Origin of the sequence: Asticcacaulis sp. AC460, from assembly GCF_000495795.1 — a bacterium.
Classification (GTDB): domain Bacteria; phylum Pseudomonadota; class Alphaproteobacteria; order Caulobacterales; family Caulobacteraceae; genus Asticcacaulis.
On the sequence record NZ_AWGD01000031.1, the window covers coordinates 111,261 to 166,330 of the forward strand.

At 62.9% G+C, this 55,070-nt stretch carries 56 protein-coding genes (2 of these 56 cut by a window edge); 27 read left to right on the plus strand and 29 right to left on the minus strand.

What is annotated here, in order from left to right; all coding sequences use genetic code 11:
* Positions 1-316, minus strand: the 5' end (the start) of a protein-coding gene (locus ABAC460_RS40885; protein WP_023454581.1) for an S-(hydroxymethyl)glutathione dehydrogenase/class III alcohol dehydrogenase. 794 nt of this gene lie to the left of the window's left edge; only the first 316 of its 1,110 coding nucleotides appear in the window; its start codon is at positions 314-316; its stop codon lies beyond the left edge, outside the window.
* A gap of 173 nt (positions 317-489) precedes the next feature.
* Here ABAC460_RS40885 and ABAC460_RS40890 point away from each other — a divergent pair, with 173 nt between their 5' ends.
* From ABAC460_RS40890 to ABAC460_RS40900, 3 genes are all read left to right on the plus strand, one after another.
* Positions 490-2,163 (plus strand): methyl-accepting chemotaxis protein, encoded by a 1,674-nt coding sequence (locus tag ABAC460_RS40890; protein WP_023454582.1) that lies wholly within the window; start codon positions 490-492, stop codon positions 2,161-2,163.
* A gap of 127 nt (positions 2,164-2,290) precedes the next feature.
* Positions 2,291-3,595: a Gfo/Idh/MocA family protein gene (locus ABAC460_RS40895; RefSeq protein WP_023454583.1), complete on the plus strand. Its 1,305-nt coding sequence runs from the start codon at positions 2,291-2,293 to the stop codon at positions 3,593-3,595.
* A 26-nt stretch (positions 3,596-3,621) separates the two neighbouring features.
* The gene (locus ABAC460_RS40900) at positions 3,622-4,923 is read left to right on the plus strand and encodes a Gfo/Idh/MocA family protein (RefSeq protein ID WP_023454584.1); all 1,302 of its coding nucleotides are present in this window, start codon (positions 3,622-3,624) and stop codon (positions 4,921-4,923) included.
* A 200-nt stretch (positions 4,924-5,123) separates the two neighbouring features.
* Here the strand turns inward: ABAC460_RS40900 and ABAC460_RS40905 are convergent, their stop codons facing one another.
* Together ABAC460_RS40905 and ABAC460_RS40910 are read right to left on the minus strand one after the other, a co-directional pair.
* Positions 5,124-6,527, minus strand: coding sequence for a DUF1501 domain-containing protein (locus ABAC460_RS40905; RefSeq protein WP_023454585.1), 1,404 nt, complete (start codon positions 6,525-6,527; stop codon positions 5,124-5,126).
* Positions 6,528-6,531: 4 nt separating this feature from the next.
* The gene (locus ABAC460_RS40910) at positions 6,532-8,373 is read right to left on the minus strand and encodes a DUF1800 domain-containing protein (RefSeq protein WP_023454586.1); all 1,842 of its coding nucleotides are present in this window, start codon (positions 8,371-8,373) and stop codon (positions 6,532-6,534) included.
* Positions 8,374-8,608: 235 nt separating this feature from the next.
* On the opposite strand from ABAC460_RS40910, the gene ABAC460_RS40915 reads away from it, so the two are divergent.
* The 3 genes from ABAC460_RS40915 (at position 8,609) to ABAC460_RS40925 (ending at position 10,074) form a co-directional block, all read left to right on the plus strand.
* The gene (locus tag ABAC460_RS40915; protein WP_023454587.1) at positions 8,609-9,034 is read left to right on the plus strand and encodes a YciI family protein; all 426 of its coding nucleotides are present in this window, start codon (positions 8,609-8,611) and stop codon (positions 9,032-9,034) included.
* On the plus strand, positions 9,034-9,687 hold the full coding sequence (locus ABAC460_RS40920) for a glutathione S-transferase family protein (protein ID WP_023454588.1): 654 nt from the start codon (positions 9,034-9,036) through the stop codon (positions 9,685-9,687). The genes ABAC460_RS40915 and ABAC460_RS40920 overlap by 1 nt, the downstream gene beginning before the upstream one ends.
* Positions 9,688-9,750: 63 nt before the next feature.
* On the plus strand, positions 9,751-10,074 hold the full coding sequence (locus tag ABAC460_RS40925; RefSeq protein WP_155914696.1) for a hypothetical protein: 324 nt from the start codon (positions 9,751-9,753) through the stop codon (positions 10,072-10,074).
* Here ABAC460_RS40925 and ABAC460_RS40930 read toward each other — a convergent pair.
* Positions 10,071-10,724 carry a hypothetical protein gene (locus tag ABAC460_RS40930; RefSeq protein ID WP_031237131.1) on the minus strand — a complete coding sequence of 218 codons (654 nt, stop codon included), beginning with the start codon at positions 10,722-10,724 and terminating at the stop codon, positions 10,071-10,073. The two genes, ABAC460_RS40925 and ABAC460_RS40930, sit on opposite strands and share 4 nt — an antisense overlap.
* A gap of 116 nt (positions 10,725-10,840) precedes the next feature.
* Between ABAC460_RS40930 and ABAC460_RS40935 the strand changes: the two genes are divergently transcribed.
* Positions 10,841-11,281, plus strand: coding sequence for a YdeI/OmpD-associated family protein (locus ABAC460_RS40935; RefSeq protein WP_023454591.1), 441 nt, complete (start codon positions 10,841-10,843; stop codon positions 11,279-11,281).
* A 20-nt stretch (positions 11,282-11,301) separates the two neighbouring features.
* Positions 11,302-12,444 (plus strand): acyltransferase family protein, encoded by a 1,143-nt coding sequence (locus ABAC460_RS40940; RefSeq protein ID WP_023454592.1) that lies wholly within the window; start codon positions 11,302-11,304, stop codon positions 12,442-12,444.
* Here ABAC460_RS40940 and ABAC460_RS40945 read toward each other — a convergent pair.
* Both ABAC460_RS40945 and ABAC460_RS40950 read right to left on the minus strand, forming a co-directional pair.
* Positions 12,439-13,203, minus strand: a complete 765-nt coding sequence (locus ABAC460_RS40945) for a hypothetical protein (protein ID WP_023454593.1) — start codon at positions 13,201-13,203, stop codon at positions 12,439-12,441. The two genes, ABAC460_RS40940 and ABAC460_RS40945, sit on opposite strands and share 6 nt — an antisense overlap.
* Before the next feature lies 1 nt (position 13,204).
* Entirely contained in the window at positions 13,205-13,633 is a 429-nt protein-coding gene (locus ABAC460_RS40950; protein WP_023454594.1) for an ABA4-like family protein, read from the minus strand.
* A 96-nt stretch (positions 13,634-13,729) separates the two neighbouring features.
* On the opposite strand from ABAC460_RS40950, the gene ABAC460_RS40955 reads away from it, so the two are divergent.
* On the plus strand, positions 13,730-14,311 hold the full coding sequence (locus ABAC460_RS40955; RefSeq protein ID WP_023454595.1) for a TetR/AcrR family transcriptional regulator: 582 nt from the start codon (positions 13,730-13,732) through the stop codon (positions 14,309-14,311).
* A gap of 37 nt (positions 14,312-14,348) precedes the next feature.
* Positions 14,349-15,869 carry an ArnT family glycosyltransferase gene (locus ABAC460_RS40960; RefSeq protein ID WP_023454596.1) on the plus strand — a complete coding sequence of 507 codons (1,521 nt, stop codon included), beginning with the start codon at positions 14,349-14,351 and terminating at the stop codon, positions 15,867-15,869.
* On the opposite strand, the gene ABAC460_RS40965 is transcribed toward ABAC460_RS40960, so the two are convergent.
* From ABAC460_RS40965 to ABAC460_RS40980, 4 genes are all read right to left on the minus strand, one after another.
* A complete protein-coding gene (locus ABAC460_RS40965) occupies positions 15,866-17,071 on the minus strand; it encodes an RNA polymerase sigma factor (protein ID WP_023454597.1) in 1,206 nt (401 codons plus the stop codon). The two genes, ABAC460_RS40960 and ABAC460_RS40965, sit on opposite strands and share 4 nt — an antisense overlap.
* A 1-nt stretch (position 17,072) precedes the next feature.
* On the minus strand, positions 17,073-17,414 hold the full coding sequence (locus ABAC460_RS40970) for a YciI family protein (protein ID WP_023454598.1): 342 nt from the start codon (positions 17,412-17,414) through the stop codon (positions 17,073-17,075).
* A 143-nt stretch (positions 17,415-17,557) separates the two neighbouring features.
* Positions 17,558-17,992, minus strand: a complete 435-nt coding sequence (locus tag ABAC460_RS40975) for an OsmC family protein (RefSeq protein ID WP_023454599.1) — start codon at positions 17,990-17,992, stop codon at positions 17,558-17,560.
* A gap of 56 nt (positions 17,993-18,048) precedes the next feature.
* A complete protein-coding gene (locus ABAC460_RS40980; protein WP_023454600.1) occupies positions 18,049-19,311 on the minus strand; it encodes an AMP-binding protein in 1,263 nt (420 codons plus the stop codon).
* Positions 19,312-19,422: 111 nt separating this feature from the next.
* Here ABAC460_RS40980 and ABAC460_RS40985 point away from each other — a divergent pair, with 111 nt between their 5' ends.
* Entirely contained in the window at positions 19,423-20,115 is a 693-nt protein-coding gene (locus ABAC460_RS40985) for an outer membrane protein (RefSeq protein ID WP_023454601.1), read from the plus strand.
* A 172-nt stretch (positions 20,116-20,287) separates the two neighbouring features.
* On the opposite strand, the gene ABAC460_RS49880 is transcribed toward ABAC460_RS40985, so the two are convergent.
* The gene (locus tag ABAC460_RS49880) at positions 20,288-20,488 is read right to left on the minus strand and encodes a hypothetical protein (protein WP_155914698.1); all 201 of its coding nucleotides are present in this window, start codon (positions 20,486-20,488) and stop codon (positions 20,288-20,290) included.
* Between ABAC460_RS49880 and ABAC460_RS40990 the strand changes: the two genes are divergently transcribed.
* The 6 genes from ABAC460_RS40990 (at position 20,487) to ychF (ending at position 29,969) form a co-directional block, all read left to right on the plus strand.
* A complete protein-coding gene (locus ABAC460_RS40990; protein WP_023454602.1) occupies positions 20,487-22,787 on the plus strand; it encodes a TonB-dependent receptor in 2,301 nt (766 codons plus the stop codon). The two genes, ABAC460_RS49880 and ABAC460_RS40990, sit on opposite strands and share 2 nt — an antisense overlap.
* 75 nt (positions 22,788-22,862) lie before the next feature.
* Positions 22,863-24,122: a spinster family MFS transporter gene (locus ABAC460_RS40995; RefSeq protein ID WP_023454603.1), complete on the plus strand. Its 1,260-nt coding sequence runs from the start codon at positions 22,863-22,865 to the stop codon at positions 24,120-24,122.
* A 388-nt stretch (positions 24,123-24,510) separates the two neighbouring features.
* A complete protein-coding gene (locus tag ABAC460_RS41000) occupies positions 24,511-26,604 on the plus strand; it encodes a right-handed parallel beta-helix repeat-containing protein (RefSeq protein WP_023454605.1) in 2,094 nt (697 codons plus the stop codon).
* Positions 26,601-28,133, plus strand: coding sequence for a rhamnogalacturonidase (locus ABAC460_RS41005; RefSeq protein WP_023454606.1), 1,533 nt, complete (start codon positions 26,601-26,603; stop codon positions 28,131-28,133). The genes ABAC460_RS41000 and ABAC460_RS41005 overlap by 4 nt, the downstream gene beginning before the upstream one ends.
* A gap of 33 nt (positions 28,134-28,166) precedes the next feature.
* On the plus strand, positions 28,167-28,787 hold the full coding sequence (gene pth, locus ABAC460_RS41010) for an aminoacyl-tRNA hydrolase (protein WP_023454607.1): 621 nt from the start codon (positions 28,167-28,169) through the stop codon (positions 28,785-28,787).
* Between the two features lie 69 nt (positions 28,788-28,856).
* On the plus strand, positions 28,857-29,969 hold the full coding sequence (ychF, locus tag ABAC460_RS41015) for a redox-regulated ATPase YchF (protein ID WP_023454608.1): 1,113 nt from the start codon (positions 28,857-28,859) through the stop codon (positions 29,967-29,969).
* Between the two features lie 6 nt (positions 29,970-29,975).
* Here ychF and ABAC460_RS41020 read toward each other — a convergent pair whose 3' ends face one another.
* A complete protein-coding gene (locus ABAC460_RS41020) occupies positions 29,976-30,476 on the minus strand; it encodes a hypothetical protein (RefSeq protein ID WP_023454609.1) in 501 nt (166 codons plus the stop codon).
* Between the two features lie 182 nt (positions 30,477-30,658).
* Here ABAC460_RS41020 and ABAC460_RS41025 point away from each other — a divergent pair, with 182 nt between their 5' ends.
* Complete coding sequence (locus tag ABAC460_RS41025; protein ID WP_023454610.1) at positions 30,659-31,441, plus strand: hypothetical protein; 783 nt, start codon at positions 30,659-30,661, stop codon at positions 31,439-31,441.
* Positions 31,442-31,512: 71 nt separating this feature from the next.
* Here ABAC460_RS41025 and ABAC460_RS41030 read toward each other — a convergent pair whose 3' ends face one another.
* The 4 genes from ABAC460_RS41030 to petA form a co-directional block, all read right to left on the minus strand.
* Positions 31,513-32,031, minus strand: a complete 519-nt coding sequence (locus ABAC460_RS41030; RefSeq protein WP_155914699.1) for a hypothetical protein — start codon at positions 32,029-32,031, stop codon at positions 31,513-31,515.
* A gap of 266 nt (positions 32,032-32,297) precedes the next feature.
* Complete coding sequence (locus ABAC460_RS41035) at positions 32,298-33,167, minus strand: cytochrome c1 (protein WP_031237136.1); 870 nt, start codon at positions 33,165-33,167, stop codon at positions 32,298-32,300.
* 12 nt (positions 33,168-33,179) lie between these two features.
* A complete protein-coding gene (locus tag ABAC460_RS41040; protein WP_023454613.1) occupies positions 33,180-34,463 on the minus strand; it encodes a cytochrome b in 1,284 nt (427 codons plus the stop codon).
* A 2-nt stretch (positions 34,464-34,465) separates the two neighbouring features.
* The gene (gene petA / locus ABAC460_RS41045) at positions 34,466-35,011 is read right to left on the minus strand and encodes a ubiquinol-cytochrome c reductase iron-sulfur subunit (RefSeq protein WP_023454614.1); all 546 of its coding nucleotides are present in this window, start codon (positions 35,009-35,011) and stop codon (positions 34,466-34,468) included.
* A gap of 260 nt (positions 35,012-35,271) precedes the next feature.
* On the opposite strand from petA, the gene ABAC460_RS41050 reads away from it, so the two are divergent.
* Complete coding sequence (locus ABAC460_RS41050) at positions 35,272-35,742, plus strand: tRNA (cytidine(34)-2'-O)-methyltransferase (protein ID WP_023454615.1); 471 nt, start codon at positions 35,272-35,274, stop codon at positions 35,740-35,742.
* A 38-nt stretch (positions 35,743-35,780) separates the two neighbouring features.
* Here ABAC460_RS41050 and ABAC460_RS0124950 read toward each other — a convergent pair whose 3' ends face one another.
* From ABAC460_RS0124950 to ABAC460_RS41070, 5 genes are all read right to left on the minus strand, one after another.
* Positions 35,781-36,470 carry an ABC-type transport auxiliary lipoprotein family protein gene (locus ABAC460_RS0124950; protein ID WP_023454616.1) on the minus strand — a complete coding sequence of 230 codons (690 nt, stop codon included), beginning with the start codon at positions 36,468-36,470 and terminating at the stop codon, positions 35,781-35,783.
* Positions 36,467-37,402 (minus strand): MlaD family protein, encoded by a 936-nt coding sequence (locus tag ABAC460_RS41055; RefSeq protein ID WP_023454617.1) that lies wholly within the window; start codon positions 37,400-37,402, stop codon positions 36,467-36,469. The genes ABAC460_RS0124950 and ABAC460_RS41055 overlap by 4 nt, the downstream gene beginning before the upstream one ends.
* Positions 37,403-37,414: 12 nt before the next feature.
* Positions 37,415-38,293 carry an ABC transporter ATP-binding protein gene (locus ABAC460_RS41060; protein WP_023454618.1) on the minus strand — a complete coding sequence of 293 codons (879 nt, stop codon included), beginning with the start codon at positions 38,291-38,293 and terminating at the stop codon, positions 37,415-37,417.
* Positions 38,293-39,453, minus strand: coding sequence for an MlaE family ABC transporter permease (locus ABAC460_RS41065; protein WP_023454619.1), 1,161 nt, complete (start codon positions 39,451-39,453; stop codon positions 38,293-38,295). Before ABAC460_RS41065 ends, ABAC460_RS41060 begins: the two co-directional genes overlap by 1 nt.
* 126 nt (positions 39,454-39,579) lie before the next feature.
* Positions 39,580-39,828 carry a DUF3253 domain-containing protein gene (locus ABAC460_RS41070; RefSeq protein ID WP_023454620.1) on the minus strand — a complete coding sequence of 83 codons (249 nt, stop codon included), beginning with the start codon at positions 39,826-39,828 and terminating at the stop codon, positions 39,580-39,582.
* 25 nt (positions 39,829-39,853) lie between these two features.
* Here ABAC460_RS41070 and ABAC460_RS41075 point away from each other — a divergent pair, with 25 nt between their 5' ends.
* A complete protein-coding gene (locus tag ABAC460_RS41075) occupies positions 39,854-40,300 on the plus strand; it encodes a PaaI family thioesterase (RefSeq protein WP_023454621.1) in 447 nt (148 codons plus the stop codon).
* Positions 40,301-40,306: 6 nt separating this feature from the next.
* Here the strand turns inward: ABAC460_RS41075 and ABAC460_RS51210 are convergent, their stop codons facing one another.
* The 4 genes from ABAC460_RS51210 to ABAC460_RS41095 form a co-directional block, all read right to left on the minus strand.
* Positions 40,307-40,600, minus strand: a complete 294-nt coding sequence (locus tag ABAC460_RS51210; RefSeq protein WP_023454622.1) for a toxin-antitoxin system YwqK family antitoxin — start codon at positions 40,598-40,600, stop codon at positions 40,307-40,309.
* 8 nt (positions 40,601-40,608) lie between these two features.
* The gene (locus tag ABAC460_RS41085; RefSeq protein WP_023454623.1) at positions 40,609-41,223 is read right to left on the minus strand and encodes a glutathione S-transferase family protein; all 615 of its coding nucleotides are present in this window, start codon (positions 41,221-41,223) and stop codon (positions 40,609-40,611) included.
* 24 nt (positions 41,224-41,247) lie between these two features.
* Entirely contained in the window at positions 41,248-42,531 is a 1,284-nt protein-coding gene (locus tag ABAC460_RS41090) for a NupC/NupG family nucleoside CNT transporter (RefSeq protein WP_023454624.1), read from the minus strand.
* A 74-nt stretch (positions 42,532-42,605) separates the two neighbouring features.
* Complete coding sequence (locus ABAC460_RS41095) at positions 42,606-44,171, minus strand: tetratricopeptide repeat protein (protein ID WP_081716626.1); 1,566 nt, start codon at positions 44,169-44,171, stop codon at positions 42,606-42,608.
* A 143-nt stretch (positions 44,172-44,314) separates the two neighbouring features.
* Here ABAC460_RS41095 and ABAC460_RS41100 point away from each other — a divergent pair, with 143 nt between their 5' ends.
* Entirely contained in the window at positions 44,315-45,907 is a 1,593-nt protein-coding gene (locus ABAC460_RS41100; protein ID WP_023454626.1) for a CHAT domain-containing protein, read from the plus strand.
* Between the two features lie 7 nt (positions 45,908-45,914).
* On the opposite strand, the gene ABAC460_RS41105 is transcribed toward ABAC460_RS41100, so the two are convergent.
* Positions 45,915-47,477: a tetratricopeptide repeat protein gene (locus ABAC460_RS41105; RefSeq protein WP_023454627.1), complete on the minus strand. Its 1,563-nt coding sequence runs from the start codon at positions 47,475-47,477 to the stop codon at positions 45,915-45,917.
* A gap of 119 nt (positions 47,478-47,596) precedes the next feature.
* On the opposite strand from ABAC460_RS41105, the gene ABAC460_RS41110 reads away from it, so the two are divergent.
* From ABAC460_RS41110 to ABAC460_RS41125, 4 genes are all read left to right on the plus strand, one after another.
* Entirely contained in the window at positions 47,597-48,409 is an 813-nt protein-coding gene (locus ABAC460_RS41110) for a hypothetical protein (RefSeq protein ID WP_023454628.1), read from the plus strand.
* A gap of 105 nt (positions 48,410-48,514) precedes the next feature.
* Positions 48,515-49,216: a response regulator gene (locus ABAC460_RS41115; protein WP_023454629.1), complete on the plus strand. Its 702-nt coding sequence runs from the start codon at positions 48,515-48,517 to the stop codon at positions 49,214-49,216.
* 1 nt (position 49,217) lies between these two features.
* Positions 49,218-50,573, plus strand: coding sequence for an ATP-binding protein (locus ABAC460_RS41120; protein WP_023454630.1), 1,356 nt, complete (start codon positions 49,218-49,220; stop codon positions 50,571-50,573).
* Between the two features lie 69 nt (positions 50,574-50,642).
* Positions 50,643-51,755 carry a phytase gene (locus ABAC460_RS41125; protein ID WP_023454631.1) on the plus strand — a complete coding sequence of 371 codons (1,113 nt, stop codon included), beginning with the start codon at positions 50,643-50,645 and terminating at the stop codon, positions 51,753-51,755.
* 41 nt (positions 51,756-51,796) lie between these two features.
* Here ABAC460_RS41125 and proC read toward each other — a convergent pair whose 3' ends face one another.
* Genes proC through ABAC460_RS41140 form a run of 3 tightly spaced genes read right to left on the minus strand, consistent with a single transcriptional unit; the run spans position 51,797 to position 53,475 of the window.
* Positions 51,797-52,606: a pyrroline-5-carboxylate reductase gene (proC, locus tag ABAC460_RS41130; protein WP_023454632.1), complete on the minus strand. Its 810-nt coding sequence runs from the start codon at positions 52,604-52,606 to the stop codon at positions 51,797-51,799.
* The gene (locus tag ABAC460_RS41135) at positions 52,606-53,154 is read right to left on the minus strand and encodes a YbjN domain-containing protein (protein ID WP_023454633.1); all 549 of its coding nucleotides are present in this window, start codon (positions 53,152-53,154) and stop codon (positions 52,606-52,608) included. The genes proC and ABAC460_RS41135 overlap by 1 nt, the downstream gene beginning before the upstream one ends.
* A 24-nt stretch (positions 53,155-53,178) precedes the next feature.
* The gene (locus ABAC460_RS41140; RefSeq protein ID WP_023454634.1) at positions 53,179-53,475 is read right to left on the minus strand and encodes an accessory factor UbiK family protein; all 297 of its coding nucleotides are present in this window, start codon (positions 53,473-53,475) and stop codon (positions 53,179-53,181) included.
* A 160-nt stretch (positions 53,476-53,635) separates the two neighbouring features.
* Between ABAC460_RS41140 and lgt the strand changes: the two genes are divergently transcribed.
* Together lgt and ABAC460_RS41150 are read left to right on the plus strand one after the other, a co-directional pair.
* Positions 53,636-54,490, plus strand: a complete 855-nt coding sequence (lgt, locus tag ABAC460_RS41145; protein ID WP_023454635.1) for a prolipoprotein diacylglyceryl transferase — start codon at positions 53,636-53,638, stop codon at positions 54,488-54,490.
* Positions 54,480-55,070 carry the 5' portion of a class I SAM-dependent methyltransferase gene (locus ABAC460_RS41150; RefSeq protein ID WP_023454636.1) on the plus strand. Its footprint extends 456 nt past the window's final position, so the window shows 591 of its 1,047 coding nt (coding positions 1-591); it begins with the start codon at positions 54,480-54,482; its stop codon lies beyond the right edge, outside the window. Before lgt ends, ABAC460_RS41150 begins: the two co-directional genes overlap by 11 nt.

A 55,070-nucleotide genomic window follows, 5' to 3' on the forward strand; every position in this document is an offset into this window, starting at 1 on the left:
ACAGGTTGGTCTTACGTGACAGGCACGACTTACACTGGCGGCATTCCGGCGTGTAAAGCGGGATGACATGGTCGCCGGGCTTCAGGCTGGTGACGCCCGCGCCGACCTCGACCACGACGCCGGCGCCTTCATGGCCCAGGATCGAGGGGAACAGCCCCTCCGAATCGAAACCGTCCAGGGTGTAGGCGTCGGTATGGCAGATTCCGGTCGCCTTCATTTCGACCAGGACCTCGCCGGCGCGCGGCCCTTCAAGATCGACCTCGACGATTTCGAGCGGCTTTTTGGCCTCAAACGCAACAGCGGCGCGGGTTTTCATGGGCAGATCTCCGGGTTGTTCGCCTTTCTGGCGCTTTTCGCCGGGCGCCGCAACCGGAAAACTTGCGGAATTTGGCCAGGGTTGTCTGAGAAAACCTTGCGTTAACCGTGTGTTGGTAAACCTTGGCGATTACGTTTCCTCTGCCGCAACCCCATCAAGTAAAGGCGTACCTTATGACCATCAAGGCCCGCATCCTGGCGCTCGTCGCCTGTTTCGCCATCATGGCGTCCCTGATCACCGGGCTGGGCCTGGTGACCATCACCGATTATAACCAGATGCTGATGAAGACCGACCGGGCGCACGAAGACGCCTATCGCGGTGAGCATCTGAATCGTCTGGTGACGGCCGCCGTGATGGAATCACGCGGTGTGTACATGTCCAAGGACCTGACCGAATCGGCCAAGTATGCCGACAATGTCGACACGCAGCTCGACAAGATCGATGCGCTGCTGAAATCGTGGAAGGCCGACATCAAGCCGGGCGATCTTCCCGAATTCACCGAAGTGGAAACCCAGGCCGGCGAATTCCTCACCCTGCGCCGCGAACTGGCCCGCCTGGGCCGCGAACAGTCGCCCGAAGCCGCCAGCGCGCTGGGCAATAACGACGCCAACCGCGCCAACCGCAAGGCCTTCCAAGCCGGCATCGACGCCATGGTCAAGCATATCCAGTCCAACCTGGAAGCCTCCAGGGCCGACATGGCCAAGTACAAGCACGACCGCATCTGGCAGTTCCTGGTGGTCGCGGCCGCCGGTGTCATCGTCCTGATCGCGGGATCGTTGTGGCTGGCCGTGCGCTCGATCTCCAGGCCGTTGCAGCACGTCAGCACCAGCGTCATGCGCATCTCGGAAGGGGCCTACGACACCGACATTCCCGATGCCCGTGGCAAGGACGAGGTTTCGTCGCTGTGGCGCTCCATCCGCACCCTGCGCGACCGCGCGGCCGAAGCCGAATCCCTCAAGGCCCAGCAGGCCGAGGAGGAAAGCCGCATCGCCGCCAACATGGCCGCCGAACGCAACCGCATCGCCACCGAGTTCGAACAGAATATGGGCGACCTGGCCAAGCGGTTCGCTTCGGGATCGCGCACTGTGGCCGATGCCGCCCGCGGCCTGACCCACAATGCCGACGACGCCTCCCACCGCGCCCAGTCGGTCAGCCATGCCGCCATCGACGCCGCCAACAACGTCCAGAGCGTCGCCGCCGCCACGGAGGAACTGTCGGCCAGCGTCAACGAGATCAACCAGCAGGTCACGCGCACCTCGCAGGTGACGCAACACGCGGTCACCGAAGCCCAACGCTCCGAAGCCGCCATCGCCACCCTGTCGGCCGCCGCCGGCCAGATCGGCGAGGTCATCAACCTTATCCAGGCGATCGCCGCCCAGACCAACCTGCTGGCGCTCAACGCCACGATCGAATCGGCCCGCGCCGGCGAGGCCGGCAAGGGCTTTGCCGTCGTCGCCTCCGAGGTCAAGCAACTGGCCCAGCAGACCGCCCGCGCCACCGACGATATCCGCGCCAAGATCGGTGAGATCCAGACGGCCACGGCGACGACGGTCGGCTCGATCGGCGCCATCGTGAAGACGATCGAGCAGATCGGCGAACTGACTACGGCCATTGCGGCTTCGGTCGAGCAGCAGGGCGCGGCGACCAACGAGATCGCCAACAACACCAATCTGGCGGCCACCGGCACGCGCGACGTCACCGGCCATATCACCGGCGTCGGCAAGGCCGCCGAAGCCACCGGTCAGGCGGCGCAGTCGCTGCTGTCGCTGTCGAACGACCTGGAACGCCGGTCGGAAGACATGCAGGCAGAAGTGTTCGACTTCGTCAGCCGCCTGCGTTCGGCCTAAGTCACGGCTTTAAAAGCCAAATTTTTGAAGCCGGCGGTTCCGATGGGGCGCCGGCTTTTTCACGCGCCTTGACAAGTTCCCGTTCCTTCGTAAACGATTACAAAAATCATATAAACGAGGAACCGCTATGAAGGACTTCAACCGCCGGACCCTGCTGGGCGGGGCGCTCGCCTCATCGGCCGCTTTGGGCGCGGCAGCCTCTGCCAAGGCAGCCCCTTCCGACACGGTTCGCGTCGGCGTCATCGGCGTCAAGGGCATGGGGTGGTCCAATCTGAAGGCCCACCTGGAAGTTCCCGGCGTCGAGGTCGTCACCCTGTGCGATGTCGATGACAACGTCCTGGCCGCCCGGGCCACCGAATTCCAGACCCTGACCGGCAAGGCGCCGCGCATCGAGCGCGACTACCGCCGGCTGCTGGACGACAAGGATATCGACTCGGTCATCATCGGCACGCCCGATCACTGGCACTGCCTGATGGCGGTCGACGCCTGCTCGGCCGGCAAGGCCGTCTATGTCGAAAAGCCGCTGGGCAATTCGATCGCCGAATGCCAGGCCATGGTCGCCGCCAAGCAGCGCCACAACAGCGTCGTCCAGGTCGGCCAGTGGCAGCGCAGCAACCAGCACTGGGCCGACGCCATCGCCTACGTCCATTCCGGCAAGCTGGGCCGCGTGCGCATGGCCAAGGCCTGGGCCTACCTGCCGTGGGTGAAGACCCTGGCGGTCCAGCCCGACAGCCCGCCACCGGCGGGGGTCAATTACGACATGTGGCTGGGGCCGGCGCGCAAGCGGCCGTTCAATCCCAACCGCTTTCACTTCAATTTCCGTTGGTTCTGGGACTATGCCGGTGGCTTTATGTCCGACTGGGGTGTCCACCTGATGGATATGGCCCTGCTGGGCATGAAGGCGCAGACGCCGGCCTCCGTGATGTCAATCGGGGGCGCCTATGCCTATCCGGGTGCCGCGATGGAAACGCCGGACACCCAGTCTGCCTTGTTCGATTTCGGCGACTTTTCCATCCAGTGGGAGCACAGTACCGGCATCGGTGTCGGCCCCTATTCCGGCCGCGACCATGGCGTCGCCTTTATCGGCGAGTACGGCACGCTGGTGGTTGATCGCGGCCAGTGGATGGTCATACCGGAAATGAAGGATAGCGTGGCACGCACCGAGGCCGTTGCGCCGATCAAAGCCGCCGACAACGGGCTGAACAAGCACGCCGCCAACCTGATCGACTGTATCAAGGATCGTTCGAAAGCCCTGAACTGCGGCATTGAAACGGCGGCCAACACGGCGGTTGTCTGCCAGATGGGCAATATCGCCTATCGCACCGGCGGCAAGGTCCAGTGGGACGCGCAAGCCAACCGCTTCGACGTGGCGGCGGCCAACGCCTTGATGACGCCAACCTATCGTGCGCCGTGGAAACTGCCCAAGGCCTAACTTACAAAAACAGACGAGGAACCGCCATGAAGGACTTCAACCGCCGGACCCTGCTGGGTGGCGCACTCGCCTCCTCTGCCGCTTTGGGCGTAGCCTCGGTCAAAGCGGCCCCGTCCGACACGGTCCGCGTCGGCGTCATCGGCGTCAAGGGCATGGGCTGGGCCAATATGAAGGCCCATCTGGAGGTGCCCGGCGTCGAGGTCGTCACCCTGTGCGACATCGACGATAATGTCCTCGGGCCCCGCGCCAACGAGTTCAAGACGATGACCGGCAAGGCGCCGCGCATCGAGCGCGACTATCGCCGGCTGCTGGACGACAAGGATATCGACTCAGTCATCATCGCCACGCCCGACCACTGGCACTGTCTGATGACGGTAGATGCCTGTTCGGCGGGCAAGGCGATGTATGTCGAAAAGCCGCTGGGCAATTCGATCGCCGAATGCCAAGCCATGGTCGCCGCCAAGCAGCGCCACAACAGCGTCGTCCAGGTCGGCCAATGGCAGCGCAGCAACCAGCACTGGGCCGATGCCATCGCCTTCGTCCATTCCGGCAAGCTGGGACGAGTGCGCATGGCCAAGGCCTGGGCCTACCTGCCCAATGCGCCACTGTTGGCCGCCAAGCCGGACGCCCCTGTGCCGGCCGGGGTCAATTACGACATGTGGCTGGGGCCGGCGCCCAAGCGGCCGTTCAATCCCAATCGGTTCCACTATACGTTCCGCTGGTTCTGGGACTACGGCGGCGGCACCATGACCGACTGGGGCGTCCACCTGATGGACATGGCGATCCTGGGCATGAAGGCCGGGGCGCCCAAGTCGGTGATGTCGGCGGGCGGCATGTACGCCTTCCCGACCTCGGCCGCCGAAACGCCGGATACCCAGACGGCCTTCTTCGATTATGGCGATTTTTCCATCCAATGGGAGCACAGCCTGGCCATCGGCAACGGCAATTACGGCCGCCAGACCGCCGTGGCGTTTATCGGCGAGAACGGCACCCTGGTCGTCGACCGCGGCAACTGGATGGTGGTGCCTGAGAAGTCCGGTGAGACCTTCAAGATGGCCGAGGTACCGATCACGCCGGTGTCCGACAAGGGCTTGAGCAAGCATGCCGCCAACCTGATCGCCTGTATCAAGGACCGGTCGCTGAAGCCGAACTGCACGATCGAAGAGGCGGCGAACACGGCGATCATCTGCCAGATGGGCAATATCGCCCATCGAACCGGCAGCAAGATCACCTGGGACGCAGCCAGGAACAGCTTCGATGTGGCGGAGGCCAATAAGCTGGTGACACCGACCTATCGCGCGCCGTGGAAGCTGCCGTCGAGGGCTTAGCCAGAACAGAATCCCCTCTCCCCGTTCTTTTGCCTGCCGGCGAGGCCGGGGAGAGGTTAGGGTGAGGGGCTCTTTCTGACACTTCCGTCGCGGCTGGGCTTTCAGAAAAGCCCCTCACCCGATCGCGTTCACTTCGCTCCGCTCTCGTCCTCTCCCCGCAGGCGGGGAGAGGTAAAAGATAGGCCGCCTCCCCCTCTTTCCTAAGCCATGAATCCCAGGTTCGAGTTTGAGAAGCGGCCGATGTTCGGCATGATGGTCGCAATCTCGCTGGCCGGGACGCCGAACCACCGCGCCAGGGTCGCCGCATACTGATCCACCGAGGTCGTCGGGATCAGCCGCCCCTGTCCGGCATCCGTATCCGTGTCCAGATCCACCGTCGGCATCTTGCCGACAACCCGCCGGCCGCGCACTGCGCCACCAACTACAAAGTGGTGCGAGCCCCAACCGTGGTCGCTGCCGCGGCCGTTGTGCTGCAAGGCACGCCCGAAGTCCGACGCCGTAAAGGTCGTCACGTTCGAGGCCAGCCCCATCTCCTCCGTCGCCTTGTACAGCGCCGTAATCGCGCCATCCAGCTCGGTCAGGCGCTCGCCCTGCTCCGTCAGCAGATTGTCGTGGAAGTCATAACCGCCGGCGGCAATGAAATAGATCTGGCGGCGCTGACCCAGCTGCTGCTGGATCGAAATCAGCCGCGCCACCATACGCGCCTGGGCGCCGAGATAGTTGTTCGGGAACGGCGTGGTCAGGGTCGGCGCCGCTTCCAGCGCCCGCGACAGCTTCTGTTCCGATTCGACCGCGCGGTTGTAGATGGCTGAAAACCCGCGCGAGATCATATGGCCGTTCTGGCGCAACAGCATCGAACGGATGTTTTCCGTCGCCTGGGGGGCCTGCCATAGCGGCCCCCAGCTGTTGATCGGGTCGATGCGGATGGGGCCCCACGGCGTAATCTGATACTGGATCGTCGAGCTTCCGGCCTGGATCGCGTTGTTGCCGGCGATAGACATGGCGATCGAGATGGCGTTGGGCGAGTTGAAGCCCGGCGCCATCATATCGCCGATCCGTCCCAGCCAACCGGTGCGCGACGCCTTGTCCGGCAGGCCCGACTGCCACTGACCGGTCTGGTCGGAGTGCGAGAACAGCTGGAACGGCAGGGGCCGGCTGTTGCCCTCGTACTGGGCGCGGGTGACAGGATAGGCCAGGGTCCCGACATTGGCGATGATGGCGGCCTTGCCCTGGCCGAACAGGCCGCGAATGCCGCGCAGGTGCGGCGACAGGCCGAGCGCCGGGCCCGTATAGGATACCGGATTGATGGTCAGCAGGTTGTTACGCGGAATGGCCAGGGTCGGCCGCGCCAGCTGGTAGCGGGCATAGGCGTTGACATCGTAGGGAATGACGGTGTTCGACTGGTCGTTGCCGCCATATAGAAACACACAGACCAGGGCCTTATAGTCGTTGGCCGTCTGGGCCGCCGCGCCCCCGGCTGCCGCCAGTTGCGTCAGGAAGGCCGATCCGCCGGCGGCGCCGGCCATCTGCAGCGCCAGGCGCCGGCTGATCCCCTTGTGAATGGCCGGGGCAGCCACGGGCTTATCGTTCGTATCGTCGCTCATGGCCCTACCTCTGCATCTGGAATTGCGGGGAAATCATCGTCATGGCGACGCACAGGGCGACGCGGATGAAGCGGCCGTTCTCGGCATTCAGCGGAAAGTCTTCCACCGCTTCCTGGATCAGGGCCCGCGACTCGCGGTCGAGCTGACGGCCGGTCAGCAGCAGGTTGACCCGGTCGACCAGTCGCGGCGGATCATCGGCCAGGGGCAGTTCCTCGGCATAGCTGGCGGCGATGTGGTTCTCGTCCCAGCCATGGCCGTAGAAGGCCGTCGAAAAGGCGAAATTGGCCCAACCGGTGACCGTGGTTTCGTGGGCGATCTGGAATTCCGGCGCCACCAGGCCGGAATCGGCGATCTCGCCCTGGGGGGCGTAGTCCGGCCGGAACCAGTTGAACACCGACGGCGCCCGCAGCGGGTTCTGGCCGATGCTCCAGACCGTGTCTTCCAGGTTCCAGATGGGATAGATGCCGGTGGCCGACCGGGCGCCGAAGGCGCGCAGCCAGCTGCCGAAGCGGATGATCGGCTCGCGGATCTTGCCGCCGCGGTCGGACATCAGCGAGGTTTCGCTGGTCGCCTCCATATCGGTCAGGATGGCGCGGATCACGGCGCGCATGTCGCCGCGCACGCCTTCGCCGTTGTTGTTGAACTTCTGGGCAACGCGGCTGACATATTCCGGCGACGGGTTGGATGTCACCAGACGCTGGATCAGCTGCTTGCCGATGAACGGCCCGACATTGGGATGGTTGAACAGGGTGTCGAGCGCGATGCGTACCGTGTCGGCGGCGCCGGTATTGGCGGGGATGACCACCTTGCGGATGATGCGCTTTTCACTGACCGAAGCGAACTGCTGGTACGGCCGCATCGGGATATCCCAGCGCACGGTCTCGACCTCGTCGATCGGCCAGCCGTACCAGCGGTTGATACTGTCGTCCGGCCCGCCCCAGCTCCAGCCGGTGAACACTTTGGCCATGCCGGAAATGTCTTTTTGCGTATAGGTCGGGATGTCCTTGCCCAGGGTCGACTTGCGCCGGCTGCCGTCGATATTCAGCTCCCATAGGCCGATGGTGAACAGCTGCATGACCTCGCGGGCGAAGTTCTCGTCGGGGATACGGCCGGTGGCGGCGTCCTCCTTTTCGTTGCGGATGTGCGACAGGTAATGCCCCATGGCCGGGTGCAGGGCGACGCCTTCCAGAAGCTGACGGAAATTGCCGAAACAGCGGTCGGCCAGCATGTCGAGATAGCCGGCCAGGGCGTGGGCATTGCCTTCCAGCGGGCTGTTGACCTCCGACACGACGAAGAGCTCGGTCAGGGTGAAGGCGATGCGCTGACGCAGGGAGTCGGCATCTTCGGCCACCTGCTGCCACAGGCTTTCCAGGAAGGCGTTGACGTACATACGGTCGCAGGTCGAACAGCCCAGCGGCCCGCCACGGGTGACGTAGCCGAAATGGGTGTCGCGGCGCGACGCGATGAACTGCTGGTTCAGCCAGCCATCATAGCCCAGGGACTGGACCGAGCGGATCTCGGCCATGGTCGGGCCGAAGGTGGCGTGGCTGAGGAAGCGGGCGGCCTGGTTTTCGGTCGGGGGCTGGCCCCCGCCGGTAGGACCGCTCAGACCGCCAAGTCCGAAGGCGTTCATGAGGGCATTGCCACCGGAGGCCGAGCCGGCCGCTGTCCCGCCGCCTCCCCCGCCACTGCTGGCGCCGCCGCAGGCCGTCAGAAGCGCGGTTGACGCCGCAAGCCCCAGGCCTGAAAACAGTTTGTCGCGCTTTCGGCGGGTGGATTTGGCTTCGGGCGCAGGCGCCGTTTCGGCCTCGCCCGTCGTGATGACTTCCGGATGTTCGTCGGCCATGGTGTCCCCGCAGATTTCAACCCGCCGGGAGCTTGCCCAGCCTGAGTCTGACAGCGGGTTAACATCTATGCTCAATAAATTCTGAAGACAGTCACGACCGTGTGATAACGCCGTTCGAACAATTGCGAAAAAATTTCGAACCGGATGTAGGATGGCGCTCCGGCCGTTCGTCATGTTGACAGAGCCGGCCGGAATGACATGGTGTCGCCGGCCAAATCAAAACGGAGAGAGCAAGATGAAAGTCATGGTGATTGTCAAGGCAACGGCGGATTCCGAAGCCGGCATCATGCCCACCACCGAACTGCTGACGGCGATGGGAGCCTATAACGAAGAGCTGGTCAATGCCGGCATCATGCTGGCCGGCGAAGGGCTGAAGCCGTCGAAGGAAGGCGCCCGGGTCCTGTTTTCGGGTGACAAGCGGATCGTCAGCGACGGCCCGTTCACCGAGACCAAGGAACTGATCGCCGGCTTCTGGCTGTGGCAGGTCAAGGACCTGGACGAGGCCATTGCCTGGGTCAGGCGCTGCCCCAATCCGATGCTGACCGACAGCGAGATCGAAATCCGCCCCATCTTCGACTCTGCTGACTTCGCCGAACAGGATCCGACAGGCGAAATCCTGGCCAAGGAAGCCGAACTGCGCGAGCGCCTGGGTACGAACTGATGGCCACGCCCACCATCACCGCCTTCGAACGGTCGCCTGATCGCGGCCGGGGCCTGGCGCGCGACATGCGCGTGCGCTGGGCCCTGGAAGAGGTCGGCCAGCCCTATGAGGTGCGTCTGGTTTCGTTCAAGGCGATGAAAGAACCGGCGCACATGGCGCTGAATCCGTTCGGTCAGATACCGACCTATGAGGATGGCGACCTGGCCTTGTTCGAGACCGGCGCGATCATCTTTCATATCGCGCAAACGCACCCCGGCCTGTTGCCGGACGACGCGAAGGCCCGCGCGCGCGCCGTCACCTGGATGTTCGCCGCGCTGAACACCATGGAGCTACCGATCCTGGAGCGGACCTACGCCCCGTTCACCGACGGCGACAAGCCCTGGTACGCCGAGCGCCTGCCCGGACTCGACGAGCGCGTCCGCGTACGGTTGAAGCAACTGTCGGCACATCTCGGTGACAGTGATTGGCTGGACGGTGGCTTCAGCGCCGCCGACCTGCTGATGGTCACCATACTGCGCCGTCTGGAAAGCACGGGGCTACTGGACGAATTTCCCAACCTCGTCGCCTATATTGCCCGTGGAGTCGCCCGAGCGGCCTATCAGCGCGCTTTCGCGGCACAGTACGCCGTGTTCGAAGCCGCATCGGCGGGGTGACGGCAATCCGACTTGAACATTGTTCAAATCGGTGCTATCCAGTTGGAACAGCTGGGGGCAAGGATGAAATTTCCGACGAGTTTGATTATTGTGCTGGTCAACACCGCGATCCTGTTCGCGGTGAATATCTGGGTCTACGCGCAGGGTGGTTCACCCTCCAGCTACTCCCTGATCTGGGACGCTATCGTCGCTTCTGGCTGGTGGCTCGGGACGGTTACCGTCATCGCCATATGCCTGGGGGTGGTCGCGCTCGCCGAAAAGGGACCACGCCGTCAGCTCGCCCCCTTTGCCTGGGGCTTCCTCATCTCTTTGCCGATACTGGTGGTCGCCTTTTTACCCGCCTGGTTCGCCGGCATTGAGATCGGCGGCAAACTGTCCGGGTATTAATCGTCCGACAGACAGCTGTGTCCACCGCGCAGGTCCTGTACCCACAGCGGTTCGGTGTAGCGATCGCCGACGCGGAAGCCCGGGGCGCAGTTCAGCGGGCTGCCCGAAGCGTCTCGCGCGCCGTCGGACATATCCAGCGACAGGCCGAACGACTGCGACGTGCCACCGCGACGGCCGTAGCCCTGACCGTAATAATCGCGACGGCCATAGCCCGGGTAACCGTCATAGCCATAGCCCCAGCCGCCGTTTTCGCCATAGTCTGTCTGACTGTAGGACAGGCCCAGCAGGCCGTCGTCGCCGACCGGGATCAGGGTATAGACATAGCCGCTGCGGTAGCCGCCGGTGCCGATGCTGACCCCGGCGCCGCCGTGGATCTTGCGTTTGCCGTCACCGTCGCTGTCGCCCCAGAGACCTTCGCCGCGAGCTTCGCGTTCGATCTTCGGCGCATGATTCAGCCAGGCGATGATCTGATCGTCGGTGGTGATGGGTTTCGCGGTCGTGTCGGTGGTTCCGGTCGCAGCGATCTCCGCCTGGCTCGGCAGCTTGGCGCGGGTATTGGCCGAGACCAGTTCATCACTGTCCTGCGCCAGGGCGGCGCACGGCAGGGCCAGCATCAGGCCGACAGCAAGGACAAGACGGGACGCAACCATGAACAGGACCTCCGATCCGGCCACCATGGACCGGGTCTGTATCCGAATTATGGCCGGACTGTATCCGATGTGCAAGCCGCGCATTTTTGATCTAAGGTGACGGCAAGAGGCCCGCCATGAAGTTCGACACCACCCTGCTCCAGCCCGAAGGCCGCTCGGTCACCGGCATCGTCGTTCCGCCCGAAGCGGTCGAGTCGCTGGGCGCCGGCAAGAAGCCGCCCGTCGCCGTCACGGTCAATGGCTATGCCTATCGCACGACCGTCGCGGTCATGGGCGGCAAGTATATGATCCCCTTCGCGTCCGAGCACCGCGCCGCCTCCGGCATCCAGGGCGGCGACGCCATCGCGGTCGAGATCGTGCTCGACACCGCGCCGCGGGTGGTCGAAATCCCGGACGACTTCCAGGCCGCCCTGGACGCCGCCGGGGTCGACGAGGCCTTCGACAAGCTGGCCTTCAGCCACCGCAAGGAACATGTCCGCGCCATCGAGGATGCGAAAACACCCGAAACCCGCGCCCGCCGCATCGACAAGGCAATCGCCGTGCTGATGGGCAAATAGCCATGACACAGGGGGCAAACATGACTCAGGGCTACCGTTGGCTGGCGCTGGATATACTGCGCGGCCTGTCCATCATCTTCATGCTGCTGAACCTCAATCCCGGTGCCTGGGACCAACAGTTCGGCTTTCTGGTCCATGCCAAGTGGGAAGGCGGCACCTTTATCGACATGGTGGCGCCGGTCTTCCTGTTCTGTATCGGCGTCGCCATTCCTCTGTCGCTGCGGCGGCGGATCGAGGCTGGCGAAAGCAACGGCCAAATGGCGAAACATATTCTGATCCGTGCCGGTATCCTGGTGCTGCTGGGGTTGTTCCTCAATGCCTATCCGGCCTTCGACTGGGCCCATATGCGCATTCCGGGCGTGCTGCAGCGGATCGGGGTCTGCTACGGCGCGGTCGCCCTGTTCGTGCTGTTCACCGCCCGCCGCGACAATGGCTTCCGGCTGAACGCCACGGCGGTCGGCATTGCCTTTGCCGTGGTCCTGCTGTCGTGGGCGGCGCTGCTGCTGTTCGTCCCGGTCCCTGGTTTCGGGGCGCCGCGCTTCGATCCAGTGGGAAGCTGGCCGGCCTATGTCGACCGCCTGCTGCTGACCACCGATCACATGTTTCCGTGGTGGCCGGTCGACGGCAAGGTGGTGTTCGATCCCGACGGCCTGCTCAGCACCTGGCCGGTGTGCGCCAATGTCCTGTTCGGCGCCCTGGTCGGCCATGGCCGCATGACCGGGATCAAGGCGCCGGTGCTGAAGATGCTGTTGGCCGGCGGCCTGCTGATGGCAGCGGCCATCGGCCTGAATGCGGTGGTCCCGATCATCAAGAACATCTGGACGCCGACCTTCGCCCTGTTCACCACGGGCTTTGCCCTGCTGTCGCTGGGCATATTGACCGTGCTGGTCGAAAAGCTGAAAGCGGGACCGGCCTTATTCCCGGCCCAGGTCTACGGTTCCAATCCTCTGCTAGCCTATATGCTGAGTTTCCTGGTGGCGCCGTTAATCGATCTGAACTGGCTGAAGCCTCCGGCAGTATCGCTGCGTGGCGCCGGCCAGGCGCTCTTTGCCCAGGCCTTCGAGCCGAAACTGGCGTCTCTGTGTTTCGCCCTGGTGATGGTGACGGCGATCTTCGTGCCGCTGTGGGTGTGCTGGCGGAACAAATGGTTCCTGAAACTATAGGAACGGCCGCCCGGCCAGGGCTTCGGTAAAGGTCCAGAGGCAGAAGGCGGTGTAGGCGACGGTCCCGGCGATCACGGCGCTCCAGCGCAGAACAGGCGGCAGACCGCCCACCAAAAGCGCACCCAGAGGCAAGACCTGATGGATATGCAGGCTGAAGAAGTGCGCCACCCGAAGGTCGCCGCCGGCGCGGTTCCAGCCGAACAGCGGAAAGCTGCCGCCAACGGCGCCGACGGAATGGCCTTCGGTCATCGACATATAACCCGCCGTAACAACCACCAGGATCACCGAAAACATCGGCGCCACCGCCAGGGCGAAGCGCATGTGCCCGGGCGTTCCGGCTACCGGATGGCGCACGATCTCATAGGCCACCGGCACCAAGGTCAGCATGATCGTCACCGCCGCCACACCCATCAGGGTGTACATAAGCCCGTGAAAAGCGTCGGACACAAAGAAATGCGACGGTTGCGCCTGGGCGGCCTGGAAGACGATATAGCCGAGTTCGAACGCTGCCGGCGCGATCAGGCCCCACTGGACAAACGCCATAGGCCATTTCGATTGCCGCTGCGGCTGGACGAAGTGCAGGTATACGGCCTGGGTCGCGGCGAAGATGGCCAGGGACAGGGCGAACTTGGCCGGTTTGATCCAGACATTTATGCCCTCAACCAGGCGGAAATCGAAAGCCTGGGCGACTGAGAAGGCGAGGAAACAGGCAGCGAGAACGACCGCTGTGGCCGTCAGGGTTTTCTGGGCGGAGGTCATGTCACGCCACTTTCGAACCGAAGGCGCGCAGGACGACGTAGAGCAACAGGCCAGCGGGACCGAACATGAAGGTCAGGCCCAGGCACGGCACGATCAGCCAGCCATTAACGCGGCGTTCGGCGCTGTCCTCGACGATCCAGGCGCCGACGAACAGGTCGAAGGCCAGGTAGTGCAGCCAACCCGCCGTCAGGGCGAAGTCGTTGGCAAACAGGGCCTTGACCTGGGCCAGGGAAGAATAGCCGCCATTCGTGAAGGCATCGCGTCCCATGATCATCAGGCCGATATAGGCGGCGCCGAACACGATGGCCGCGGTCAGCCGCACCAGGGTGACCGAGCGGCTGCGGAACGGCCGGACGGCCAGCCCCGCGATCAGCACGGCCCAACCGGCCATGGCCAGCAGGTTTCCAAGGTTGAACAGGGTTTCGGGCATGTTATCCTCCTGATTGCGCCGACCATCTAATCACTGTATAGATGACGCATAAAGCACAATCTAAACACCGTCAAGTTAAATCTTAACACTGTTAAAATGCCACCCAAACCCTATCACCATGGCGACCTGCGCCAGGCCCTTATCGACGCCACCGAAGAGATTCTGACCGAACGCGGTATGGAGGGCTTTTCGATGCGCGAAGCCGCCCGGCGCGCAGGCGTGTCTCCGGCGGCACCAGCGCACCATTTCGGCGATGCCCGCGGCCTGCTGACCGCCGTGGCGACCGGGGCCTTCCTCGACCTGCAGGAGGCTTTGCGTGCCGCCAATGCGCAGGGTGGCGAGAGCAAGCCGCTTCACGCCCAGGGCCGCGCCTATATCGACTTTGGCCTTGCCAACCCGGCCCGCTTCGATCTGATGTGGCGATGCGAAGCATTGAACCGCGGCGATCCGGCCTATTTGGCAGCCAGCGCCGGCGCCTTCTCTCTGCTGCACGAAGCGGTGACCGGCCTCCCGGTCCGTCCGGAGCAGCTTTGCGATGACAACAAACCGGGTATCGATGTCCGCGCCGTTTCGGCGTGGTCTTTGGTCCACGGTTTCACCACCCTGGCCCGCCAGGGCAATGTCGATCCCCACATGCCCGGGCTGATTGACGGGGTGTTGGCCGCGCTGGCGGTGTAACCTTGCCGACGGGCGAAAATACCGCCATGAGAGGTTTATGCTCGCGCGCCTGACACAGTATCCCTGGCTGACCGCCGTCGTCATCGGCATGACGGTGTTGCGCCTGATCACGGCGTCCCAGGTCGGGCTGGTGCCGGACGAAGCCTATTACTGGCTGTGGGCCCAGCATCCCGACCTCGGCTATTACGATCACCCGCCGATGGTGGCGTGGTGGATCATGGCCACTACCAATTATTTTTTCGATTCCGGCTTTTTTGTCCGGTTAAGTTTCGTCTTGAGTTTCCTGGGGTTGTCATGGCTGACGTATGACTCTGCGCGGGTGCTGTTTGACACCGCTATCGCCCGGCGCGCTGTGTTGTGGCTGAATGCCTGCCTGCTGCTCAGCATAGGTTCGGTCGTCGCAACACCCGACCCGCCGTCGGTGTTGATGTGGGCCGGTGGACTTTGGGCGCTGGCGCGGCTGCTAACCTCCAACAAGGGCTGGTGGTGGCTGGTCTTCGGCCTGTTCGCTGGCCTGGGCGTCGAAGCCAAGTACACCAACCTGTTCCTGGGCCTGGGCGTCGCTGCCTGGATGGTGATGGACAAGCCGGCACGCCGGTGGCTGCTGACGCCGTGGCCGTATCTCGGCGGCCTGGTGGCCTTGGCGGCGATGGCGCCGAACCTGATGTGGAACCTGAACCACGATTGGACGACCGTCGAAAAGCAGTTCGGCCGTATCGGCGCGCAGGATTTCACGCTGAAGTTCCTGATCGAATTCATCCTGTCGCAGCCCCTGCTGCTCAATCCGCTGATCTTCGTGTTTGCGGCCCTTGGCGTACTGGCAGCCTTTCAGAACAGCGAATCGCGCCTGAAACTGCTGGTCGCCCTGCCCCTGCCGCTGTTCGCCTACCTGCTGGTCCACGTCTTTCACGACCGCATCCAGGGCAACTGGACCGCGCCGGTGTTTCCCGGGCTTGTGTTGCTGGGCGCGGTCGTCGCAGAGGGGATCGAGGGTAAAGGCTGGAACCGCGCGCGCTGGCTGGCGGCGCCGCTGGGGATCGCCCTGAGTGTGGGGGCACTGGTGTTCCTGGCCCTGACGCCTCGCTTGCCCGGCATGGGCGGTCTCTCGGAGGGATGGCAACGACTCGCCAATGAAATTCCGCGTCACCCAGGACCTCGGGTGAAGTGGATCGCGACCACCGATTATAACACCCACGCCGAACTGGCATATGTCGGCAAACAGTCGGTGTATTACAATCCCGAACCTTTTTTTCCCTTGGCATGCTGCAGTTTTCATTGGATGCAGCCGACTCTGTACGCCATGGCCGAACGCGAACGCTACCCCTGGCAAAGCTCGCCACCGGCCGGGCAGTCTAAGGGTTTTCCGTGGCAAGGCCCGCCGCCTGAAGGGCTGGCCCTGATCGTGGTCGCTGCCGACAAACCGGTCGATATCGGCAAGTGTTTTTCCAAGGTCCAGGACGTCGGCACAGCGTCACGCACCGAAAAGCCCGGCAAGAAGTCGAGCTATCGATTGTATACGGGGACTTTGAAAGATCCAAACTGCGACCTGGCGGATTAGATCTCCGCCAGCCGTTCACGCAGGAATTCGCGCTGAGCTTCATGCTGGCTGAGACCGACGGCGCGTTCATAGGCCGTTCGCGCCTCGTCCGGCCGGCCCAGGGTTTTCAGCACGTGGCCGCGCGCTACCCACCACGGCTGATAGTCTTTCAGCCGCACCGTATCCAGCCCGTCCAGCACCGCCAGCCCGTCAGCGGCCCGGCCGTCCTCGGTCAGGGCAACGGCGTAGTTGGTCCATGCCGCCAACGACGGCGCGATCTTCAACAGGGCCTCGTACAGACCGATAACCCCTTTCCAGTCCGAACCGCCCGCCACCGCGCTGCGGACGTGGACCGACTGGATCAGGGCTTCGAGCTGGAACCGGCCCGGTGTGCGCCTGGTTCCGGCGGCGTTCAGCATGCGGTTGGCAACTTCGATCCGACCCCAGTCCCATAACGCGAAATCCTGGTCGCCGAGGCGAACATAGCGGCCGCCGACATAGTGGGCCGCCTTGCGCGCCTGGCAATACAGCATCAGGGCCAGCAGCCCGTTTAGTTCCGGCGTCAGTGGCACCAGGCCATGCAAGGCCAGGCCCAGGTCGATCGCTTCGTCGGCCAGGCCGCGCCCCTCGCCGCCGTCGAAATCCACCCAGCCCAGGCCATAGGTAGCATAGATGGCATTGAGCAGGGCCGGCAGGCGCGCGGCATAGGCGTCGCTATCGGGCACTTCGAAAGCGATGCCGGCGTCGCGGATCTTGGTCTTGGCGCGGCTGAGGCGCTGGCCCATGGCCGACGGTTTGACCAGGAAGCTGGAAGCGATGCGTTCGGCCGAAAGGCCCAGAACGGTCTGCAGCATCAGCGGCGTTCGGACCGTTTCGTCGATCGCCGGATGGGTGCAGACGAACATCAGCTTCAGCCGGTCATCGGGAAAAACCGGCTCGTTGGTATTTCTTTCCTGCATGAGAAGCTCCACGGTGGCTTCGGCTTCGCTGCGCACCCTGGCGCGGCGCCAGGAATCTTTCAGGCGGTTGCGGGCAATGACCAGCAGCCAGGCTTCCGGCCGGTCGGGTACGCCGCGGACGGGCCAGACCTCCAGGGCCCGCAGGAACGCGGCCGCCAGCGCCTCTTCGGCGGCCGCGATGTCGCGCGTCCGGGCGGCGAGATAGGCGACCAGCCGGCCATAGGCCGTCCGGGCAGCCTTTTCCGCTTCGGTGCGCGCGTCCATCCTACATCTCGAGTTGCGGGCGAACTTCGACGCAGCAACCGGCTCTGACCGGCACGCGGGCGGCCCATTTCAGGGCTTCATCGAGGCTGGGGACGTCGATCAGATAGAAGCCGCCCAGCATTTCTCGGATCTCGGCGAAGGGGCCATCCTGAACGGTGTGGTCTCCGTCGCCGATACGCACGGTGGTGGCGGTGTCGGGTCCCTGCAGCCCGGCGCCGCCGGTCATGACGCCGGCATCGATCAGGGTCTGGGTAAAGGCCGGCCAGGCGGCGGCGTAGTCCGGATCGTTGCGGTACGCGTCCCAATCTTCGGCGTGTTCATAGATCAGCAGAGCGTATTTCATGGTCGTGGTTCCTTGTCTGGATGAGCGCTTCAGCGCGGCTCATGACATCGACGCACGACCTTGCCCTATTTCGACAGGGGGCGAAAATTTTTTTGAAACCACGGATGAACACGGGTTTCCGGTCCATCCGTGGTTCAGAATGCTTACGCCAGAACGGCTTCCAGCGAGATCGGCACAGCCGACAAGGCCTTGGACACCGGACAACCGGCCTTGGCACCGGCCGCGATCTCGTCGAACTGATCCTGGGAAATGCCCGGGATGACGGCCGTCAGCTTCAGCTTGATGGCGGTGATCGAGAAACCGCCTTCGCCTGGCTGCAGGTCGACGCTGGCTTCGGTATCGATGCTGGTCGCGGTAAAGCCGGCATTGGCCAGGGCAAAGGCCAGGGCCATCGAGAAACAACCCGAATGGGCGGCGGCGATCAGTTCTTCCGGATTGGTGCCGGCCTGGCCGTCAGCGTTTTCGAAACGCAGCTTGAACGAATAGGGCTGGCTGCTGAGTACGCCGCTCTGGGTGGTCAGGGTGCCTTCGCCGGACTTGCCATCGCCTGCCCAGTGGGCTTTCGCGGTACGGATCATGGGATATCTCCTCTCACAGGATAAAAACAGGAAGCGTGGCGGTTGTAGCCACGCCGTCAGATCAGGCAAATAAAGTTTTCGTAGGATTTACCACGCGTGCGGTTGTCGGCGATGGCGGCAACGGCGTCGACCACGACCTCCTTCGCGCCGGTAACCTCTGCGATGTGGGCCCTGATCTGCCCCAGCTGCTCGTCACTCGCCGGGGCGTCGAACACGATTCGCAGGACAAAGCGCTCGAAATTCTCCTGGATCAGCTGACGGTGGGTATGGGCCGCAATCTTCATCAGCTTTACGCCCGAGAGGTTCGGCCAGAACAGGCTGCCGTCCGGACGTTTGAACATGTTGCGCAGACGCCCCGTAACCCGCTCCAGCGACCGCAGGCCCGGCGTCGCCTTATCCGGCTTGCCCCAGATGGCGTAATCGCCCGGCGCATAGCGGATCAGTGGCGTGGCATGGGCATAGTAGGGGGTGATGATCACCGGATGCGGATGGGCGCGCTTCGCGACAGGCGGTTCCTCTATCCACAGGTTTTCCTCGCACACCTTCATGTCGCCCTTCGGCCCCTGGATGGCCACGGGGCCGGCTTCGGAACAGGAATAGAGGTTGATCAGGTGCCCTTTATAGGCCGCACGAATGGCGGTCAGGGTTTCGTCGCGGCAGGTTTCCCCCGTCAGCACGATCGCGTCGACGCCCGACAGGCAAGCGCCACCATCCACCTGCACCCAGCTATGCACGATGTTGGGGTAGGAGATGATCAGGCGCGGCCGGATTTGGGCGACCTCGCGGCATTGATCCGGCGGGGCCAAGGTAAAGTCGACGAAATGCACCGCGCCATGCCGGGTTTTCAAGGGCTCACCGCCTTCGCGGCTGCCGACGTCGCCTGTCACCGCCTTGGACATGGCCACCGGTTTCAGACTTTTCAGGCCGCGCCAGGCCAGGGCGCGTTCGGTCAGGCCTTCCGAGACATAGCGGCTGATGCTGGTGCGTATGAACGGCAGCGGCGTGCCCGTCGAGCCCGTCGTCTGCCCCGGTGACAGCGGCGCCATGAACGCCGGGACCTGCGACGCCGCCAGGCCGAGGCGGTTGGCATAGGCCTCTTCGCGTGTCAGGACCGGAACCTGCTCCCAGCCGGCCATGTCGAACCGGTCGCCGTCGAACAGCGGATCCAGCCGCCCGGTGTCGCGGTAGAAGGGCACCCGCACCCGGGCGTGCCGGCACAGCTTTTCCAGCAGGCCATGCTGATAGGGAACGACCACCTCACGCGGCATGGCCTGCGTCTTCAGGAAGGTCTCGAACATCTGGCGGCCCTGTGGCGTCATGCTTCTCTTGAACTTTCCCCAGGCGGTTGCACAGTGGTGGCCGCGGATGTATGGATAGGCGGTATTTTTCCCCCCGCGTCGTTTTATCCGATTCTTCTGGAGCTCTCCTCCATGTTCAAGACCAAACCCGTATTTCTGTCCACCCTGGCCGTCACAGTCTCCGTGCTGGCCCTGTCCGCGGCTCCCGTCCTGGCCGACGACCTCAGCGGCACCCGTATCGGTGTCCATGCTGGTTATCTGTGGGGCGATATCGAGCCCAGCGGTTTCGATGACTTCGGTGACGACCATATCGAAGGCTACGAATCCGACGCCGAGGTCGGCGGGGTCGAAATCCGCCACGACTGGCAGAATGGCGACACCGTGTTCGGCCTGTACGCCGCCTGGACCGGCACCAATGCCGAAGGCGGCACTACGATCGAAAAGACTACGGTCGATTCCGAAGGCGTCGACATCTCGACCGACCACGGCTTCGATACCGAACTGGGCTGGCTGGCCTCGGCCGGCGGCCGTTTCGGCACAGTGATCAACGGTAATACCCTGATCTATGCCCAAGTCGGCGCCGCTTCCGGCCGGTTGAAGATCATCGAAACCGGCGACGGCGCCGGGGCCGAACGTCATGTTACCGCCTTTGGCTATACCGCCGGCGTCGGCATCGACTATCAGATCAGCGAGCGCTGGTCGGTCGGCATGGCGCTGCAACGCTTCGAACTCAGCGACGTCGAATTCGAGCCGGACGCCTTTGCCGCCGGCAAGATCAAGGTGAAGGGCAATATCGCCACCGCAACCGTCGGCTTCCGATTCTGAATCTGCCGTTTTATCTGTAAAACAGCCTCTATTTGCACACTCCGTCCGGTTCCCAGCCGGACGGAGTGTTGCTTTTTGCGACACGCCCGTGCGGAACGGGCCAGGCGAATGCAAAACTTTGCAAATTTCCGCCGAAGCCGAATATCGTCACAAAACCGAATAAATTAAAGGACTAGATGGACGTGACGGTGGGTAAGCCCTGCCCCGCATAACGCTGTCTGTGGCGCAAAATCATCAGAAATTCAACAAGCGTATAAAATTTCAATGACCGTTGATTTTTGCCCTTTACAGGCCGCGGTCCTTTCGACATCGTTGCAGCTGTAACGCCAGTATAAAAATCGGCCACCTTCACTCCAGGGAGTGTTTCACTCATGAAATCCGTCTTCAAGCGCGCGCTGATCGCCAGCGCGGCTCTTACTGTTACGTCTTTAGGCCTCGCCGCCCCGGCCTTCGCCCAGGACTCCGCCCCCGAAGCCGCGGCTGCGGACGACGGCGTCGTGGTCGTCACCGCCCGCCGCCGTGACGAAACCCTGAAAGCCGTCCCCATTGCCGTAAGTTCCTTTACGGCCGAAAAGCTGGGCCGTACCGGTGCGCCCGACATTACCTCGCTGCAACAGCAGACGCCCAACCTGACGCTTCAGGTCGCCCGCGGCTCCAACTCGACCCTGATCGCCTTTATCCGCGGCGTCGGCCAGCAGGATCCGCTGTGGGGCTTCGAGCCCGGCGTTGGCCTCTATGTCGACGACGTCTATATCGCCCGCCCGCAAGGCGCCGTGCTCGACATCTATGACATCCAGCGCATCGAAGTGCTGCGCGGGCCGCAAGGCACGCTGTACGGCCGCAACACCATCGGCGGCGCGGTCAAGTATGTCACCAAGCCGTTGGGTCATGAGACGGCCCTCACCGCCAAGGCGGTCCTGGGTTCGTACAACAACCAGGATATCACCCTGTCCGGTGCCCTGCCGCTGGGCGACACCTTCACGGTCGGCGCCGCGGTGGCCAGCCTGAAGCATGACGGCTACGGCACGAACCTGAACACAGGCGCCGAGCACTACAATAAGGACGTCCTGGCTTACCGCCTCAGCGCCGACTGGACCCCGACGGACGACTTCACCGCCCGTTTCAATTACGACAACTACACCGACAACTCGGCGCCGCGCCACGGCCACCGCGAAACGACCGCCAAGAACGCCTTCGGCGGTACGCTCTATACCGGCGCCAATGCTCATCTCGGCCTGCCGACCGAAAGCATCTACGACACCTATGCCGGCATCGGCGACGACAACAAGGTGGTCAGTGACGGCGCTTCGGCGACGCTGGAGTACCGGGTGAACGACACCTGGACCGTCAAGTCGATCACCGCCGTGCGCAAGGGCCATACCGACACCGTTATCGACTTCGACGGCACGCCGCGCGATGCCCTGGACGTGCAGGCCTATTACGGCGACAGCCAGGCCAGCCAGGAATTCCAGGTCCTCTATTCGGGCGAACACTGGAGCACGGTCGCCGGTCTCTACTACCTCAATAGCACGGCCGAAGGCGCCTTCGACACCCGCCTGGGCACCTATGACGCCTATGCCGCGCTGGGGCCGATCTATGCCAAGTTCGCCAACGGCCTGACCGCTTTGACCGCCGGCAAGGTCCGCACCCAGTCGTGGGCGGCCTTCTTCGACTCATCGATCCGCGTCAACGACAAGCTCAGCTTCTCGGTCGGCGGCCGCTATACCGAGGACCACAAGACCGGCTCGGTGTATAAGGCCAACTATTACGGCCGCCGCAGCCCGGCCTTCGGCGGCACCACCTTCCTGACCGCCAGTCCGGACCTGAAGACAAGTTACGCCAACGACCGCACCTTCTCAGCCTTCACGCCGCGGGTGTCGGTGTCCTACAACTTCACCGGCGACCTGACCGGCTATGTGTCGGCGTCCAGCGGCTTCAAATCCGGCGGCTTCGACATGCGTGGTGACGCCTCGGTCACCCCCAGCACGGTCAACGGCTACAAGCCGGAATATGTCGTCACCCAGGAAATCGGCCTGAAGGGGTCGATGTTCGGCAAGCGTCTGAACTTCGCCGCCGACATCTTCTCGTCGAAATATACCGACGTGCAGATCACCCGCCAGACCACGGTCGGCAGCACGGTGGCCTCGCAGGTCGAAAACGCCGGCAAGGCCCATATGAGCGGCGCCGAGTTCGAAGGCACCTTCCGCTTCTCGCCCAACCTGACGGCCTCGGCGACGATCGGCTATATCGACGCCAAGTATGACGAATTCCTCAGCTACAACGTCACCACCGGCGTCACCACCAACATCGCCGGCGCCGCCAAGTTCCAAAACACGCCGGAATGGACCAACAGCTTCGGCCTGACCTGGCGTTCGCAGGTCGCCGGCGGCCAACTGGTGATCGCGCCGCAAGCGTCGTACCGTTCCGACCAGCAGCAGTTCGAATTCGCCCTGCCCGCCCTGGATCAGCCAGCCTTCTGGCTCTACGACCTGGGCGCTTCGTGGACGGCGCCAAGCGGCCATTACAAGGTCGGCGTCTATGGCCGCAACCTGACCGACGAGCAATATCGTGTCGGCGGCTACAACTTCCCGGCCAATGGCTTCGGGAACTCGGTGACAGCCTTCTACGGTCCGCCGAAGACCTTCCTGGTCTCCTTAGAGTACAAGTACTAAATCCTCACGCCTTGACAACTTTCGGCGGCTCATCCCTTGGTGAGCCGCCGTTTTTATAAACGCACAGGAAACATCATGTCCGAAGCGACACCGACCCAGAGCCAGGGCGCACCCGGCCGGCACTTCATCCTGCTCCTGCTGATCCTGGTCTATATTCTCAACTTCCTCGACCGCCAGATCATCAGCATCCTGGCCGTGCCGATCAAGGAGGAGTTCGGCATCAGCGATTCCCAACTGGGCTGGCTGCTGGGCCTGGCCTTCGGTTCGGTCTATTCGGTGCTGGCCATTCCCGCGGCGTGGCTGGCCGACCGGTTTTCGCGCGTCTGGATCATGACCGGGGCCCTGGCCATCTGGTCGGGCTTCACCGCCTTCTGCGGCCTGGCGGCCAATTACGGTCAACTTTTCATTGCGCGTATGGGCGTCGGGGTCGGTGAAGCTGGCGGGGTCGCCCCAGCCTATTCGCTGATTTCGGACATGTTCCCACCGAAATCCCGCGCCCGGGCCCTGGCCATCTATTCCTTCGGCATCCCGGTTGGTGCGGCCGCCGGCGTGCTGTTCGGCGGCATGATCGCCAAGGCGATCGACTGGCGCTACGCCTTCATCATCATCGGAGCGGTCGGGTTGCTGGTCGCGCCCGTGTTCAAGCTGCTGGTCAAGGAGCCGCCGCGACCGGCCAATGCCGTCAAGGCGCCGCCAATCTGGGAAGTCGCCGGCATTGCGTTCAAAAAGCCGTCCTTCTGGCTGTTGTCATTCGGCGCCGGCTGTTCGTCCCTGGTTGGTTACGGCCTGATGGCGTGGTTGCCGTCCTTCCTGGTGCGGTCGTTGAAGTTCGATCTGACCCAGACCTCGCAATATCTGGCCGCTATCCTGTTCTTCGGCGGCGTCGCCGGCATGTTCATGGGCGGTTTTCTAGCCGACAAGCTGGGCCAGAAGTCCAAGGCCGCCTACGCCCTGATCCCGGCTTCGGCCTTTGTGGTGTCGGCACCGCTTTATGCCGTCGGCACCCTGGCAAATGCGCCGGAAGTGACCTTCGTGCTGTTCATGGCCGCCCAGGCCCTGGGTCTGGTGTGGCTGGGGCCGATCCTGACGGCGGTCCAGCACCTGGGGCCGGCGCGGTCGCGCAGCCAGATGTCGGCCCTGTTCCTGTTGATCAACAACCTGATCGGGCTGGGTGTCGGGCCGTACTTTTTCGGCAAGATGTCGGATGTGCTGAAGCCGGAATACGGCACCGACTCGATCAAATGGGCCTTCATCAGCGGCCTGGGCTTTTATGTGCTGGCGGCGCTGCTGCTGGTGCTGGCGTCACGGCAGTTGAAGAAGGACTGGGTGGAATAGGGCAAAAAGAACCCTTCGGCCAGGGGGGAGCCGAAGGGTTCGTTTTCCGATAATCAGGGACGCCCTCTCTGTCCCAAACCCCGGAAATCTCGCGGTAGATCTACGCTTCGTCGTTATCCGGGAACACCGGCAAAACCATGGCCGCCGGAGACAAGGCGAAAGCCAGGTGAATACCTTGGAAAAACCGGAACATGGATGTCATCCGAACAGCGAAGCGATGAGCCAAGGTTAGAAGCCACGGCGACTCCGCGAAATGTGACTCGCGGGCTGAAAAATCAGGATTGCATAAGACGACGGACATAGCGCCCAGTCGCGTTAGACCAAAACGGCGCGCATTGACATATGATGTATGACGTGTGACGTAAATGCGCAAAACAGGAAACGCCCCATGTCCCGCCTTCTCGCCCTTGCCGTTGCGGCGCTGACGATTGCCGCGCCGGCCTATGCCCAGACGAAGTGGGACAAGCCTGCCACGACCTTCCATGTGTCGCCGAGAGGCGATGACCGCAATGACGGTTCCGCGGCCAAGCCGTTCCGCACCGTGACGCGGGCCAAGGACGCCGTGCGCACCAAGAGCGCCACGTCGGACGTGACGGTCTCTTTGGGTGACGGCACATACCTGTTGGACACACCTCTGATCCTGACCGAGGCCGATGGCGGCCAGAACGGCTTTACCGTTACTTGGCAGGCGGCCGATGGAGCGAAACCCGTGCTATCGGGCGGTTTGACCGTCACCGGTTGGAAGCCGTACCGCAACGGAATCTATGTCGCCGGCACGCCCAAGGGCCAGGAGTCGCGCCAGCTTTGGGTCAATGACCGACTGGCCGAGGTGGCCCAGGTCGAGATCGACCGCAAGACCGTCACGTTCAGCGAAACGGGCCTGACGATAACCAAGCCGCCATTGAACCTGGCGGCCCTACCCGGTCAGAATCGCATCGAAGTCGAAAGCCAGGGCTATTTCACCGCCCGCTTCTCGCCGGTCCAGTCGGTCAGCGGCACCACGCTCACCATGCAACAGCCGGCGTGGGCCAACAATATCTGGGGCTGGGACACCATCCCCAATCCCTTCCACCCGGAAGACGCCCACCTGTACCTGCGCAACAGCCTGGCCTTCCTGACCCAACCCGGCCAGTGGTTCCTCGATCCCGGCGCCGGCAAGCTCTATTACAAGCCGCGCGCTGGCGAGGACATGAAGACCGTCAAGGTCGTCCTGCCACGGCTAGAGGTCCTGGTCGCCATCGCCGGCACCAGGGACAAACCGGTTCACGATCTCACCTTCAAGGGCCTGCGCTTTTCACACACCTCGTGGCTGGGGCCGTCGTCAAATCAGGGTCTGGCCAGCCAGCAGAGCGGCACCTTCATCACCGGCAAGGCGGCTGCCTATCCGGAAGACGTCCTGAACCGGTGCAAGACCGGCTGTGCAGAGTTCGAGACCGTGCGCAACCAGTGGAACCAGACGCCGGCCGCCGTGCAGGTTTCGGCCGCCCAGCACATCGTCTTCGAAGGCAATGTCTTTGCCCACCTGGGCCAGTATGCCCTGGGGATCGGCAATGACGACAATGCCCACCTAACCGGCCAGGGCCTGGCCGCCGTCGATATCGTGGTGAAGGGTAATGTCTTCACCGATCTGGCCGGCGGGGCCATTTCGGCCGGCGGGGTGCGGCCCGACGCCCATCACCCGTCCGATGCGCGCCTGACCAACCGCCAGCACATCTTCGAGAACAACCTGATCCAGAACGTCAGCCAGGAGTACAAGGACAATAGCGCCATTATCGCCACCTACATCTGGAACAATGTCATCCTGCATAACGACATTTCCGGTGCGCCCTATGACGCGATCGATGTCGGCTATGGCTGGGGCTATGTCGATGCCGGCGGCAATCCCAACTACCGCACGCGGATGCGCGGCTATGACCAGTGGCGGGGCGGCGGCGGCAATCCGGTCTATGACACGCCGACAACGCACAAGGACGTCTTTGTCGGCTTCAACCGGGTCTATAAGGTCAAGCAACTGTTTCTGGATGGGGGAGCTATCTACAATCTGGGCGCATGCCCCGACTGCGTTTTTGCCGAAAACCATGTCTTCGATATCGGCCCGAGGGTGGCGCTCTATTTCGACGAAGGCTCACGCGGTCTGCTGATCCGCAACAATGTCGTTGAAGACGCGTCGAAGTGGCTGAACGTCAATACGGCGCGCTCGGCCCTGCCCCTGCGCACCTCGACGAACAATACGGCGCGCGGAAACTGGCACAACACCACCGAACTGGGCGGGATCTGGTCGGCCTATCAGGAAGACCTGATCCTCGATGACCACTACGTCCCTGACAAGGCCTGGCCGGCAGAAGCGAAACAGGTCATGGCCAATGCCGGCATCCAGGACGATATCGTCCTGCCGGACTATATGGGTGTCAAAGCGCGCGCCAGACCGGCGGACCTGCCGCCGTCCGATGGTTCGCCGACGGCGGAGAAGAAACGCAAATGATCCGTCGCTGCCTTCTTTCGGGTGGACTTGCCCTGCTGGCCTCCCCCGCCTTGGCCCAGAGCACCGGCATCTTCAATGTCCGCGACTTTGGGGCGCGCGGCGACGGTGCTACGCTGGATACAGACGCCATCCGCGCTGCCGTCAAGGCCGCCCATGCAGCCGGCGGCGGAACGGTGCTGCTGCCAGCGGGCCGATACTTAAGTTTCTCCATCCGCCTGCTCGACAAGGTGACGCTGTGGCTGGGCGAAGGTTGCGTGCTGGAAGCCGCCGATCCGGACATCCACAAAGGCGCCTACGACCTCGCCGAAACCGACTGGCCGGAACAGTTCCAAGATTTCGGAATTACACAATTTCACTGTTCGCTGATCTATGCCGATGGTGCCCGCGATGTCGCCGTCATCGGCCGCGGTCTTATACACGGCAAGGGTTTGCGACGTGAAGATCCCGGCGCACGCTGGCACGGCGTCAAGGACTGGCAGCCTGGTCCGCGGCTCAACGACCCGAAGGAACAGGCCATCCAGGGGCAGGGCATCCGCGCTATAGGATTCAAGAATTCGAGAAATGTCCTGGTGCGCGATGTTACGGTTTTGCAGGGCGGCCACTTCAGCGTCCACCTGCTGGGGTGCACAAATGCGACGATCGAAAACGTGATGGTCGATACCGACCGCGACGGCATCGATATCGACTGCTGCCGGGATGTGCGGGTGCGCGACTGCATCGTCAATGCGCCCAAGGACGACGCCATCGTACTCAAGTCGTCCTATGCGTTGAATGAAAAGATCATCACCGAGAATGTCTTGGTGACCGGCTGCAAGACCTCGGGCTTTGCGATGGGATCGGTGCTGGACGGAACCTACAAGCCGTCGGACTACAGTTCGACCGATGGCATCGGCGTTCTGGGGCGGATCAAGCTGGGGACCGAGTCCAACGGCGGCTTCCGCAATATCCTGATCAGCGACTGCCAGTGCGACACCACGCGCGGCATCCTGATGGGCGTGGTCGATGGCGGTGTGCTCGAGGACGTCCTGGTCAGCAACATCACCCTGCGCAATCCGGTCAACCATCCTCTGTTCGTGCGCCAGGCCGCGCGGTTGCGTGGACCGAAGGGCATTGTGCCGGGCGCCTGCCGCCGGGTGGCCTTTTCCAACATCCACGTCACCGGCGCCAACGGCCGCTATCCCTGCGGCGTGGCCGGCATTGCCGATGCGCCGGTCGAGGACGTCACCTTCCGCGATATCCATGTGATGAGCGGCGGCGGCGGCACAGCCGAGGACGCCAGTCGCGAGGTGCCTTATCGCCGCGAAATCAGCTTGGAAGTGACCTTCATGGGCGCCCTGCCCGCCTTCGGGTTCTACGCACGGCACGCCAACAACATCAGTCTACGCGACGTGACGTTCGAAACGACGGCCCCGGATGCCCGTCCGGCCATGGTTTTCGACAGTGTCCAGACCGCCCGCGTTACCGGAATGGTCGCGCCGGTGCGCACTATCAACAGTTCCGGCATTACGCTGGACGGCAAGGCCTTGTAACTGCTAACGGAACTCCGAAAGAGGAGCTTCCCCGTGTACCTGATCGTCGGCCTCGGCAACCCCGGTTCGCAATACGCCAAAAACCGGCACAATATCGGCTTCATGGTTGCCGACGAGATCATTCGCGCGCCGGACTTCGGACCCGAGAAGAAGCAGTTCGACGCCATCACCGCCGAAGGCAAGATCGAGACCGGCAAGGGCCCGGATAAGGTGCTGGTGATCAAGCCCCAGACCTTTATGAACCTGTCGGGCAACAGCGTCGTCAAGGCGATGCAGTTCTACAAGATCAAGCCCGAACAGGTCATCGTCTTCCACGACGAACTGGACCTCGCCCAGGGTCGGATGCGCATGAAAATGGGGGGCGGCCATGCCGGCCACAACGGGCTGCGCTCGATCATGGGCCATATCGGACCGAACTTTATACGCGGACGGCTGGGTATCGGTCATCCCGGCGTCCGCGAGATGGTGCACAACTGGGTGCTGGGCGATTTCGGCAAGGGCGAACAGGTTTGGGTCGATGCCCTGACCGATGCCTGCGCCCGGGCGTTGCCGATGCTGTTCACCGGCCTGCCCGACGCTTCGGAGCGTTACACCACCGAAGTCATGCGCCTGGCGCCCGCGCCCAAGCCGGTGAAGCCAGACGGTACGGCCTGAACCGATAAAAAGGTTTCCTCAGAACGCCCGCGGTGTTAGGGAAGCGCACCTTTTTTATCGAGACCTTCCATGGCCCTGAAAGTCGCTATCGTCGGCCTGCCCAATGTCGGCAAGTCCACCCTGTTCAACGCGCTGACGCAAACCGCTGCCGCCCAGGCCGCCAACTATCCGTTCTGCACCATCGAGCCGAATGTCGGCGACGTCGCCGTGCCGGAGCCGCGCCTGGACGTGCTGGCCAAGATCGCCGGTTCCAAGGAAATCATCCCCGCCCGCATCAACTTCGTCGATGTCGCCGGCCTGGTCCGCGGCGCTTCCAAGGGCGAAGGCCTGGGCAACCAGTTCCTGGCCAATATCCGTGACTGCGACGCCATCGCCTTCGTCGCGCGCTGCTTCGTCGACACCGACATCACCCACGTCGAAGGCCGGATCGATCCAATCTCAGACCTGGAAATCATCGACACCGAGTTGATGCTGGCCGACCTGGAATCGCTGGAAAAGCGTCTGCCGGCCCTGGAAAAACGCGCCAAGTCGGGCGGCGACAAGGATGCCGCCATCACGGTCGAGCTGATCAATGCCGCCCTGACCGAACTGCGTGCCGGCCGCCCGGCGCGCGTCGCCTACGAGAAGGGCAAGATCAGCAAGGAAGACACCAAGGCGTGGAACATGCTGCAGCTGCTGACCAGCAAGCCGGCTCTCTATGTCTGCAATGTCGAAGAAGGCTCCGCCGGCACCGGTAACGACCTGTCCGAAGCGGTCGCGGCCCGAGCCAAGACCGACCACGCCAACAGCGTCGTCATCTCCGCCCAGATCGAGTCGGAAATCGCCATGCTGGATCCGGCAGAGCGCGCGGAGTTCCTGGAAACCCTGGAGCTGGACGAACCCGGCCTTAACCGGCTGATCCGCGAGGCCTACAAGCTGCTGGGCCTGCAGTCCTATTTCACGGTCGGCCCGAAGGAAGCTCACGCCTGGACGATCCCGCTCGGCTGCACGGCGCCCCAGGCCGCCGGCGTCATCCACACGGACTTCGAAAAAGGCTTCATCCGCGCCGAAACCATGGCTTATGACGATTACGTCAAGTTCAACGGTGAAGCCGGCGCGCGTGAAAACGGCAAGTTCCGTCAGGAAGGCAAGGAATATATCGTCAAGGACGGCGACATCCTGAACTTCCGCTTCAACGTCTGATCCGCATCACCCTTTGAAAAGGTGGCAGGTCGTCGTATCGACCTGAGAGTTCGCCGCGACCGATTTGAGGTGAAGCTCGTAGGGCTCCGACGACCAGCCGGTCGCACGGATCGAATAGACTTCGAATTTCGGTGTCTCCCAAGTCAGGCCGTAGGGTAAGGCGCTTTCGCGTTGGACCTTAAAGCCTTCGAGAACGAATCCGACACCGTCGCTGTCGTTGACGAACGTATAGCCGGAGACCTCATAGACGCGGCTGTAGGTTGAGCCGTCAGCGGAGAAGCCCGTGCCGGCCATTCCCGTGACGGGCTGATCGCGGGCAAGATTGACCATCACCATGCCCCGCATACGAACATAGCCGCTGTCGAACAGGTCGCTGGCGACGTCGGCCTCGCATTGCCACTTCTTGCCGGAAACGTAGGCGAACAGGTCGTCGACGGTTTGGGCCTGAGCACCAGAGGTGGAAAGTGTCAGCGCAAGCAGGGTCAGGGCGGTACGAAAGGCTTTCATGGCCGAACTCCGGGAAGAATGATTCCGCTCGAACTTGCCAGACTATCCATTTTTCGAAAAGCGACCGTGTGGACCTTTCAGTATTTGTAACGGGGCCCAATGGGTGTCCGAATTCGAACACCGGCTCTGGCCAAGGCGAAGAATCCGGGGTAGCATGGAGCCTTCGCAAAGAGGGGGGCTTCATGCGACATTTCCTTATTCTGGGGGCAGCGCTGTGCGCGGTCCTGGTGTCCTGCGACCGAATCCAGTCCTGGCAGCACGAACTCAACGGTATTTCGGCATCATCCACATCCGCAATTCCGGCATCGAGCTTTCGGACAACCACGGCGATCACCGAATCCGAGGAAGCGCGGCGCCTGGCGGCCTACCCGACCCTTGCCGTGCGCGAAGGCGACATCCTGAAGGTCTTTCACAACGGCAAGCTGATCGCCAGCGAGAAGACAGTACCGTGCGATGGCGACGGCAATGCCGATACCTGCCGGCAGCCAAGGTTTTGGGGCATGGTCAACCTGCTGTCGTCCGACACGGGCAAGATCGAACCCTATGCTGTGCTCGACATCGGCTTCTGGGAAAGCGGCGGCTACTATATTCCACTCGGCAAGGGCCGGAACTTCATGCTGACCGGTGAACCCGAGGCGTCACCAGACGGCCGCTGGCTGGCCAGTGGACTGGAAGAGGTCACAGTCTACGACGAGGATACCGAACTACGAATCTACGATTGGGCCGGCGGTGGCAAACCCGTCGTGTTCGGCCCGTGGTGCCGGCCGAATGGATGGAGCGACAACCACACCTTCACCGCCTTATGCCAGGACAACAGTTTCGCGACCTTCGAGGCCAGGGCCGACCGCGACGATCAGGATCGATGGAGGTTGACGACGACGCGCATCCTGTCGGTGTCCAACGGTCCCGGCGCCAAAGCCCCAAGATCAGCCTTCGAAGGGGTGGCGCTGGAGCGCGAGCCCTAGTTTGCGGCACCGTCGATGCGGTGGGTCTCCGCCTTGACGAAGGCGCGTGACATCCCGGGGACTACGATGTGCTATTCATCCGGCTTGAGCCGGCAGGTTACCCGGTAACCGAATCCCTTGTCGTCTTCGATAATGCCATCAAGTATGGGGTTGTCGTCGGTGGTCTGGAAGGTCAGCTTGATGCGTCCGGTCCACATTGTCATGCCGGACGGCAGTTCGTCGGACTTGGCCACCACGCCATCCTTAAGATAGAATCCCGGCTTGCCGTCCTCAAAAGTGCCAAAGCCGGTAAGCCGGGTCTGAACGGTACGCAAACCGTCTTCGAAGGGCAAAATGGTCAGGGTTGAGCCCTTCATATCCCATTGGTCGTTCGTCATCTGGTAGACGACGTCGGTTGTGATTTCGGCCATGGCCTCGCCCTCGGCGGCGACCAGTTTGGCCGTTCCGCTGCACTCGAACAGCTTCAGCTGCATGCTGGTAACATATTCACCTGCCTCGGGCAGGGTCATGGCCATCACGACATCTTCGGCGTGGGCGGCCGTACCGGCCAATCCAAGGAGGGCTGCCGTCATCACTACAGGACGCATCATGCGCGATATCCCCGGATCCAGGCCCGGCACGTGACGGCCACGTCCGATCGCCCGTATGGTCTTCATCGCAGGCTAACATGACCGGGTGATCGTGATAAGCCGCTGCGCAAGCCTGTCAGTATTTGTAATCCAGGCTCAGCGAGCACAGAAAAACCCGCCGGATGACCCGGCGGGTTTAACTTATTGGCTCGGAGACGTCGCGGGGTGGCGAGTCGAAAACCGTTATCGCAGGGAGATGACGGTTTGCAGACCGCCAGATCGTGACGTCAGTGCTTACCTTTCCAGACCTGGCGGTAGGCCAGATAGGTGATCCCGAAGAAAATCGCCAGGTACAGCAGCACGGCGATACCGGTCTGCTTGCGCTCGGTGGCGTGCGGCTCAGCGGTCCAGGCCAGGAAGGTGGCCACGGCGTGTGCCTGGTTCTTCAGGGTCGAGGGCGTGCCGTCGTCGAACGTCACACGACCATCGGTCAGCGGGGGGGCCATGGCCAGGACGCCGCCATGCGGCACCTTGTGCGCGTCACCCGACCACTGGGCCTTCAGGTCGCCCGGGAAGTAGACATTGTAGTGCTGGCCCGGCGCGACGGTCAAACCGACCGGCTCGGGCTCGTAGCCCTGCAGCAGGGAATAGATGTAGTGCGGGCCGTGGTGACGGGCCTTGGCCATGACCGACAGGTCGGGCGGCAGAGCGCCACCATTGCTGGCCTTGGCCGCGTCGTCGTTCTTGAACGGGCTGGGGAAACGGTCCGAGGTCGTCGCCTTGCGGGTCGTCTCGTCACCGGTTTCCGGATCGATTTCCGCCACTTCGAACTCGGACGCGATCTGCTTCACGACCGGGTTGTCATTGGGGTTGTCTTTGTATTTCTCGTCGAAGAAGGGCCCGCCCTTCTGACCGAGGTTACGGAACGACATCAGCTTCATGCTGTGGCAGCTGGAGCAGACTTCGCGATAGACCTTGTAGCCGCGCTGCAATTCCGCCTGATCGAAGGCGCCAAAGGGGCCTTCGAAGCTGAATTCGGCCTTAAGCAGCGGCTTGGCATGGCCACCCGAGGCCAGGGCCGGGGCACCGGCCACCAGGCCGGTGACGACGGCCAGACCGGCCAGGACCTTGAGGGATTTCGTCATAAGAGAAGACATGTGACTGCGCCCTCAGTGCTTGGAGTGGTCAGCGAGCACGGCTTCGGAGATCGAAGCCGGCACCGGCAGAGGATCTTCCTTCAGGCCGATCCATGGCATGATGATCAGGAAGAACGAGAAGTAGTAGGCGGTCAGAATCTGCGACAGGGTCACGACCTTCAGGCCGATGGCGGTACCGTGGCTGTCCGCGCCCAATTGGAAGACCAGGTCTTCCGGCAGTTGGCCGCCGCACCAGCCCAGAAGGCAGCAGGTGATGACGAACAGGACGAAGAACCAGCGCATGACCGGACGGTAGCGCATCGACTTGACCTTCGACGTATCCAGCCACGGCAGGGCGAAGATGACGGCGATGGCCGCGAACATCGCGATGACGCCGATCAGCTTGTCCGGAATGGCGCGCAGGATGGCGTAGAAGGGCAGCATGTACCATTCGGGCACGATGTGCGCCGGGGTCTGCAGCGGGTTGGCCTTCACGTAGTTGTCGGCGTGGCCCAGGGCGTCCGGCATGAAGAAGACGAAGACCGAGAACAGCATCAGGAACAGGATCATGCCGACGCCGTCCTTGACGGTGGCGTAAGGCGTGAACGGAACCGTGTCTTCCTTGGACTTGATCTCGACGCCGGTCGGGTTGTTCTGGCCGCAGACGTGCAGCGCCCATATGTGCAGGACCACAACGCCGGCGATGACGAACGGCAGCAGGTAGTGCAGCGAGAAGAAGCGGTTCAGGGTCGGCTGGTCGACCGAGAAGCCGCCCTGCAACCAGGTCAGGATCGACGGGCCGACGAGCGGAATGGCGCCGATCAGGTTGGTGATAACGACCGCGCCGTAGTAGGACATCTGGCCCCACGGCAGGACGTAACCCATGAAGGCGGTGGCGATCATCAGGAAGTAGATGACGCAGCCCAGCAGCCACAGGACTTCGCGGGGCGCCTTGTAGGAGCCGTAGTAGAGACCGCGGAACATGTGGATATAGACGGCGAAGAAGAACATCGACGCGCCGTTGGAGTGGATGAACTGGATCATCCACCCGCCGTTGACGTCGCGACGGATGCGCTCAAGGCTGTCGAAGGCGTGGTCGACGTGCGGCACATAGTGCATGGCCAGGATGACGCCGGTGATGATCTGGATACCGAGGCAGAGCGACAGGATGCCGCCGAAGGTCCACCAGTAGTTCAGGTTCTTCGGGGTCGGATAGTCGACAAAGCTGTCATAGGCCAGGCGCAGGATCGGCAGACGGGCGTCAAGCCACTTTTCGATGCCGGTCTTCGGCGAATAGGTCGAAGGATGATCGCTCATGCTTAGCCCACCTTGATCTTGGTGTCGGAGATGAAGGCGTATTCCGGAACCTCGAGGTTCTTGGGCGCCGGGCCCTTACGGATACGGCCGGAGGTGTCGTAGTCCGAGCCATGGCACGGGCAGAACCAGCCGCCGAACTCGGAACCGCCCATGTTGGGCACGCAACCCAGGTGGGTACAGACGCCGACCAGGATCAGATACTGTTCCTTGCCCTTCTTGACGCGATCGGCGTCGGGCTGCGGGTCGCGGAAGCCGGACACGTCGGCCGTCTGGGCTTCCTGGATTTCCTTGGCCGTGCGGTGACGCACGAACAGAGGCTTGCCGCGCCACTTGACGACGACCTGGCCGCCTTCGGGCACCTTGCTGACGTCGTATTCGATCGAGGCCAGGGCGAGCGTATCGGCCGCCGGGTTCATCTGGCCGATCAGCGGTATGGCTGTCGCCGCGGCCGCGCCGACGGCGGCCGCACCGGCCGCTATGTAGATAAAGTCACGGCGTGACGGATCATCATGACCCTCAACCGTCCCGTTCACAGGTTCGCTCACCATGCCACCTCTTCAATACCGCCGCGGACAGGCAGCGACCGCCGCGCCCGCGCAAAACTTCCCGGCACTCAATGCCTGATTCCCTTAACAAAGTAACCAGACTCGCGGCCCATAAGGCCGCCCGTGAACGCCGATTGCGTCTATAACCACAATTGCGCTGCGGATTCAAACCACCAAAACGCTTTGGAGGCCATTTTCTTGACAATAATGGCGCCGTGGCCGATGTCGGCAGGGTCTGCCCTTCCCTTCTTGAGTCCCTTCGCATGCGCCTGGCCCTGTATCAGCCGGATATCCCTCAGAATCTCGGCGCCGCCATCCGTCTGACGGGAGCACTGGAGGTCGCGCTCGATATCATCGAGCCGTGCGGATTTCCCTTGAATGACAAGGCGATACGGCGTTCGGCGATGGATTACGGCGACTGCGCCATAGTGTCGCACCACGCCGGATGGAGCGATTTCCTGGCTTCGGTGCGGCTCAATCCGGCGGCGCGCCTGGTGCTATTCACCACCCGATCGGCAGCGCCCTACTGCGATTTTGCCTTTGAACCGGAGGATGTCCTGCTAATGGGACGCGAAAGCGCCGGCGTGCCTGACGAGGTCCACGCGGCGGCCGATCACCGGCTGTTCATCCCGATTTCGGCCCGGGCGCGGTCGATCAATGTCATTACCGCCGCCGCCATGGGTCTGGGCGAAGCGCTGCGGCAGACGTCAGGGTTTCCCAGGCGCGTTCTCTGATACCTCCCCGCGCGAAGAGCGCAGGGAGGTATCAGATTTTACAACCCCTCGACCTTCTGTTTTCCGTCTTTGGGCATCTCGGTAAACGGGGTTGGCGGGGGGGCCATCGGCGACAGGGTCTCCTGGCTGAATCCGATCAGGTCGTCGACGGCCTGGGTCACGGCCAGGTTATAGCCTTCCACCGTCATCGACATGTCATTTCGGCGGATCGGCACTTCGCGGGTGATGTATTTCGTGGCCACCACCGTCCGGTCCGACTGGCGCGACAGGCGGGCATCCAGGCCCACCACCACCACCGGCTTGCCGCGAACATAACGCGTCTCGAACCCACGCACCGCGACATCCAGCCGGTAGGCCGCCGCCGAACGGCCGCGCGGCTCCAGCCGGACATTGCCACCGCTGCGGGCGTACCCGGCCTGAACGGCCTCGGTGAACAACTCACGGGCGCCTGCCGCCCAGCGCGCCTTTTCGACATAGGCGATCTCGTTGTTTTCCACGGTCATAATGCCGTCGCCGGCACTGCCGGGCGGAAACACGACCGGCCCCAGCGACAAGGCGACGGGAACGCCCTGCCGCGCCGCCGGCGCGGCTTCAAGCAGGCCGGCGTCGTAGCCGAAGCGATACATCTGCACAGGATCGGTCTTGGGCAGGAGGCTGATGCAACTGCTCAGGCCCAGAGCGGCGATCGCAAGAACTGGCGCGAGAACCGGTAAGAGGAAGCGTCTCATTCGCTGACCTTTCTTTGCTTGGCGGCCGGCTTGGTGACCAGTCCCTGCGGATTCTGCTGGACGGTCTCGACCAGGCTCTTCAGCGATTCCGACGCCTCGTTCAGGTTTTCCAGGCTTTCCTGCATCTGCGGGAGGGTCTGGGTGTTGATCTGGTCGGCCGGCTGCTTGATCGAATCGGCCAGGACGGCGACGCGATCGGCCGCAGTGGCCAGCTTTTCGGTGGCCGAATTGATCTTCTCCAGCGTCTCGGGCAATTGCTGCGCCATCACGCCGTCGGTCGAATTGGCCAGTTTGGTCACCGCATCGGCTGCCTGGCCGGCGCTGATGATGGCTTCGTGGGCATCGTCCAGCATCTGCTGACGGTTTTCGATGTCGGCGGTGATGCTCTGCAGATTGTCGAGCGTGTCCGAGAAGGTTTTGATGTTGCGGTCCGACAGGAGGCGGTTGACGCGGTCCAGGCTCTCATAGGTTTTTTCGATTACCGAGCCCGAGCCCTGCAGCAGCTTGGCCAGGGCGCTTTCTTCGGAACGAATGACCGGCGGCGGTCCACCAGGCTTGCGTTTCAGCAGCGGCGAACTGGCCGTGCCCGGCGAGATCTGCATGTACAGCAGGCCGGTGATACCCTGGGGCTGGAGGGTGGCGACGGAATCGACGCGGATCGGGGTTTCGCTGTCCAGCTTGATGCGGGCGAAAACCTGGCTGGTATTGGCTTTGCCCAGGCGCAGCGACGTCACCTCACCGACCTTGATGCCGTTGAAGTGGACCTCAGCGCCTTTGTTCAGCCAGTCGACCGACTGGTTGAACTCGACGTCGTAAACGCCGTATTCCTGGTTGACGTCGAACTTGATGAACCAGAAGGTGAAGCCGAGCAGAATCAGCGCCATCACGAAGGTGACGAGACCGACAAAGGCATAATGCGCCTGACGTTCCATGGGCGTGTCTCCCTATCCTTTCACCCGCCCCCGCGGACCATGAAAATATTCATGAATCCAGGGGTGATCGGATTTTTCCAGCACCTCGATACGGTCCTTCACCACGACGTGACGGTCGGCCAGAACGGCGATCTCATCACAGATGGCGTAGAGACTATCAAGGTCGTGCGTAATCATAAAGACCGTAAGCCCCAGGCTGTCAGCCAAACCACGGATCAATTCGTCGAAGGCGGCTGCCCCGATCGGGTCCAAACCCGCCGTCGGCTCATCCAGGAAGATCAGTTCGGCGTCGACCGCCAGAGCCCGCGCCAGGGCGGTGCGCTTGATCATCCCGCCTGACAGTTCCGACGGCATCAGGTCGGCGGCGCGCAGCGGCAGGCCGACCATGGACATCTTCAGCAGCGCCACCTGGCGGGCCTCACGCGGGTTCAGCCGGGTGAACTCCAGGATCGGCGTCATGATGTTTTCGGCGACAGAAAGCGTCGAGAACAGCGCCCCGCCCTGGAACAGCACGCCGGTCTTGGCGCGCAGTGCCTTGCCTTCGGCAGGCTTGGCGTCCATCAGCTTCTGGCCGAACAGGTGGATGTCGCCACTTTGGGGCCGGTGCAGACCCAGGACGGAGTTGAGCAAGACCGTCTTGCCTGAACCGGAGCCACCGACCACGCCCAGCACTTCGCCGCGCTTGACCACCAGGTCCAGATCTTCGTGGATGACGTGGTCGCCAAAGCGGTTGTTCAGCTTTTCGATGACGACGGGATCGTCGCCCTGGCCGTTCTTCGGCTTGGCGACATGGTTCAGGCTCAGCTTCTCACGCTGCTTGCCAGTTTCTTGGCCGCTGCCTTCGGTCGATTCTGGGTTCGTTTCGAGGGGGGCTTCGGGTTCTTCGGTCATCACATGGTGAACCCGTTGAACAGGACGGCGAACATCGCGTCCAGCATGAAGACCAGGAAGATCGACTGCACCACCGCCGTAGTCACCTGACGTCCCAGCGAAAGGACGTCATCCTTGACCTGCATGCCCTGCCAGCAGCCGACAATGGCAATGGTGGCCGCAAACAGGGGCGGACGGACAATGCCGACAAAGAAATTGTAGAACGGAACATAGTCCTGCAGGCGCTGCAGGAAGACCGCCGGCCCGGCACCCAGCGCGCTCCAGATGGCCAGCATCCCGCCGAACATCATGCCGAGCGTCGAAAGAAAGGTGATAAAGGTCGACATGACCACCAGCCCGATCAGGCGCGGAACGATCAGGGCCTCATACGGATCGATCCCCATGACGCGCATGGCATCGATCTCCTGATTCATTTTCATGGCCCCGACTTCGGCGGCGAAGGCCGAGGCCGACCGGCCGGCCAGCAGGACCGCGGTGACCAGGGGGGCAAATTCCCGCAGGGCAAAGATGGCCACCATGTCGACGGCGAAGATACCGCTGCCGAACTGGTTCAGTTGCAGCACGCCGATAAAACCCAGCACGCCGCCGATAAAGAAGCTGGTCATCAGGACGATGGGAATGGCTTCGATCCCCGCCCGCTGCATGACATTGACCAGGGCCGCCCAGCGCATGCTGCCCGGCCTGGCCAGGGACATCATCAGCTGGGTGATGATGTGGCCCATGAACACGGCCTGGGCGATAAACCCGTTCTTGAAGCGCATGGCCAGCTTGCCCAGCTTGACCAGGGCGAAATAGAACGGATGGAGCCACATCTTGGGCGGCTCGGGATTTTCCTGAACATAGTCGGCAATCGGCGCGGCGTGGCTGCCGACAATGCCATAGAGCCTGGCGTAATTGTCCTGGCCGGTGAAAACCTCACCCTGCAGCCGGTCGCCGACGGCGGTGCGCAAGAGGTAGGCGCCGGCTGTGTCGAGCCCCTCGATGTGGCTGCCATCGACGGTGATGTGTTCGTAGGATTTCAGTGCCTGGCGCAGGCGATCGCCCAGGCCCTCGGTGCGGGTGACGATCCAGTTTCCCGTCGGCCGCAGCACGGCCGTGCCCCCCTCACCGGCATCTACCGCGAAGTCAGCCTTCAAGGATTTGGTTTTTGCCTTCGGCATCAGGGATCAGGACTCTTTCGCAAGCCTTTTAGGGGCTAACCTCTTAGATGAGGTAAACGCATAAAAAGGCAAGAGTGTAGCGAAATGCACACGTCTGACCGCCTATAGGGCGATTCCGTGTTCCGCCTAAGCCTGCGGTACCAACCGGATACGATAAATGCCCTTCAGGCCTTCGAGGTCGACGGGCTTGCCCTTGCGCACCACCTCGATCCTGCCCTCACGTACCAGGCTAAGGATGACGGCGCGCACCTTGGGCAATTCGCGCTGCCAGTTTTCGGCGCTCATCGCCTTGGCGACGTCATTGGGGCTGATGGACTCACCGCTTCGCACCTGCGATAAGAGCGTCAAAAGTGTCTCTTGCGCCAATTGGGACATGAATGCGAACTCCGGAGTGCGTACAATGCGTCAGTTAACAACCGTTACCGAAGGCCCTTTTGCCGGATGGCAGAGGGCTGAGCCCGGGGACACGTTCAACGGTCTGATCGGCGCCTATTATTACGACACGTCCGATCCCGCCAGAGTCAAAGTCGGTTTCCAGGCGGAAAAGCGTCATTTGAACGGTGGCGGCAGCGTTCACGGCGGCTGTCTGCTGACCCTGGCCGATACGTCGCTGTTCGTTTTCGCCATGCCGCATCTGGGGGACGGTGCGGCGGTGACTCTGCAACTGGACGCCCAGTTTCAGTCGCCGGGCCGTGAGGGCGACATCATCATCGCCACGGGTGAGATCACCCGCGCAGGCCAGACGGTGATCTTCGGCCGTGGAGAGTTGCGCTGCGGTGACAAGCTGCTGCTGAGTTTTACCGGGATTTTGGCGCGAAAGAAGCTCAAGCCGCAAGGTGATGCTTGAAGTCAATTAGCCGGGCTCCGGCCTCCCGTCCTCGTCCCAATACTCCCATTTTCCCAAAGCTTGACAACCCTCATAACTTCCGACGGCGGCAACTTGGCCATTTGGGTGGTAATCCTTCCAAACTCCCTGTTCCTCCCCATCTGTATAACTACCCTCCGAGGCGAGCGCACCATTAGGATGGTATGCCACAAACAACCCATGCCTGATCCATCGCTGGCCATCGGCGGCAAGATAGCGTGAGTACCTGAAACGGATGCTACCGTCTTCATAGGGAATTTCTGCGATGTTCAAATCTGCCATCGTGGTGCCTAAATCTCCAAGGCTTTTGCCCGTTCACGAAGGGCGCCGAGCCATCGCGCCACGTTTTCCAGCGACTTGTCCGGCCGGAAGCGCGCGATGCGGGCAAAATCGAACGCGCACACGCAGGCGATATCGGCAATGGTCAGCCGCCCGGCGGTGATGAACTCGCGATCCGCCAGATGCACGTCCAGGCCGATGCAATAGGCCGCCGCATTCTCGAACATATAGTCGCCGACCGCCGGATTGGGGTCCTCCAGAATGACCAGCGGCGCCGCCTTCATCCGCGTGCCCAGCATTAGGGGCGTGGCCAGGCGCTGCTCGAGACGGCGGGTCCACATCTCAATATCGGCGATCTCACGCGCATCATGACCGAACAGGTTCGGCTCGGGGTACAGGCTTTCGAGATAGCGTCCGATGGCCACCGACTCGGCGATCACGCCGCCGTCGTCCAGCTCCAGTACCGGCAAATGCGGCGAACCCGCCTTAGCGATCACCGGATGGGTGCGCTGTTCCAGCTTCATGATATCGACCTGGACCAGCTCGATATCAGTGATGCCCTTTTCGGCCATCACCCAGCGTACGCGCCGTGGATTGGGCGCATAATCGGTCGTGTACAGCTTCATGGCGAGCCTCCGTTTCGGAGGAGCTTACAGCCCGTAGATGGCGTTCGGCAAGGCCCCGACAATGGCCGCCGACAGGACGGTGGCCAGGAAACCCGCGGCCAGGGCCTTCCAGATCATGTTGAGGATTTCCGGCCGGCGCTCCGGCATCAAAGCGCCATAACCGGCCACGGTGATCCCGACCGAACCGACATTGGCAAAGCCGCACAGGGCATAGGTCAAAAGGATGCGGGTACGCTCCGACATATCACCGACCGGAACCGCGGCCAGTTTCAGGTAGGCGACGAACTCAGTCAGCACCATCTTGATGCCCAGGAACCGCCCGGCGACCGAGGCTTCATCGGCGGGCACGCCCATCAGCCAGGCCAGGGGCGTGAACAGCCAGCCCAGAATGCGTTCGATGGTGATCGGCTCGCCGCCGACATGGTAGAAACCACTCAGCGCCGCATTGCCCAGCGCCACCAGGGCGACCATGACGATCAGGATGGCGGCGATGTGCATCGCGACATTCATGCCGTCCGTCGTGCCCTTGGCGATGGCGTCGATGGCGCTGTCGTATTTCAGCGATGAATTGTAGTCGACCTTCTCGTGTTTATGGTTGACCAGTTCCGGCACGATGATGCGCGACAGCAGCACGCCGGCCGGCGCCGAAACGATCGAAGCGGCCAGGATGTGACCGGCGGCATTGGGCAGGACGTCGTTGAGGATCAGCACATAGGCGACCATGGTCGAACCCGACACATTGGCCATGCCGATGACCAGCATGACGAACAGCTCCGACCGGGTCAGTTTGTCGAGATAGGCGCGGATGATGATCAGGCTTTCGACGTTGCCGACAAAGATGCCAGCGGCGACGCCCAGGGCCGAAGCGCCGCCCAGGCCGACGCCTTTTTCGAAGATAATTCCGAAGAAGCGAATGATGACCTTCAGCACGCCGATGTGCCACAGAAAGGCCGCGAGCGCACCGATGACAAGGATCAGCGGCAGTACGCGCAGGGCGAAGACGAACAGCGCCCCTTCATTGGCGATTGCATAGGGCTGGGCGCCACCGCCGAGATAACCGAAGACGAACTGCATGCCTTCCGCCGTCGCGTCGGACAAGGCCTGCATGCCGTTGGAAATACCGTCCAGAACGCCGCGGGATTGCGGGATGGCGAACAGAAGCAGGATCAGCGCGACCTGGATAGCGATGGCGCCGACGGCCAGCAGGATAGGAAAGCGCTTCTTGTTTTCCGACAGGCCCCAGCAGATGGCCAGAATGACAGCGATGCCAAGCAGGCTCTGCAGGTTTTCAAGGCCATAGTGGAACATGTACGCGATCCTTGTTTACGGAAAGGGAACCATATTCCGTAGCAGCCGTAACCTTTGCAAGCGATTTATTCCACTCAGGACCCGGCGTGTGTTTTGCGCCACGCCGCGTCCAGCACGGTGTCGAAGATCACCCGACGGTCGGCCGGCGTCTGGGTCCCGCCCATCGCCGATTGGACCCGCTCCATATTGGTCAGGACATAGGCCTGGCTGCGCGCCGCCTTGACCGCCAGTTCATAGGACGATTCCGTATCGCCCAGCTTCAGCATCACGCCGGCCAGCAGGTTGTTGACACGAATGGCCAGGCTGGAATTGGGGCTCAGGGGCTCGATGATCTTCGCCGCCTGTTCCAGGTCGGTCCGGGCGCCTGCGAAGTCTTCGCCGTCGATCTTCATCACCGCGCGCAGCATCAGAGAGTCGGCCGTGCGCGAAGAGGTCGGCGCCGCCGCCAGCCGCGTCTCAAGCACTTCGTCGATCAGCGCCCGCGCTTCGGCGGTATCGCCGGCCTTGAACCTCACATTCGCCAGCACGGTCATGATGCTGAGCGAGCGGTCGAACTTGCGGTCGTGCTGCTTCAGGATGATGGCCAGGGCGGCCTCGGAGGCCTCGATCGATTTGCGGTACTCACCCAGGTAATTGTAGGTATTGGCGAGGTCGTTATAGATCGACGACAGCGACAGGTCGCCGTTAGGGCCCATGGTCTCAAAGACGGCGACAGCCTTGAGCTGAATATCGCGCGCCTCTTCCCAACGGCCGGAAAAAACATAGGTCAGGCCCAGGTTCTGATAGGCCCGCCCCAGGATGTGCGGCAACGGCGGTGTCGCGTTTTCCGCAATGCGCAGGGCGCGACGGAAATGGGCTTCAGCTTCGTCATAGCGGCCCATGCGCCGCAGGGCGTCGCCCAGAACGCCCAGAGTATCGGCCAGATCGGAGTGGCCGGCGCCCTGCATCCGTTCGCGGATTTCGAGGGCCTTTTCGGCGCGGCTTCGCGCGCCTTCGTAGTCACCCAGGGTGATCAGCGTATCGGCATGGTCGGTCAGGATACCCGCCAGCGCGACGTTGGGCGTAGCGTCCGGCGCCCCCATGATCGCCGCAGCTTTCTCGAAGATGGGCAGGGAGCCGAGGTAATCGCCTTTGAATTTGAGCGCCAGGGCGACCATATACCAGGCCGCGCCGGCGTCGGCTTTTTCATCCGGCGTCGAAGCCAGCCGCTCCATGTTCTCGGCCGACTCCCGGGTCATGGCAATGGCACGGTCGGGTTGGGAATCGAAATAGGCGTTGGCCAGGGCGGCCTGGGCGGCATAGGTCTTGAAATGATCCTTGCCCAGGGTGGCCAGCCGGTGATCATAGGCCGCCTGGCAGGGCTCGGCGGAACCGGAACCGGTGAGCGACACCGAGGCCTGGCACATAGCGTCCAGGGCGTTGCCGATCTCAAGCGGGTTCTTACCCTTTCGCGCCAATGCCAGCGCCTCCTGAGCCGTGGCCAGGGCGACATCCAGCTTTCCGGCGTTGGTTTCGGCTTCGTAACGGGCGATCAGGTCGGCGACGGTCGGGGCCTTAGTCGGGGCCTGGGCCGCGGCCACGCCAGCCAGGACAGCGAAAGCCACCAGCCCCGCGGCCATGCCTTTTGCGACAGGTATCATGATCCGCCCTCCTCCAGCCACGTCCGCCGCAGTAACACCCGGCACACCCGCGCTGTCAACAGTCTGAATAACAAGATTATTCCACCTTGACAGGTCAAGGCGCGCGGCCGCATTGTCCCGGCAAAACAGGGAGGGGCTTGCCCATGGATGCCGTGAAACGCTTGCTGCTGCCCATGATCGCGGCTCTGACCGCCGCCCTGGCTTTCACCCTGCCCGCCGCGGCGCAGGAACCCGCGCCCACGCCACTCGAAGAGTCCTTCGAAGCGGCGCAATGGGCCGACCTGTCAGTGACCGCCCAGGCCCTGGCCCGCGCCGCCGGCCGCAACTCGGCCACATCGCCCGAGCTGAAGACCCTGATCGACCGGCTGGAGACGGCAAAGAAAGAATATGAAGCCCTCGACCAGGCCGCCAATGCGGCGCGCGGCGGCGCCAGCGAGGCGGCCAAATTCAAGGCGAAAACCCTGGCCGAGGCCGCCGATCAGGCCCATGCCGAGGTCGAAACCCTGTCGGCGGAACTGGCACAAAAATATCCCGCATACGACTCGTTGGTTGCCCCCTTTCCGATCGGATTGAAACAGACGCAGGGTTTGCTGCGCCCCGACGAAGCCCTGGTGATGATCCACCCGACGCCGAACGGCACCTATATCTTCGCCCTGCGCAACGGTGACGCGCAGTGGTTCCGCACCGACGCCACCACCGACTCGTTGCGCCCCGACGTCGATGCCATGCGTTTTGCGCTGGATCCCGGCCGCGAAGCCCTGCGCGGCGCCGCCAGCCATCCCGGCGGACTGCCGACCCAGTTCACCTTCTCGCGTCAGACAGCCTACCGCCTGTATCAACAGGTCTTCGCCCCGGCCCAGCCGGTGATCAAGGACGCCAAGGTCGTCTATATCGTTGCCTCCGGCCCGCTGTCGCACCTGCCGCTATCGGTGCTGGTGACCACGCCACCCAAGGGCAACGACCTGGACGTCAGGGCGCTGCGCAAGACCGACTGGCTGATCAAGTCCTATGCCCTAGCCACCCTGCCGTCGGTCAACAGCCTGAAATTCCTGCGTCAGGCACGTAATGACGCCGCGCCGGGCCGCGGCTTCCTGGGCTTCGGCTCGCCCGACCTGGCGACGGACGGCAAGACCCGCGACCTCGTGCCCCTGCCCGGCGCCCAGACCGAACTGCTGGCCATGGCCAAGCTGATGAACGCCGACACCGGCAAACAGGTCTATACCGGCGCCCAGGCGACCGAAAAGGCCGTACGCGAAAACGACCTGTCCAATGTACGCATCATCGCCTTCGCCACCCATGCGGTGCGCGCCGGCGAAGTGGAGGGCATGGACGAACCCGCCCTGGTCCTGACCGAGGGCGGTGTGTCCGGTGACGCCAATAATGACGGCTTCCTGACGGCGTCCGAAGCGGCCAACCTGCGCCTGAACGCAGACTGGGTCATCCTGTCCGCCTGCAACACCGCCTCCGGCCGCAAGAAGGCCGGCGACGACAACGACGAGGTCCTGTCGGGTCTGGCGCGCGGTTTCCTGGCCTCCGGCGCCCACAGCCTGATCGTGTCGCACTGGCGCGTATCGGACCAGGCCGCCGCCCAGCTGACCTCGGCGGCGGTGGGCTACTATGTCGGCGGCAAGGGCCGCGCCGAAGCGCTGCAGACAGCGATGCTGGACATGCTGGCCAGGGGCGACGCCACCCCGGCCAACTGGGCCGCCATGGTCGTGGTCGGCGAAGCGCGCTGACCCTCGATTACGGCTCTATGCCCTTCAGCGAATAGGCTTCGACAAAGCCGTATCTGGCGATGGCCGACCGGACATCGCGACGCGCCTTGACCGTCGCATCGATCGCGTTCATGCGCTTTTCCTGGAGCGTCAAGGCCGGGTCTTCGTCGTAATCCTGCAAGTCGACCAGCGTCTCACTACGGGTTTCGACATCCTTCAACTGGGCGATGACGGCTTTCGCAAGGGCGTCGAAATCGCCGGCGCAACGCAGGCCTTCCAGATAGAGGCCCGGGCCGTCCACCTCGTGGTCCTTCATGTAACCCAGCCACTGATCGCGTTCGCTCACCTTACCCTGCTGGGCATAGGCGCAGACCCGGATCTCTGCCGCCACCATGGCGCCGTAGCCGCTGACCTGATCCGGAGCGATGGCATCGGCTTCCATCAACGCGGCCTCCGGCTTTTCGATGGCGACATAGTAGACACCCAGATTCAGCGCCTGGCTGACCGAGTCGCTTTCCGTGCCTGCCGCCTTGGCCTTGACCTTGCCCTCGGTAACCTCGTTCCACCGGCCAAGTCCGCGCAGGGCGTTGGCCCGGGCTTCGACGGCCCATTGGTAGTGGTCATCGAGGTCGCTGAAGGCGGGCTGGTCCTTTGGGGCGGCATCCACTTTCGAGAGGGCCGCATCCATCACGGCCAAGGCTTCATCGTAGCGCCGTTCCTTCATGAGATAGTCCGCCAGCATGGTCTGCCCTTCGATCAGGTCGGGGTGAGCCGCGACTTTTGAACGAACCTTCGAACGTTCATGGCGGTAAGCGGCGCTATAGTCGCCGCTGGACGGCAGGTCGCCGACAAAGGCGCGGTACCGCTTGTCGGCGCGAATCCGGATCACATAGTGAGCATCCGTCAGACCTGCCAGAACCTTGCGGGCCGCATCGGGCTTGCCGTCCGCCACGTGCAGCTCGAACAGTTGCCACCACAGAAACTGCGCCGTGCTCAAGGCCTCTCCCGGCTCGTAGGCGGCCTGCCACAGAGCCATGAGCAGCCGGCGATAGGGCCCCTTGTCGTCCTGTTTTTTAGCTTCACGCACGACACTGAGCAGGAAGGGGTAGGACATGTCTTTTGCCTCAGCCGGATCGACCTCCAGCATCTTGACCAAGGCCTCAGCCGCGACATCATAGCGGCGGGTGCGCACAGCCGCGCCGGCCAGGTAGACCCAGTAATCGCCCTCGGTCTTGGCTTCGGGATAGACCTCCCCCATACGCAGGCGGTGCTGATAGGCGCTTTCGTACTTGGCCATCCTCTGGTCCAGGACCGCGGCCATCCAGTGGGCCAGGTAATGGTCCTTCGCCGTCAGGCTGGTGAACCCCGGATCCTTCATGATGGCGTCCAGTTCCGCTGCCAGCGCCGCGACGCCGTCGTCCGGAGCCTCCCACATGACCTTATAAACCGCTGCCATACGTTCGCCGAGATCGGCGGGTGCGATTTGCGGCGCCGGTACAGGCTTGACCACGGTATCGGATGCGACGACGGAACCGGCCGCCGCCCAGCAGCAAACGGCGATGGTGGCAGCGAGAAGAAATCGACCTGGCATAAAATCCCCCTTGATGGCGCAACCATAGTCCGGCAACCGTAAATTGTCACCAGCGCTTGAATCTGGCCCCGCCCGCCAAGTCGATCTATAGAAGGTCCGACCTCTATCGAAAGTTCACAATGAAATCGCTTTTTGCCGCAGCCTGCCTGACGGTCGCCGCCCTGCCCGCCGCCGCGGTCACTCCCGGCTACACACCGCTCGGCGCCGGCGATCCGATTGGGCGCATCTACGACTATACCCGCAGCAACCGCGACGGTTCCCTGCCGGAACACATCGTTGTCTTCCGCAGGAGCATGACCGAAGTGGCGGTGTTCAAGGCGATCGAGGCCTGCACCACCGCCGCCTATGTCACCTCGGAGCTGAATCCGCAGACGCTCGAAGCCACCACCCTATATGCCGGGAAGCTGAACCGCGACGGTACCCAGCGCGTGTTCGGCCGAATGGATATCGACCCGGCCACCCGCATCATCTCGGCGAAGATCGACCTGCCCGGCCATCAACTCAGCGACACGGCGACCGCGCCCAACGCACCGTGGCATCTGTTCGACTACGATCTGGCCACCCTGACTGTAACCCTGCCGCACCTGACAGATCCGAAGGCGGGTTTCAGCTTCGGCATGGCCCTGGTCAAGACCGACGATATGAGCGATTTCCTGACCTATATGGGCCGCACCGACGTCCGCTACGCCGGCGAGGAAACCCATAATGGCCAGGCCACGCGCCGCTATGAGGTCGGCGGCCCGGCCTTCGGCGACAAGGGTGGTCCCCTGTGGCTGGACGCCAAGGACGGCCATATCGTCGATGCCGAGTTCGGCATTCCCAACCACGCCGAATATAGCGACTTCAAGCTCAAGCTGAATCGCGTCAGCGATGGCGGCGAGGCCGAGTGGAACAGCCTTTTGCGAGCGCATTACACCGGTTGTCCGAAGTAAGTGGGCCGATAATAGAAACAATCCGCAACGCAAAACGGCTTTACATTTCGCCGTGATTGGTGAGGATGACCCGGTTCGCGCCTCCTTCCGGAAGAATCGAAAGCCATGAGCCTGGCCACAGGTCATAACGACGCCACCGTCCGCCATCTCCTGGTCGTCGACGATGACGACCGCATCCGTACCCTGCTCAAGGAATTCCTGAGCCGCCAGGGTTTCCGTGTCACAGCCGCCGCCCATGCCGACGCCGCCAAGCGCATGCTGCAGTTGCTCGACTTCGACCTGCTGATCCTGGACGTCATGATGCCGGGCGAAGACGGTTTCTCGCTGTCGAAATGGGTGCGCGCCAACTCCAACGTCCCCATCCTGATCCTGACGGCGCGCGGCCTGCCCGACGACCGCATCATGGGCCTGTCGCTGGGCGCCGACGATTACCTGTCGAAACCCTTCGAGCCGCAGGAACTGCTGCTGCGCATCGAAGCCATCCTGCGCCGTACCGGTGTGAAACCCGCCCTGCCCAAGGCCATCACCATGGGCGCCTTCAATTTCGACCTGGAGCGGTCGGAACTGACCAAGAGCGGGACCCTGGTCCGCCTGACCGAAGCTGAGTCGCAACTCCTGCGCTACCTGGCCGAACGCGCCAATGTGCCGGTCGACAGGATGGACCTGGCCAAGGACAGCGTCGACACCACAGGCCGCGCCGTCGACGTCCAGGTGACGCGCCTGCGCCGCAAAATCGAGCAGGACCCCAAGAATCCGCGCTACCTCCAGACCGTCCGTGGCAAGGGCTATATGCTGGCCCCCGACTGAGATGCGCCTGCCCAAGCTTCGTCTTCTCCCCAAGGTCTTCAAACGCAATTTCCCGCGTACGCTTATGGCGCGGGTGTTGCTGATCATCGTCCTGCCCATCGCCATCATGCAGGTCCTGATCACCTGGGTCTTTTTCGACCTGCACTGGGAAACCGTCACCGAGCGCTTGTCCGAAGGCCTGGCCGGCGACATCGCCTGGGCCGTGCGGGCCTACGAGGAAGAGCCCACCGACGCCAACCTCGCCAAGATCAAATCCCATGCCGACGAGATGCAGTTGTCCATCACCCTGAAAAAGGGTGATGGCCTGCCCGAAGCCCTGCGCCCGGCCATCTTCGTCGCCCTGGACCGCACGATCGATCGCGCCCTGAACGAGCGCCTGGATGATCCCTACTGGTTCGACGCCACCCGCTATCCCGGCTTTGTCGACATCCGCGTCCAGGTCGAGGGTGGCGTCCTGCGCTTCATCGCGCCCAAGGAACGCGCCTTCGCCACCACCGGCTATATCTTCATCTTCTGGGTATTGGGGGCAACCTGGTTGCTAACCACGGTGGCCATGCTGTTCATCCGCAACCAGGTCCGCGCCATCGAACGCCTGTCCGAAGCCGCCGAGAAGTTCGGCCGCGGCGAAGACGACCCCAATTTCAAGCCCTACGGCGCCAAGGAGGTCCGGGCCGCCGCCGAGGCCTTCCAGAAGATGAAGGCGCGCATCCAGCGCCAGATCGAACAGCGCACCACCCTGCTGGCTTCGGTCAGCCACGACCTGCGCACGCCCCTGACCCGCCTCAAGCTGGAACTGGCCATGGCCGAGCAGGACGAGGCCAATGGACGGATGAAGCAGGACGTGTCGGAAATGGCCTATATGATTGACGAGTACCTGGCCTTCGCCCGTGGCGAGATGGCCGAGGACCGCGACATGGTCTCGGTGTCGGCCCTGATGGAGACTATCACTGGCAATATCAAACGCGCCGGGCATGCCCTGAAGACAAACTATCTTGACAAGGATCTGCGCATCGTCGTTCGCGAAATGGCCATCCAGCGCGCGGTCACCAACCTGATCCTCAACGGCTTTCACTACGGTAAAAGCGTCGCCTTTTCCGCCGAAATTGCCGATGAGGATGGCAAGCGTATGCTGCACCTGGTCGTGGATGACGACGGGCCGGGCATCGCGCCTGACCGGCGCGAAGATGCGTTCAAGCCGTTCAACCGCCTGGACGACTCGCGCAACCAGAACATTCAGGGCGTCGGGCTGGGGCTGGCGATCGCCCGCGACATCGTTCGCGGCCACGGTGGCGACCTGACTTTGGATACCAGCCGGATGGGCGGCCTGCGCGCCGTCGTCGCCCTGCCGCTGGAATAGACAAAAAATGCCGTGCATTGGGCGTAAATCTTGCTATTAGCCTGCTGAAAGCAATAGACGGGACAGACGATGCGATTCAAGAACATTTATGACAGATTTGCGACAGTCTCCGCCGTCGCCATTACTGCAACACTTCTGTCCGCCTGCGTGACGTTACATCCGGAGCTGACATCGGACTCGCTACTTGTCGCCAACGGCACGGGCACACCTGTACTGGCTTCGGGTGAAACCGTCGCTGTCGGGACCGCTGGCCTGGATGCCGCCGACGATCCGGAAATCTGGGTCGATCCGATGGACAAGTCCCGCGCCCTGATCCTGGGCACCGACAAGAAGGCCGGCCTGTACGCCTATAATCTGGACGGCACGGTGCGCGATTTCGTACCGCACGGCCCGCTCAACAATGTCGATTTGCGCACCGTCTATGGTGAAAGCGGTTCCTTTACGCTGATCGCGGCGTCCGACCGGGCGAAGAACGGCGCCGCCCTGTTCACCCTGACCGACGACCTGAAGCTCAAGCCCTCGGGTTTCCTGCCTATGGCGACCTCGGAAGCCTACGGCCTGTGCATGGGCACGACGGCGGACGGCATTACAGTCATCATCATCGGCAAGAATGGCGATGTCGTTCAGGCCGTTTATGGCGAAACCGAAGCCGGACCGTCTGGCGAGATTGTCCGCCGTTTCGACGTGGGCAGCCAGGCCGAGGGCTGCGTCGTCGATGACCGCACCGGCGCGCTGTACATCGCCGAAGAGGCCAAGGGTATCTGGCGCTACAGTGTCGAACCGGGCACGGGTGCGACGCGTGTTCTGCTGCAGGGCGCGCCGTCCGATATCCTGGCGCCTGATGTCGAAGGCCTGGCCCTGCTGGTCGATGAAGATTCGGGCCTGAGCTATCTGATCGCCTCGTCCCAGGGCGACAGCGCCTTTGCCGTCTGGCAGGTGGCGGGCGAAACAGCTACCTACAAGGGCCGGTTCTCGGTGTTTCCGGGCAATGGCTTCGATGCCGTGACGGGCACGGACGGCGTGGCGGCCCTGGGCGGCCAGGTCGGGCCGTACGCTGAGGGTGTCGTGGTGATGCAGGACGATTCCGACATGGACGGCGAAGCGCCCACCGGCGCCCGCGCCCGTCAGAACTTCAAGATCGTGTCATGGACTGAGGTCAAAAAGGCCTTGAAGGTTCAGTAAAAGCCTCCGGCGGGCAGGCTCTTGGACCCTGCACCCGAAACCTAACCCAGTTCCTTCGACCGCTTATGCGCCGCCTGGACCGCCGCCAACACCAGTTCGTCCAGGCCGGAACCTTCGGCGCACAAAACCTTCAGAGCCGCTTCGGTCGTGCCCCCAGGAGAGGCCACCTTACGAATCAGGTCGTCAGGCTCTTCGCCCGTCTGATCCAGCAGTCGCGCTGCCGAAATCAGCGTCCCACGCGCCAGGTCCCGCGCATGCATCCGCGACAGGCCCGTCTCGCGGCCGGCCTTTTCCAACGCCCGCACAAAAGCATAGACATAGGCCGGGCCCGAGCCCGATACCGCGGTTGCCGAATCCATCAGGCCTTCGTCGCTCAGGATCACCGTCGTCGCCATCGGTCCGAACAGGCCCTTCGCAGCGGCAAGGCCTTGTTCCGTAGCGGAAAAGATCGACGCCACGCCCTTGCCCGTCGCCACGCCGGTCGTCGGCATGACCCGCGCCACCGCATGGCCGGCAAAGGCCTGCTCCAGGCTGGCCGTCTGCACCCCGGCCATGACCGAGATAAGCACCGTATCCGGCCCCAGATTACCACCGAGAAGCTCCGCCACCGCGTGCCAGCCCTGGGGCTTGACCGCCAGGATCACCGTCTTCGCCGCGCTCCACGTCTCGGGGGACGGATTGAGCTGAGCGCCGTCGGCAGCATAGGCCTTGGCCTCGTCACCCGGCTTCAGGTCAACGATCATCAGGTCCGACGGCGCGGCATGGCCCGCGATACGGATACCCTTCAGGATAGACGACCCCAGCGCTCCGGCGCCGATCAGCAGGACCGGCTTCGGCAGAACATCAACCATTACGCTTCACCTTGCGTCTCGAACAAACAGGCGGCAAAGGCATCACGCGCCGTCAGCGCGCCCTTGAACCAGAAATCGAACGCCGGATAGAAGCGGTCAACCGCTTCGGCGGCGCTGTTGATCATGTGGGCGCTGGCCACCACCGACGCCCGCTCCAGCGGATTGACCGCCTGGGTATGACGGAACACCACGTCGTACAGTCCAAAGCCTGCTACGCCGCCTTCCGGATCGCGGAAAGCCTCGAAATGGCCGAACCAGACATGCTGATTGACCAGGCACAGCAATTCATACAGGCCCGGCAACCGGTCTTCGGTCAACGCCTTGCCTGCGCCCGATTCGACATCCAGCGAGCAGCACAGCTGCAGGCATTCGCCCTCCGGCCGCCACGAGAACCACATCTCATAGGTCCGCCAGTCGCCGCTCAGAGCAAAGCCCAGGTCCCCCTCGGGCGTGCGCTCAAATTCCAGCCCTTCCTCGGTAAGGATGGATTCCACCACATCGAGCGGATCGAAGGTCGCGTCGCTGTCGTAGGTCTGCGGCGTGGTCATGGGTACCCCTGAAATCCTTGTGTTCTAGTCGACCGGCAGGTCGACGTCGGGCTTCACGCCCTTGCCCTTCGGCTTAATAGAAGTTTCAGTCGCGCTAACGCTTCGCTCCTTGAGCAATGCCGCGACCTGAGCTTTCAAATCAGCGATTTCCGCTTTCAACGCCTCGAGTTCGTCGCGGCGGACCAGATCCATATCGGCAACAAAACGGTCGGCCTGGGAACGGAAGGCCGTCTTGGCCTCTTCACCGGCTGCCTGGGCCAGGGACATGGCCGAGGTGGTCATCTTGGCCAGTTCGTCGAGGAACGGATTTTGGCTTTGCATGGCGAGGGGCCTCCAGAAAATGCTGATGCATTCAATATAGAGGCTTCTCCCTCGGTCGACAAAGTTTTTCCATGATTCTAAGCCCTTTGTCTCTCTTTTGTGGCGACTTGTCACAGGTTAGTGCTAAACAGCCGCCACGCAATTTGGGGAGACGTGCCTAATGACCCTGCCGGATATCAATCCCGTCCTGTTTCAGCTTGGACCGGTCGCCATCCGCTGGTACGCCCTTGCCTATATTGCCGGGATCGTCCTGGGGTGGCTGTATCTGGGCCGTCTCATACGCCAGGAAAACCTGTGGGCGCCGCGCACCGCCCCCGTCAATTCCGACCAGCTCGACGACCTGGTCGTGTGGATGACCCTGGGCGTTATACTGGGCGGCCGGATCGGCTTCCTGCTGTTCTACGACATGAAAATCCTGTGGAGCCATCCTCTCGATGCCTTCAAGATCTGGGAAGGCGGCATGTCCTTCCATGGCGGGTTTATCGGCGTGGTGGCGGCGACGCTTCTGTACAGTTACGTCAAGAAGTTCACCCTGCCGCAGACCCTCAATCTGGGCGACCTGCTGGCGTGCGCCGCGCCGATCGGCCTGTTTTTCGGCCGTATTGCCAACTTCATCAATGGCGAGCTGTGGGGCCGCGAAACGTCATCTCCCTTCGGGATGATCTTCTGCAACACCTACACCTGCAGCGGCGGGATCACGCCGCGTCACCCCAGCCAGCTTTATGAGGCCGCCACGGAAGGCCTGATCCTGTTCGCCGTCGCCTGGTACCTGGCCCATGTCCGCAAGGAATTCAAACGCCCGGGCCTGATCGCCGGTGTGTTTATCGCCGGCTACGGCATCTTCCGCATCCTGATCGAAAACGTACGCGAGCCGGATGAGCAGATGTGGGACTTCTTCAAGGCCGTCATCACCATGGGCCAGACCCTGTCCATCCTGATGGTCATCGCCGGCGCGGCCTTTATCTGGAATGCCGTGCGCAAGGATAACCCAAATCCCGCCAAAAATGTCGCTTAAGCAGCGCCTGATCGAACAGATCACCCTGGAAGGCCCGATGAATGTGGCCGACTATATGGCGCGCTGCCTGCTGGACCCGATCGACGGCTACTATACCCGCCACGTCCGTATCGGCGCCGATGGCGACTTCCTGACCGCGCCGATGGTGTCCCAGATGTTCGGCGAGATGATCGGCGTCTGGGTGGCGCAGATGTGGCAGGCCCTGGGGGCTCCCGCAGAGTTTCGCCTCGTCGAGATCGGCGGCGGCGACGGCACCCTGATGTCGGACATCGTGCGCGTGGCGAAGCGCGTGCCGGGCCTGTTCGACGCCGCGCGGGTGATGATGGTCGAGCCGTCGCCGCGCCTGCGCGCCCTGCAGGGCCAAACCCTGGCGGGTGTCGTCTTCGTGCCCGATGTGAATGCCGTCCCGACCGAACTGCCGGTGATTGTCATCGCCAACGAGGTGCTGGATTGCCTGCCGGCCCGGCAGTTCGTCCGCACCGAAGACGGCTGGGCGGAACGCTGCGTCGGCGTGGTCGACGATGACCTCGCTTTTGGACTGACCCCCACAGAGTACAAACCTGCCATCGACGCCGCCCCC

Bases quoted from the DNA above. Each gene is read 5' to 3' on its own strand.
- ABAC460_RS40990 (WP_023454602.1), top strand. From the start codon at position 20,487: ATGAAATCCGTCTTCAAGCGCGCGCTGATCGCCAGCGCGGCTCTTACT.
- ABAC460_RS0124950 (WP_023454616.1), bottom strand. From the start codon at position 36,470: ATGAGACGCTTCCTCTTACCGGTTCTCGCGCCAGTTCTTGCGATCGCC.
- ABAC460_RS49880 (WP_155914698.1), bottom strand. From the start codon at position 20,488: ATGAGTGAAACACTCCCTGGAGTGAAGGTGGCCGATTTTTATACTGGC.
- ABAC460_RS40960 (WP_023454596.1), top strand. From the start codon at position 14,349: ATGCTCGCGCGCCTGACACAGTATCCCTGGCTGACCGCCGTCGTCATC.
- ABAC460_RS40970 (WP_023454598.1), bottom strand. From the start codon at position 17,414: ATGAAATACGCTCTGCTGATCTATGAACACGCCGAAGATTGGGACGCG.
- ABAC460_RS41000 (WP_023454605.1), top strand. From the start codon at position 24,511: ATGTCCCGCCTTCTCGCCCTTGCCGTTGCGGCGCTGACGATTGCCGCG.
- ABAC460_RS40945 (WP_023454593.1), bottom strand. From the start codon at position 13,203: ATGACCTCCGCCCAGAAAACCCTGACGGCCACAGCGGTCGTTCTCGCT.
- ABAC460_RS40935 (WP_023454591.1), top strand. From the start codon at position 10,841: ATGAAGTTCGACACCACCCTGCTCCAGCCCGAAGGCCGCTCGGTCACC.
- ABAC460_RS41055 (WP_023454617.1), bottom strand. From the start codon at position 37,402: ATGGAACGTCAGGCGCATTATGCCTTTGTCGGTCTCGTCACCTTCGTG.
- ABAC460_RS41060 (WP_023454618.1), bottom strand. From the start codon at position 38,293: ATGACCGAAGAACCCGAAGCCCCCCTCGAAACGAACCCAGAATCGACC.
- ABAC460_RS41070 (WP_023454620.1), bottom strand. From the start codon at position 39,828: ATGTCCCAATTGGCGCAAGAGACACTTTTGACGCTCTTATCGCAGGTG.
- proC (WP_023454632.1), bottom strand. From the start codon at position 52,606: ATGGTTGATGTTCTGCCGAAGCCGGTCCTGCTGATCGGCGCCGGAGCG.
- ABAC460_RS41035 (WP_031237136.1), bottom strand. From the start codon at position 33,167: ATGTCTTCTCTTATGACGAAATCCCTCAAGGTCCTGGCCGGTCTGGCC.
- ABAC460_RS51210 (WP_023454622.1), bottom strand. From the start codon at position 40,600: ATGGCAGATTTGAACATCGCAGAAATTCCCTATGAAGACGGTAGCATC.
- ABAC460_RS40915 (WP_023454587.1), top strand. From the start codon at position 8,609: ATGAAAGTCATGGTGATTGTCAAGGCAACGGCGGATTCCGAAGCCGGC.
- ABAC460_RS41030 (WP_155914699.1), bottom strand. From the start codon at position 32,031: ATGATGCGTCCTGTAGTGATGACGGCAGCCCTCCTTGGATTGGCCGGT.
- ABAC460_RS40955 (WP_023454595.1), top strand. From the start codon at position 13,730: ATGCCACCCAAACCCTATCACCATGGCGACCTGCGCCAGGCCCTTATC.
- ABAC460_RS40965 (WP_023454597.1), bottom strand. From the start codon at position 17,071: ATGGACGCGCGCACCGAAGCGGAAAAGGCTGCCCGGACGGCCTATGGC.
- ABAC460_RS41135 (WP_023454633.1), bottom strand. From the start codon at position 53,154: ATGACCACGCCGCAGACCTACGACAGCGACGCGACCTTCGATCCGCTC.
- ABAC460_RS40895 (WP_023454583.1), top strand. From the start codon at position 2,291: ATGAAGGACTTCAACCGCCGGACCCTGCTGGGCGGGGCGCTCGCCTCA.
- ABAC460_RS41025 (WP_023454610.1), top strand. From the start codon at position 30,659: ATGCGACATTTCCTTATTCTGGGGGCAGCGCTGTGCGCGGTCCTGGTG.
- ABAC460_RS41020 (WP_023454609.1), bottom strand. From the start codon at position 30,476: ATGAAAGCCTTTCGTACCGCCCTGACCCTGCTTGCGCTGACACTTTCC.
- ABAC460_RS41065 (WP_023454619.1), bottom strand. From the start codon at position 39,453: ATGCCGAAGGCAAAAACCAAATCCTTGAAGGCTGACTTCGCGGTAGAT.
- ABAC460_RS41125 (WP_023454631.1), top strand. From the start codon at position 50,643: ATGCGATTCAAGAACATTTATGACAGATTTGCGACAGTCTCCGCCGTC.
- ABAC460_RS41050 (WP_023454615.1), top strand. From the start codon at position 35,272: ATGCGCCTGGCCCTGTATCAGCCGGATATCCCTCAGAATCTCGGCGCC.
- ABAC460_RS41140 (WP_023454634.1), bottom strand. From the start codon at position 53,475: ATGCAAAGCCAAAATCCGTTCCTCGACGAACTGGCCAAGATGACCACC.
- ABAC460_RS41075 (WP_023454621.1), top strand. From the start codon at position 39,854: ATGCGTCAGTTAACAACCGTTACCGAAGGCCCTTTTGCCGGATGGCAG.
- ABAC460_RS40980 (WP_023454600.1), bottom strand. From the start codon at position 19,311: ATGACGCCACAGGGCCGCCAGATGTTCGAGACCTTCCTGAAGACGCAG.
- ABAC460_RS40950 (WP_023454594.1), bottom strand. From the start codon at position 13,633: ATGCCCGAAACCCTGTTCAACCTTGGAAACCTGCTGGCCATGGCCGGT.
- ABAC460_RS41005 (WP_023454606.1), top strand. From the start codon at position 26,601: ATGATCCGTCGCTGCCTTCTTTCGGGTGGACTTGCCCTGCTGGCCTCC.
- ABAC460_RS40995 (WP_023454603.1), top strand. From the start codon at position 22,863: ATGTCCGAAGCGACACCGACCCAGAGCCAGGGCGCACCCGGCCGGCAC.
- ABAC460_RS40925 (WP_155914696.1), top strand. From the start codon at position 9,751: ATGAAATTTCCGACGAGTTTGATTATTGTGCTGGTCAACACCGCGATC.
- ABAC460_RS40910 (WP_023454586.1), bottom strand. From the start codon at position 8,373: ATGGCCGACGAACATCCGGAAGTCATCACGACGGGCGAGGCCGAAACG.
- ABAC460_RS40985 (WP_023454601.1), top strand. From the start codon at position 19,423: ATGTTCAAGACCAAACCCGTATTTCTGTCCACCCTGGCCGTCACAGTC.
- ABAC460_RS41095 (WP_081716626.1), bottom strand. From the start codon at position 44,171: ATGATACCTGTCGCAAAAGGCATGGCCGCGGGGCTGGTGGCTTTCGCT.
- petA (WP_023454614.1), bottom strand. From the start codon at position 35,011: ATGGTGAGCGAACCTGTGAACGGGACGGTTGAGGGTCATGATGATCCG.
- ABAC460_RS41040 (WP_023454613.1), bottom strand. From the start codon at position 34,463: ATGAGCGATCATCCTTCGACCTATTCGCCGAAGACCGGCATCGAAAAG.
- ABAC460_RS41085 (WP_023454623.1), bottom strand. From the start codon at position 41,223: ATGAAGCTGTACACGACCGATTATGCGCCCAATCCACGGCGCGTACGC.
- ABAC460_RS40900 (WP_023454584.1), top strand. From the start codon at position 3,622: ATGAAGGACTTCAACCGCCGGACCCTGCTGGGTGGCGCACTCGCCTCC.
- ABAC460_RS41090 (WP_023454624.1), bottom strand. From the start codon at position 42,531: ATGTTCCACTATGGCCTTGAAAACCTGCAGAGCCTGCTTGGCATCGCT.
- ABAC460_RS41105 (WP_023454627.1), bottom strand. From the start codon at position 47,477: ATGCCAGGTCGATTTCTTCTCGCTGCCACCATCGCCGTTTGCTGCTGG.
- ABAC460_RS41115 (WP_023454629.1), top strand. From the start codon at position 48,515: ATGAGCCTGGCCACAGGTCATAACGACGCCACCGTCCGCCATCTCCTG.
- ABAC460_RS40920 (WP_023454588.1), top strand. From the start codon at position 9,034: ATGGCCACGCCCACCATCACCGCCTTCGAACGGTCGCCTGATCGCGGC.
- ABAC460_RS41110 (WP_023454628.1), top strand. From the start codon at position 47,597: ATGAAATCGCTTTTTGCCGCAGCCTGCCTGACGGTCGCCGCCCTGCCC.
- ABAC460_RS40905 (WP_023454585.1), bottom strand. From the start codon at position 6,527: ATGAGCGACGATACGAACGATAAGCCCGTGGCTGCCCCGGCCATTCAC.
- ABAC460_RS40890 (WP_023454582.1), top strand. From the start codon at position 490: ATGACCATCAAGGCCCGCATCCTGGCGCTCGTCGCCTGTTTCGCCATC.
- ABAC460_RS41120 (WP_023454630.1), top strand. From the start codon at position 49,218: ATGCGCCTGCCCAAGCTTCGTCTTCTCCCCAAGGTCTTCAAACGCAAT.
- ABAC460_RS40975 (WP_023454599.1), bottom strand. From the start codon at position 17,992: ATGATCCGTACCGCGAAAGCCCACTGGGCAGGCGATGGCAAGTCCGGC.
- ABAC460_RS40940 (WP_023454592.1), top strand. From the start codon at position 11,302: ATGACTCAGGGCTACCGTTGGCTGGCGCTGGATATACTGCGCGGCCTG.
- ABAC460_RS40930 (WP_031237131.1), bottom strand. From the start codon at position 10,724: ATGGTTGCGTCCCGTCTTGTCCTTGCTGTCGGCCTGATGCTGGCCCTG.
- ychF (WP_023454608.1), top strand. From the start codon at position 28,857: ATGGCCCTGAAAGTCGCTATCGTCGGCCTGCCCAATGTCGGCAAGTCC.
- ABAC460_RS41100 (WP_023454626.1), top strand. From the start codon at position 44,315: ATGGATGCCGTGAAACGCTTGCTGCTGCCCATGATCGCGGCTCTGACC.
- lgt (WP_023454635.1), top strand. From the start codon at position 53,636: ATGACCCTGCCGGATATCAATCCCGTCCTGTTTCAGCTTGGACCGGTC.